The organism is Geobacter argillaceus (assembly GCF_007830735.1).
Classification (GTDB): domain Bacteria; phylum Desulfobacterota; class Desulfuromonadia; order Geobacterales; family DSM-12255; genus Geomobilibacter; species Geomobilibacter argillaceus.
This window is the reverse complement of sequence record NZ_VLLN01000031.1, coordinates 1-47,345: the sequence shown is the minus strand read 5'-3', so window position 1 is coordinate 47,345 and position 47,345 is coordinate 1. Positions and strand designations below refer to the sequence as shown.

Annotated in this window: 38 protein-coding genes; 31 read left to right on the top strand and 7 right to left on the bottom strand. The window is 60.9% G+C overall.

Annotated elements, in window-relative coordinates:
• Nucleotides 1–256: helix-turn-helix domain-containing protein (locus JN12_RS17880; RefSeq protein WP_170242045.1), on the bottom strand; the 256-nt coding region annotated here is incomplete at its 3' end.
• A 93-nt stretch (nucleotides 257–349) separates the two neighbouring features.
• Here JN12_RS17880 and JN12_RS17875 point away from each other — a divergent pair.
• The 29 genes from JN12_RS17875 (at nucleotide 350) to JN12_RS17735 (ending at nucleotide 38,561) form a co-directional block, all read left to right on the top strand.
• Nucleotides 350–655 (top strand): hypothetical protein, encoded by a 306-nt coding sequence (locus JN12_RS17875; RefSeq protein ID WP_145025295.1) that lies wholly within the window; start codon nucleotides 350–352, stop codon nucleotides 653–655.
• A 46-nt stretch (nucleotides 656–701) separates the two neighbouring features.
• Nucleotides 702–1,220, top strand: coding sequence for a DNA-binding protein (locus tag JN12_RS17870; RefSeq protein WP_145025293.1), 519 nt, complete (start codon nucleotides 702–704; stop codon nucleotides 1,218–1,220).
• A gap of 53 nt (nucleotides 1,221–1,273) precedes the next feature.
• Nucleotides 1,274–2,140 (top strand): transporter, encoded by an 867-nt coding sequence (locus JN12_RS17865; RefSeq protein WP_170242042.1) that lies wholly within the window; start codon nucleotides 1,274–1,276, stop codon nucleotides 2,138–2,140.
• 29 nt (nucleotides 2,141–2,169) lie between these two features.
• Nucleotides 2,170–3,042, top strand: a complete 873-nt coding sequence (locus tag JN12_RS17860) for a hypothetical protein (protein WP_145025289.1) — start codon at nucleotides 2,170–2,172, stop codon at nucleotides 3,040–3,042.
• Nucleotides 3,043–3,281: 239 nt separating this feature from the next.
• On the top strand, nucleotides 3,282–3,860 hold the full coding sequence (locus JN12_RS17855; RefSeq protein ID WP_145025287.1) for a class I SAM-dependent methyltransferase: 579 nt from the start codon (nucleotides 3,282–3,284) through the stop codon (nucleotides 3,858–3,860).
• 87 nt (nucleotides 3,861–3,947) lie between these two features.
• Nucleotides 3,948–4,277 (top strand): CGGC domain-containing protein, encoded by a 330-nt coding sequence (locus JN12_RS17850; RefSeq protein WP_145025286.1) that lies wholly within the window; start codon nucleotides 3,948–3,950, stop codon nucleotides 4,275–4,277.
• A 9-nt stretch (nucleotides 4,278–4,286) separates the two neighbouring features.
• Nucleotides 4,287–4,577, top strand: coding sequence for a J domain-containing protein (locus tag JN12_RS17845; protein WP_145025284.1), 291 nt, complete (start codon nucleotides 4,287–4,289; stop codon nucleotides 4,575–4,577).
• Nucleotides 4,574–5,374, top strand: a complete 801-nt coding sequence (locus JN12_RS17840; protein ID WP_145025281.1) for a sterol desaturase family protein — start codon at nucleotides 4,574–4,576, stop codon at nucleotides 5,372–5,374. The genes JN12_RS17845 and JN12_RS17840 overlap by 4 nt, the downstream gene beginning before the upstream one ends.
• Before the next feature lie 68 nt (nucleotides 5,375–5,442).
• Nucleotides 5,443–6,033 carry a TetR/AcrR family transcriptional regulator gene (locus tag JN12_RS17835; RefSeq protein WP_145025279.1) on the top strand — a complete coding sequence of 197 codons (591 nt, stop codon included), beginning with the start codon at nucleotides 5,443–5,445 and terminating at the stop codon, nucleotides 6,031–6,033.
• Between the two features lie 156 nt (nucleotides 6,034–6,189).
• Nucleotides 6,190–7,362: an efflux RND transporter periplasmic adaptor subunit gene (locus JN12_RS17830; RefSeq protein WP_145025277.1), complete on the top strand. Its 1,173-nt coding sequence runs from the start codon at nucleotides 6,190–6,192 to the stop codon at nucleotides 7,360–7,362.
• Complete coding sequence (locus JN12_RS17825; protein ID WP_145025275.1) at nucleotides 7,359–8,561, top strand: ABC transporter permease; 1,203 nt, start codon at nucleotides 7,359–7,361, stop codon at nucleotides 8,559–8,561. Before JN12_RS17830 ends, JN12_RS17825 begins: the two co-directional genes overlap by 4 nt.
• A gap of 4 nt (nucleotides 8,562–8,565) precedes the next feature.
• A complete protein-coding gene (locus JN12_RS17820; RefSeq protein WP_145025273.1) occupies nucleotides 8,566–9,252 on the top strand; it encodes an ABC transporter ATP-binding protein in 687 nt (228 codons plus the stop codon).
• A gap of 22 nt (nucleotides 9,253–9,274) precedes the next feature.
• A complete protein-coding gene (locus JN12_RS17815; RefSeq protein WP_145025271.1) occupies nucleotides 9,275–9,886 on the top strand; it encodes a class I SAM-dependent methyltransferase in 612 nt (203 codons plus the stop codon).
• 44 nt (nucleotides 9,887–9,930) lie between these two features.
• Entirely contained in the window at nucleotides 9,931–10,239 is a 309-nt protein-coding gene (locus tag JN12_RS17810; RefSeq protein WP_145025269.1) for a rhodanese-like domain-containing protein, read from the top strand.
• Nucleotides 10,240–10,323: 84 nt separating this feature from the next.
• Entirely contained in the window at nucleotides 10,324–10,683 is a 360-nt protein-coding gene (locus JN12_RS17805; protein ID WP_145025267.1) for a cytochrome C, read from the top strand.
• A gap of 96 nt (nucleotides 10,684–10,779) precedes the next feature.
• Entirely contained in the window at nucleotides 10,780–12,462 is a 1,683-nt protein-coding gene (locus JN12_RS17800) for an FAD-dependent oxidoreductase (protein WP_145025265.1), read from the top strand.
• 356 nt (nucleotides 12,463–12,818) lie between these two features.
• Nucleotides 12,819–13,340: a nitrous oxide reductase accessory protein NosL gene (locus JN12_RS17795; protein ID WP_145025263.1), complete on the top strand. Its 522-nt coding sequence runs from the start codon at nucleotides 12,819–12,821 to the stop codon at nucleotides 13,338–13,340.
• 58 nt (nucleotides 13,341–13,398) lie between these two features.
• Complete coding sequence (locus JN12_RS17790; protein WP_145025261.1) at nucleotides 13,399–13,839, top strand: hypothetical protein; 441 nt, start codon at nucleotides 13,399–13,401, stop codon at nucleotides 13,837–13,839.
• Between the two features lie 48 nt (nucleotides 13,840–13,887).
• Nucleotides 13,888–15,633: an amino acid ABC transporter substrate-binding protein gene (locus JN12_RS17785; protein WP_145025259.1), complete on the top strand. Its 1,746-nt coding sequence runs from the start codon at nucleotides 13,888–13,890 to the stop codon at nucleotides 15,631–15,633.
• Between the two features lie 67 nt (nucleotides 15,634–15,700).
• Nucleotides 15,701–16,339, top strand: a complete 639-nt coding sequence (locus JN12_RS17780; RefSeq protein ID WP_145025257.1) for a hypothetical protein — start codon at nucleotides 15,701–15,703, stop codon at nucleotides 16,337–16,339.
• Nucleotides 16,336–17,520 carry an ABC transporter permease gene (locus tag JN12_RS17775; protein ID WP_145025254.1) on the top strand — a complete coding sequence of 395 codons (1,185 nt, stop codon included), beginning with the start codon at nucleotides 16,336–16,338 and terminating at the stop codon, nucleotides 17,518–17,520. Before JN12_RS17780 ends, JN12_RS17775 begins: the two co-directional genes overlap by 4 nt.
• Nucleotides 17,517–18,212 carry an ABC transporter ATP-binding protein gene (locus JN12_RS17770; RefSeq protein WP_246125915.1) on the top strand — a complete coding sequence of 232 codons (696 nt, stop codon included), beginning with the start codon at nucleotides 17,517–17,519 and terminating at the stop codon, nucleotides 18,210–18,212. The genes JN12_RS17775 and JN12_RS17770 overlap by 4 nt, the downstream gene beginning before the upstream one ends.
• A 232-nt stretch (nucleotides 18,213–18,444) precedes the next feature.
• Nucleotides 18,445–20,112: a PfaD family polyunsaturated fatty acid/polyketide biosynthesis protein gene (locus JN12_RS17765; protein WP_145025252.1), complete on the top strand. Its 1,668-nt coding sequence runs from the start codon at nucleotides 18,445–18,447 to the stop codon at nucleotides 20,110–20,112.
• A complete protein-coding gene (locus JN12_RS17760) occupies nucleotides 20,105–26,869 on the top strand; it encodes a type I polyketide synthase (RefSeq protein ID WP_246125914.1) in 6,765 nt (2,254 codons plus the stop codon). The genes JN12_RS17765 and JN12_RS17760 overlap by 8 nt, the downstream gene beginning before the upstream one ends.
• A gap of 2 nt (nucleotides 26,870–26,871) precedes the next feature.
• Nucleotides 26,872–33,804, top strand: a complete 6,933-nt coding sequence (locus JN12_RS17755) for a beta-ketoacyl synthase N-terminal-like domain-containing protein (RefSeq protein WP_145025248.1) — start codon at nucleotides 26,872–26,874, stop codon at nucleotides 33,802–33,804.
• A gap of 3 nt (nucleotides 33,805–33,807) precedes the next feature.
• Entirely contained in the window at nucleotides 33,808–34,851 is a 1,044-nt protein-coding gene (locus JN12_RS17750) for a 3-oxoacyl-ACP synthase III (protein WP_145025246.1), read from the top strand.
• Complete coding sequence (locus JN12_RS17745) at nucleotides 34,845–35,741, top strand: alpha/beta fold hydrolase (protein ID WP_407925394.1); 897 nt, start codon at nucleotides 34,845–34,847, stop codon at nucleotides 35,739–35,741. Before JN12_RS17750 ends, JN12_RS17745 begins: the two co-directional genes overlap by 7 nt.
• A gap of 202 nt (nucleotides 35,742–35,943) precedes the next feature.
• The gene (locus tag JN12_RS17740) at nucleotides 35,944–37,575 is read left to right on the top strand and encodes a fatty acid CoA ligase family protein (protein ID WP_281287748.1); all 1,632 of its coding nucleotides are present in this window, start codon (nucleotides 35,944–35,946) and stop codon (nucleotides 37,573–37,575) included.
• Complete coding sequence (locus tag JN12_RS17735) at nucleotides 37,572–38,561, top strand: NAD-dependent epimerase/dehydratase family protein (RefSeq protein WP_145025244.1); 990 nt, start codon at nucleotides 37,572–37,574, stop codon at nucleotides 38,559–38,561. The genes JN12_RS17740 and JN12_RS17735 overlap by 4 nt, the downstream gene beginning before the upstream one ends.
• Nucleotides 38,562–38,649: 88 nt before the next feature.
• On the opposite strand, the gene cysK (JN12_RS17730) is transcribed toward JN12_RS17735, so the two are convergent.
• The 3 genes from cysK (JN12_RS17730) to gap form a co-directional block, all read right to left on the bottom strand.
• Nucleotides 38,650–39,603, bottom strand: a complete 954-nt coding sequence (cysK, locus tag JN12_RS17730; RefSeq protein WP_145025242.1) for a cysteine synthase A — start codon at nucleotides 39,601–39,603, stop codon at nucleotides 38,650–38,652.
• Between the two features lie 225 nt (nucleotides 39,604–39,828).
• Nucleotides 39,829–40,758 (bottom strand): cysteine synthase A, encoded by a 930-nt coding sequence (gene cysK, locus JN12_RS17725; RefSeq protein ID WP_145025239.1) that lies wholly within the window; start codon nucleotides 40,756–40,758, stop codon nucleotides 39,829–39,831.
• 245 nt (nucleotides 40,759–41,003) lie between these two features.
• Complete coding sequence (gene gap / locus JN12_RS17720) at nucleotides 41,004–42,029, bottom strand: type I glyceraldehyde-3-phosphate dehydrogenase (protein ID WP_145025237.1); 1,026 nt, start codon at nucleotides 42,027–42,029, stop codon at nucleotides 41,004–41,006.
• 188 nt (nucleotides 42,030–42,217) lie between these two features.
• Between gap and JN12_RS17715 the strand changes: the two genes are divergently transcribed.
• Both JN12_RS17715 and JN12_RS17710 read left to right on the top strand, forming a co-directional pair.
• Entirely contained in the window at nucleotides 42,218–42,793 is a 576-nt protein-coding gene (locus tag JN12_RS17715; RefSeq protein ID WP_145025235.1) for a flavin reductase family protein, read from the top strand.
• Nucleotides 42,794–42,829: 36 nt separating this feature from the next.
• Entirely contained in the window at nucleotides 42,830–43,972 is a 1,143-nt protein-coding gene (locus JN12_RS17710) for a MalY/PatB family protein (protein WP_281287747.1), read from the top strand.
• Between the two features lie 61 nt (nucleotides 43,973–44,033).
• On the opposite strand, the gene JN12_RS17705 is transcribed toward JN12_RS17710, so the two are convergent.
• The 3 genes from JN12_RS17705 to JN12_RS17695 form a co-directional block, all read right to left on the bottom strand.
• Nucleotides 44,034–44,564 (bottom strand): shikimate kinase, encoded by a 531-nt coding sequence (locus JN12_RS17705; protein WP_145025231.1) that lies wholly within the window; start codon nucleotides 44,562–44,564, stop codon nucleotides 44,034–44,036.
• Nucleotides 44,565–44,705: 141 nt separating this feature from the next.
• The gene (locus JN12_RS17700) at nucleotides 44,706–46,982 is read right to left on the bottom strand and encodes a SpoIIE family protein phosphatase (protein WP_246125913.1); all 2,277 of its coding nucleotides are present in this window, start codon (nucleotides 46,980–46,982) and stop codon (nucleotides 44,706–44,708) included.
• A gap of 62 nt (nucleotides 46,983–47,044) precedes the next feature.
• A partial coding sequence (locus tag JN12_RS17695) for a transposase (RefSeq protein ID WP_211360566.1) occupies nucleotides 47,045–47,345 on the bottom strand: 301 nt, incomplete at its 5' end.

The window sequence follows — 47,345 nt, the reverse complement described above, 5'->3', positions numbered from 1 at the left end:
GCTGTTTCCGCTCAAGTGCAGCTTCGAGGCCATCTTCTACAAAACGCTTCTTCAGGTGTTCAATTGTCCGACTACTCACACCAAGTGCCTCTGCAGTATCAGCAACACTCCAGCCTGGACCATTATCACCGGCATCAGAAAGCAACAAGGCACGGGCGTGGACAAACCGCCTTGCGTGGGTCTTTCCACGCTTGGTTAAGGCTTCAAGATCTTTACGCTCCTGCTCGGTAAGTGTTACTCGGTATCTTGGCGACATGGTGGCCTCCTTGAATGAGTTACGCCAGTATGCCATATACCGCAATTAAACGAAATATTAAATGTTAAGTGGTACTAGAGGAGGAATATCCAGATGAAAAGAGGCACAATCATTCCCACACTGGCAGCTATCGCAACCCTCACCTTGACCGCCCAGGCATTTGCCCTGGGGGGCGGCGGACGGATGGGAGGGAGCATGACAGGAAGCCATCAAATGTCATCCACGCACCAACAGGGTGGGGGACAAGGAAACGTGATGCAGCATGGCTCCACCAGCGGCACAGCCATGCAGAAAGGCCCGATAAACGGTACCGGTCAGCAGAGCGTTATGCAAGGCAGAGCGGGAAATGCTGCCGGAGCCCAGCACACGCCTGGCAGCGGCATGACTGTTACGCAATGACCCGTTTTCATGGCCACAGAGTAAAGCCCCTCCGGAGTTGTTGAGCATGAGCATTATACGCTTTTCTCCCACAGTAACGCTGGCAGTCTTTCTGAATTGCCTGCTGATAGGCAGTGCGTCCGCGGGCTTTGGCTTCGGCAACGATGACCTGGGGAAGAGCGGTCTTGACTTCAGCAAGGGGTACGATGTCAACACGGTGACCACCGTTTCGGGCCGAATCATCTCTTCCCCCCGGACCGATGAACATGAGCAGGTTTTCGTTGAGGTCAAGGCCGATGGTGACATCATCAGTTTCAGTCTCGGTCCGAAATCTTTCTGGGATAAAAAGGAAATCCCGCTCCATCCCAACGACGACATCGCCGCCAAGGGATCCAAGGCCCAGGGGAAAGACGGGAAGACATATCTGCTGGTGCAAAAACTGACTAATCGAACAACCGGCGCCCAGATGGCAGTACGCAGCGAACGGGGTGTAGCTGCCTGGTCCGGGCGAAATGCGGGCGGCATGATGTTCAATGGGCCGGGGGGCGGCATGCGGGGCAATGGCGGCAGCATGATGAGACGCTGAAGACAGCCGAGCCGCTCTGTGCACAGTCGGCTTTCTTCAAAAAGGAGCTAATGGTGAAACAATCTCTTGGGTCGGGACGGCTTTTCATCCTTCTCGCGGTAACAGCCACTCTTTTCCTCCCGGCAGCCGTTCATGCCGCCGGACCTGCCTATTCCGTCGGCCTCGGCTTCGAATTCGCCACCGGCAAGTATGGTACCGGCACCAAGACGGACTCCATCTACCTGCCGTTTACCGCGGCCATCTTCCCAACGGAGCGGCTCGATATTTCTCTGGAGCTCCCCTTTGTCTACCAGAGCTCAAGCGCCGTCGTGGCGGGCCAGTTCATGGGGATGCAGGGGCAGTCCGCGGGGACGCGGTCGGTTGGAGCCGCGATGAGCGGCCCACGAGCGGGCTCCGGCTCCATGACATCCGCATCGTCGGGAACTGTTGACAATTCCCAGGACGGGCTTGGCGACATGAAGCTGAAGGCGGGATATGTGCTGTATACCGAAGAAAAGCTTGTGCCGACCATCCGCCCGAACTTCTTCGTAAAAATTCCCACTGCTGACAAGAATAAGTTTCTCGGCACCGGCGCGTTCGACGAGGGGATGGCCGTGGAGCTCACGAAATGGTTCGGCAACTGGTTTGCCGACGGTGAGGCCGGGTATGCCTTCCAGGGGAAATCGTCGGTCCTGGCGGTCAGGGATTATCTGTATTACTACGCCGGGGGCGGGTACCAGCTCACCGACCGGTTGCGCCCGATGTTCCTTGTCAAAGGGAGCACCCCAACAGTCGAAGGAGCCTCGGCCCTCATGGAGGCCCGACTGAGGGTGAAGTACCAGCTGACCGAGCATGCCGGCTTCGACGGGTACCTGGCCAAGGGAGTTGCCGATGCCAGCCCCGACTTTGGCACCGGGGTAGCGGTGTTCTACGATTTCTGATCACGACCACAAAATAAGGAGTCATAACGATGAAAAAAATCATTGCAGCAATAGGGTTGATGAGTGCGGCGGCTATCGCCGGCTGCGGCGGCAGCGGCAGCAGCAGCACTGCCCAGACGGCACCGGTAAGTGGCGTCGTTGCCGACGGCTACCTCCAGAATGCCCTGGTGTTTCTCGACAAGAACGGCAACTATCAGCTGGATGCCGGGGAGCCGAATACGACTACCGACCAGAACGGCGGATATACCCTGAATATTGATCCTGCCGATGTCGGCAAGTATCCGATCGTGGCGGTGGCGATCAAGGGCCAGACCATTGACAGGGATACGGGCAGTGCGGTTTCGAGCAGCTATCTCCTCAGCACGCCGGCAGCCGGTGTTTCCGGCACGGTCAGCAATTTCATCAGCCCGATGTCGACACTTATCATGGAGAAACTCCAGGCGAATCCCGGCATGACCCTGGCAGACGCCATGGCCCAACTGCGCAACCAACTGAACATGCCTGCCGGGATGGACATGCTCGGCAACTACGTGGCAGGTGCCGGGCCAGGGCAGTCGTTTGTGGCACAATACCAGACCATGCACCAGGTCGCCCAGCAGATGGCAGGCCTGATGGGTTCACAGTCCGGGCTCGTCATGAGCGGCAACAACGCCAACATGGCCAGGTTCCGGAGCATGATGGGGCAGATCAACCAGAACCTGCCGCAGATCGCCAGCAACGCCGGTCAGGTAAACAGTACGTTCATGAACTCCATGATGAACCAGATGCAGACGACACTCACCGGCATCCCGGTATCGTCGGGCCTCCGGAATTTCTCCTCCTTGTTCCGCAACATGACCAGCCATCAGTATTTCTGGAATTACTCGTCCGGACAGATGCGTCCCCGCAGCGGGATGATGTAGTTCTTCACCCGCGTCCTAGATCCATAACGGCCGCCTCCGTTCAGGAGACGGCCTTTTCGTTCTGGACGGATTTACCGGTTGTAATCACAGTTACGAAGTGATATCAGCATATTTATGAGGGTACGATGGGTATCGACACAGCTAATGAATGTGCGAAGAGCTGCCCCCCTCGGCCATTCAATCAGCCTATTTTTTTCGGTCGGTTTACCCGTGGATAATCACGTTATGGGGAGAAATGCATGAAGGTCCGCGACAGCGGCATGCCCGACGAGGAGATGTGGACCGGTTTTTTCGATCCGGCCAAGGTCCTGAGCATTTTCGGTCTCGACAGGGGGGTACGGGACCTGGTTGAATTCGGTTGCGGCTATGGAACCTTTACCCTGGCGGCCGCCGGAATTGCCGAAGGAACCGTCCATGCCCTGGACATTGAACCGGCGATGGTGAGCATTGTCCAACAAAAATGCCGCGAAGCCGACATCGCCAATGTCCGGGCAACGGTCCGCGATTTTGTGACAGCAGGAACCGGCCTGGCCGACAACTCCATGGATGCGGCCCTGCTGTTCAACATTTTGCACCATGAACAGCCGGTGGAGTTGATGAAAGAGGCCCTGCGCGTACTCAAACCGAACGGCATGCTGGCCGTCATTCACTGGAACTATGACCCTACGACACCACGCGGTCCGGCCATGGAAATCCGCCCCCGGCCGGAACAGTGCATCGAATGGGGAAGAGAAGCCGGCTTTCGTTTCAACGAGCGGCACCGCTACGACCTGCCGCCGTACCACTACGGGTTGCTCTTCAGGAAGCCCTTTGCCTGATGAGACCTTTGCTGCCCGTGGGGCAGCCATCAAGGAACGACATCCCAACACGAGCCCATGGTTATGGGAAGACACAAGGAGGCAGTCATGAAGGTAGGCATCATCCGCTGTCAGTTGACCGAGGATATGTGCCCCGGCAGTACCGATTTCAAGGTTGCCGGGGAAGGGACCCTGGCCTTCGCTGAGACCGGTCCGGTGGAGATCATCGGATTTCTTTCGTGTGGCGGCTGCTCCGGCAAGAAAGCCGTCACCAGGGCAGGGATGATGGTCGACCGGGGGGCAGAGGCAATCGTGTTCGCTTCCTGCATGAAGAATGGCAACCCCATCGGGTACCCTTGTCCGCACTTCGCGACGATCAAAGCGGCTGTCGAGAAGAAGCTCGGTCCCAAGACGAAAATCATCGACTGGACCCACTGAGATTATGCCATGACCTATGCCGAGCTGCAGGAGGCGCTCCTGATTCTGGGATTGGGAAAACGCGCCACACTGAAGGAAATTAAGACCCGGCAGAGGGAGTTGGTGAAACGGTACCATCCTGATGCCGGCAATGCCGGCGACCCCGAGTTGATCAGGAAGGTCAATGCAGCTTACGGGATGCTGCTCGACTATGTCTCCGAATACCGCTTCTCCTTTGCCGAGGATGAGTTTTACGAGCAGAATCCGGAAGAACGGCTCTGGATGCAATTTGCCGACGATCCGCTGTGGGGGAAGAGATGAGCCTGACTGGAGAACAGGGCATCCGGCTTGCCTTTTTCTTCGGAGTCCTCACGGTTATTGCCGTCTGGGAGGTCGTTGCTCCCCGGCGGCCGTTGACCGACAGCAAAGGGCGGCGCTGGTTCACCAACCTTTCCCTGGTGGTCATCGACACCGCGGCAACGCGTCTCATCCTGCCGATACTTCCCGTTGGCATGGCAATCATGGCCCAGGAACGGGGATGGGGGATACTCAACACGCCGCTGCTGCCGTTCTGGAGCAGGGTCGTCCTGGCAGTCGTGGTGCTCGACTTCGTCATTTACCTTCAGCACGTGCTGTTTCATTTTCTGCCGATCTTCTGGCGTCTCCACCGGATGCACCACACCGACCTCGACTTCGACGTCACCACGGGGAACCGCTTTCACCCCGTTGAGATCCTCGTCTCAATGGCGATCAAACTTGCGGCTGTATCCTTGTTGGGAGCGCCGGCCATGTCGGTGTTGATCTTCGAGGTGGCGCTGAATGCCACCTCCCTGTTTAATCACGGCAACATCCGAATGCCTGTTTCACTTGACCGGTGGTTGCGACATGCCGTCGTAACCCCGGACATGCACAGGGTTCATCATTCCGTCAATCCCCGGGAGACGAATAGCAACTTCGGCTTCAACCTCCCCTGGTGGGACCGCTTGTGCGGCACCTATTGCCCCCAACCGGAACGTGGCCACGCCGGCATGACGATCGGCCTCAAAGAGTTCCGCGATCCGACTCTGCTGACCCTTCCCCGCTTACTCATTCAGCCGTTTGTCCGAAAGCCATTTTAGCCAGTATTCGCTTGACCTAAATATGTACGTTCGCATATTATGTGAATAACAAATCACATGAGGTGTTGATGTTACCCAAAAAAAGCACTCGCATCCGCAAGGAAGAAATCGTCCGGGCCGCCCTCGATGTTGTCGGCAAACGCGGAGTACGGGCACTGACCATTGCCGCCATCGCCGATGCGGCCGGCATGAGCGAGGCGAACATCTACCGGCATTTCGGCGGCAAGGACGAGATCTTTGCCGCCCTGGCGGAGTTCATCGGCAGTGCGGTGATGGGCAAGGCTGCCACCATCGCCGGAGGAAGCCGCAAGCCGCTGGAGAAATTGAAAACCATCTATTTCTCCCACATTTACCTGATCTCGGAACATCCGGGAATCCCCCGTTTCGTCTTCTCCGACGATGTCCATCTCGGTCACCGGAACATTGCTGACAAGCTGGCGCTACGGATCGGCAACTATGTAGAGACCATAACGGGCGTCATTGCCGCAAGTATTGCCGAAGGCGAATTGAAGCCGGGCCTGTCTCCCCGTGAAACGGCATTGACCCTCCTCGGCATGATCCAGTTCAATGCACTGCGTTGGACCATGGGCAACGCTTCCTTTGACATCCGGCAGGAGGCGGAAAAACTCTGGAATAATTTTATAAACTTGGCTCGCTGATTTTTTTTTGCGTTGCATGTAAATAAATAATCGCATAACATTCAACTCACACGATATACAAAAGAGTCTAGAACACCTTCCCATGTGCATCCCGTCAAACCTGTACAAGACCGTGATACACAGACAACCGTAGCCACGTAGCTTAAGGAGCAATCGATGGATCTGCCGAAGTTTCTGGCCAGGAAAAAAAGATACCTGCTCTGGCCCGTAGCTGTTCTGGCCATAGGCATCGTGCTCAAGCTTACGCTCCTTGCCCCGCCGAAGGTCAAAGTCGTGACCATGGAAAAACGCGATCTGACCGCCCAGGTCTACGGGAACGGCACAGTCGAGGCCAAGGTGGTCGTGGGCATCTCCAGCAGGATAACCGGCAGGATCGTGGCGTTGTATGCCGATCAGGGTAATCGGGTCACACGGGGCCAACTCCTGGCCAGGTTGGAAAACGATGACCTCCTCCAGCAGGAGCGACAGTCCGAAGCCGGAGTGAATAGATCGGCCGCCAGCCTGAGTGTTGAACAGGCCAATCTCAGGAAGGCCCGGGTGAGCCTGGCCCTGGCCGAAAAGAATGCTGAGCGGTACAAACTCCTGGCGGGAAATGATCTGGTCTCCAGGATGGAGGCAGAACAGTACGACACCACCTTCCAGGTGGCCAGGGAAGAGGTCGCCAGGTGTCAGGCAGCCATCGATGCAGCGCGGATGGAACAACATGCCAGCCGTGCAGGTCTCGGCTTTGCCCGGAGCAAGGTGGCAGACACCCTCATCTATGCCCCACAGGACGGGGTCATCATCACCCGCGACCTGGAGTTGGGGGCCACGGTTTCGCCGGGGATGTCGATCTTCACCCTGGCCGACCCGCGTACCGTCTGGGTCAAGGCCAATGTGGACGAATCACAGATGAAGATGGTGGCTTTCGGCAACAAGGCCATTATCACCCTGCGCTCCTCAACCGGCGAGCAACTGCCCGGTCGGGTTGCCCGCATCGGGCATCAGAGCGACCGGGTGACCGAGGAGTTGGAGGTGGACGTAGCCTTCGACAATCCACTGCACAGCCTACGCCTGGGGGAGCAGTCCGATGTCTACATCGTCACGGGGATGAAAAAGGATGCCCCCACCCTCCCCTCTGCCGCCATTGTCACGAAAGACAAGAAACGCGGGGTCTGGATCGTGGAGAACGGCAAGCTCATGTTCCGACCGGTGACCATCGGTATTGAGGATCGCCGCAACGTAACGGAAATCGTCGCCGGTCTCGACGCTGGCGCTCGTGTTGCCCTGGCACCGCCGCCGGAAATGGCCCGATTCAGGAACGGCATGAAGGTGCGGGCCAGCCGATGAATCTTGCCCTCCGGGACATACGCTATCACCGGGGGAGGTTCATCCTGACCGCCATCGGCCTGGGGCTCCTCATCGGGGTGGTGATAAGCATGGGAGGAATCTACCGGGGGCTCTTTGCAGACGCCCTGGCTGTGTTCGACAGCACCAAAGCGGATATCTGGGTGGTGCAGCAGGAGACCAACGGCCCGTTTGCCGAGAATTCGCGCATTCCCGAGGACATCAAGTACCGCATACAAGCTGTGCCCGGCGTGGCCAAAGCATCCCCCCTCTCCTTCCAGACCATACAGATCGAGCGGTTGGGGAAGCCGTTCCGTTTCTTCCTCATCGGCTACGATCCGAACGGCTTCGGCGGCCCACCTGAGATCATCGCCGGCCGGAACATCCGCCAGAAGCACTTTGAGATGGTGGTCGCCAAGGCGATGGGAATGGAGATAGGCGAGAAGATTCACCTGGGGCTCAACGACTATACGGTGGTGGGAATTACCGGCAAGGTCGTCTCTTCCGGCGGTGACCCGGCGGCCTATGTGAGCCTGGCGGACGCCCAGGAGATCCAGTTCAAGAAGGACAATAACGCCATCAGGAACGACCGGGAGCGGATAGCCGCCAACCTGGCCGACTTTCAGACCCTCTCCCCGGCCCAGTCGAAATTCCTGCAACAGAACATCACCGGCATAACGGAGTCGACACATACGGTAAACACCATTGTGGCCAGGCTGGCACCGGGGGCAGACTTGTGGGAGGTACAGGAACGGATCAGCCGCTGGAACCATTTTCGTCCCATTTCGGCCGAGGAACAGACCAGGATACTCACCAAAGGAATGATAGAGAAAGCACGGATGCAGTTGGGCCTTTTCCGGCTCATCCTCCTCGTCATCTCGGCGGTCATCATCTCGCTGATCATCTACACCTCCACCATAGACAAGATTAAGGTTATAGCCACACTCAAGCTGATCGGGGCACAAAACCGGGTGATCATCGGCATGATCCTCCAGCAGTCACTGCTGATGGGGGTCATCGCCTACGCCATCGGCTACGTGCTGATCCTTCTCACCTATGAAAAATTCCCCCGCCGGATCGTGCTGGAAGCCTTCGACCTGCAAGCGCTCTTTGTCATCGTTATCGCCATCTGTACGATTTCAAGCTTCGTGGGGATACGGAAGGCCCTCAAGGTCGAGCCGGCAGAGGCATTGGGGGGGTAAATCCATGTATGCCGTCGAAGTGGAACGACTGACAAAGATTTACGGCAAGGGGGAGACTACGGTCACCGCCATTGCCGATGCCACCCTCCGGGTCAAGCCGGGAGAACTGGTCGCCATCCTGGGTCCGTCGGGATCGGGAAAGACCACGCTGCTCACCTCCATCGGCCTGATCAACGAACCGACCCACGGCAGGGTGGTCATCGACGGCACCACAGTTGCGGATGAAGGGTGGCTGCCTGGTCTCGATCTGAAGCGAATCCGCCGGGAAAAGCTCGGCTTCATCTTTCAGGCCCACAACCTGATCCCCTTCCTGACAGCAATGGAGAACGTCATGGTCGCACTGGAGATTAACAACCTGACCAGGAATAACGCCAAAGTCAGGGCAACCGAACTCCTGAATTCGCTCAATCTCGGCCACCGACTGGGTAGCTACCCCTCGGTCCTTTCCGGCGGAGAGGCCCAGCGCGTGGCCATTGCCAGGGCCTTGGCAAACCGACCGAAGGTGATCCTGGCCGACGAACCGACTGCGGCCCTGGACACCGAAAACGGGAAGAACGTGATGACTCTATTGAAGAAACTGGCGGTGGAAAACCGTTCGGCCATCCTGGTAGTCACCCACGACCACCGGATGGTGGAGGGATTCGACAGAATATTCCATGTCAGCGACGGTCGGATCACTAACGAAAAGTAACCGGTGGAAGCGGGAGGAACCCATGAACTGGGATGAACGGTACAGCGAACCGGGCTTTGCCTATGGCACGGCACCGAATGATTTTCTCGCATCTGTGGTCGACAGGATTCCACGCGGAAGGATTCTGTCCCTTGCGGAAGGAGAAGGCCGCAACGCAGTCTACCTCGCCTCGCTCGGATACGCGGTGACCGGGGTAGACGGCTCTGCAGTAGGCCTGCGCAAGGCACAAGAACTTGCCGCGGAACGGGGCGTTGCCATAACCACGGTCGTGACGAATCTGGGCGATTTCCAGATCGAGACTGAGCAATGGGACGGGATCATTTCCTGTTATTGCCATTTGCCGTCTGCCATCCGCATACCGCTCCACCGGGCCGTTGTCAAAGGGCTGAAGCGTGGCGGGGTCTTTGTTCTGGAGGCGTTCAGCAAGGAGCAACTTGCCTACGGCACCGGAGGGCCACAATCTCCTGACATGCTCATGTCTCTGGAAGAATTGAAGAGGGAACTGAGCGGATTGGAATTTATCCATGCCGTTGAAATGGAACGTGACGTGCATGAAGGAAACAAGCATACTGGTCTGGCAGCGGTGGTTCAACTGTTGGGGGTCAAGACCGGCGACAGCGAAAGGAATCGCTGATCCGTAAAAAAGAAACTTTCCCCATCGTGTAAAAAGGAGAACGGATGCAATCCAAGGAACTTGCCAAACGGATGAAATCAAAAAAGCCGCCAACTGTCATCGATGTCAGGAGCGGTTTCGAGTTCCGAAATGGGCACATACCCGGCGCGATTCATGCATCAATCTGGAAAATCTTGTTACACCCGGCGCACATCGCTTCCGACAAAAGCACTGAACTGGTAGTGACCTGCGAACATGGCCCCCGGGCTCAACTGGCTAAAGGATTACTCAACGCCTTCGGGTACCGGAATGTTGTTCTGCTCGAAGGGCATATGGCCGGCTGGCGTCAGGCCGGGGGTCCACAAGAATTGTAACGTCAAAAGGCATCACATTAAGAAAATGGCCGGTACGCATTTGACGGTGCCGGCAAATATTACACAGTTCAAGGGAGTACTTTTATGAGAACGATTATTGCGCTTACCATGCTGCTCGTTATGTTGACAGTTCCTGCCCATGCCAAACTCAAAACCATTGGCCAGGTTGACCATCAGGAATTCGATCAGAGTAGCTTCCCCCAAAAAATGAAGGAGGCATATTCTTTAATGAAGTCAAAATGTCTCGTCTGCCACACGATGGAGAGAACGGTGATGGCCGTAACTACGGGGATTGCCCCCATTTCAAGTACCGTTTTCGACAAGAGCGCAGCCCGTACCTATTGCAACAAGATGCTCAAGAAACCCAACGCTAACATGTCAAAGCAGGACGTGAAAATCATAGTTGATCTTCTCAATTATCTGCTGGATCAAGCAGCGAAATAATAAAGTCATTGCTCCGGTGAATCAAAAAACTGAAGGGGTCTGCATAGGTGGGCTTTGGATGGTCGCGGACTAATATATTGAAAAGGAACCGGTCTCATGAAAATTAACATTGTAGTCATCGGTGCAAATGCCGCCGGAGCCAAGGCGGCTTCCAAGGCAAAACGGATCAACCCCAAGGCCGAAGTGACCCTGATCGACCGGGGCAACTTCATCTCGTACGGTGCCTGTGGCATACCGTACTATGTCTCGGATGACGTAACCCATGTCCAGGAACTGATGAGCACACCGGTCGGAGTGGTACGGGATGCCACGTTCTTCAAAAAAGTCAAAGGGGTTACGGTCAGGACAAACAGTGAGGTGACGAGAATCGACCGTGAGGCGAGAATCGTTCACCTCATGGAACCAGCTACCGCTCAGGAAGCGTCGCTTGAATACGACCGACTGATCCTTGCCACGGGCAGTTCTCCCTTTGTTCCTTCGCTGGACAATGTGGATCTCCCAAACATCCTGACCGTCAAATCGATCGAGGATGCCGAAGCACTGAAATCACGTGCCATAGCCGGCAGGTCCGCCTGTATCGTCGGCGGCGGTCTGATCGGCCTGGAAACGGCCGAAGCACTGAAACAGAAAGGGATGCAGGTCACGATCGTCGAGATGCGCGACCAGCTTCTGCCGGGGATACTGGACCCGGAACTGGCGTTCCTGGTCGAAAAACAGGTCAGGCAACAGGGGGTCGCGGTCATGACCGGTGCCCGGGTGACCGGTTTCCGCGGCAAGGAAGGGGTGGAAACAATCCTCATCGGCGACCGGGAACTGAAGGCTGACCTGGTCGTCCTCGCCCCCGGCGTCACCCCCAATGTCGACCTGGCGCGGGCCGCAGGGCTGGAGATCGGCGTGACCGGCGCCATTGCCGTCGACGCAAGGCTGTGCACCAGCGACCCGCATATTTATGCCTGCGGCGACTGCTGCGAAACCACCCACCTGATTACCGGCAACAAGGTCCATATCCCCCTGGGGAGCACGGCCAACAAGCAGGGACGGGTGGCCGGGATCAACGCAGCCGGCGGCGGGGCCACCTTTGCCGGCGTCATCGGCACCAGCATCATCAGGGTGTTCAACATCAATGCCGGCAAAACCGGCCTGACCGAGGCCGAAGCCAGGGCCAACGGCTTCGATGTGGAGACCGTCATCTCGCCGGCTCCCGACAGGGCACACTTCTTCCCGGGAGCAAAACCGATCGTCCTGAAGATGATCGCCGAACGGAAAACCGGCCGGCTCCTCGGCCTGCAGGCCGCAGGCGAAGGGGCCGTTGACAAGCGGCTCGATGCCGCGGCGACCGCCATAACCTTTCATGCCACGGCGGAACAGTTGTCCCAGGTGGACCTGGCCTATGCCCCCCCCTATTCCTCTGCCATGGACAACCTGATCGTGGCGGCGGACATCCTGAAAAACAAGCTCGCCGGCCATGCCAGGGGGATTACGCCCCAAGAGGTCAAACGCAAATTCGATGAAGAGGACGACTTCATCCTGCTCGATGTCCGCTCGCCGGCGGAACATGGAGAGATCGGTATCGCAGGGGCAAAACTGATGCCGCTCGGCATGCTGCGGGAGAAGCTGGACGAGCTACCCAGGAACAAGGAGATCATCGCCTTCTGCAAGGTCAGCCTCAGGGGGTACGAAGCCCAGAAGATCCTCGACGCGGCAGGTTTCGAGAACACGAAGTTCATGGATGGCGGCATACTGGCCTGGCCCTACCCGCTCAGGGGCGCGCTTCGCTAAGACCAGTTTCATTCGATTGTAACAATGACCCATTGGCGGCGCCAGTGGGTCTTTTCGTGAAGAAACTCAACAGTTACCTTCTCTAATTCAGAGCTTGTCCGTAAATAAGCTTGCGATCCCGCAACCCGTCTTCAGAGCATCTTTGCCCCGGCCTCAGTCACAAAATCCTCGACATAGCCCTGCTATGCCTGCGGTTTTACTCAATCGGCCAAGTCAAATCTGCCCCAAAGCCGGGCGCGCTCTTCGCGGCAGTTATTTACGGACAAGCTCTTGAAGGTATTTGCGCAATCCGGTCTTGTAATTTGATTTAATTTATTATAATTGTCCTACAATATCTGCAATTGAAAGGAGACAACATGCGCATCTTTCTACTGCTCGCTATCGGCCTTTACCTGTCGTCGTCGACGCCAGCATTGGCAGTGCCGCCGACTGACATCACGCAAGCCCCGGTATGCCGTCACTGCGGCATGGATCGTGGGAAGTTCAGCCATAGTCGGATGCGGATCGAGTATGAGGACGGATCGACGGTTGCCACCTGCAGCCTGCACTGTACAACCGTTGAACTGGCCAACACTATCGACAAGCTCCCGGCCGGTCTGAGCGTCGCCGACTATGACACCAAAAAACTTATCGATGCCGAAACGGCTGCCTGGGTGATAGGGGGCAGCAAAAAGGGGGTGATGACCGGCCGGGCAAAGTGGGCTTTTGCCTCCCGTGGAGCGGCGGAACAATTCATCAAGACAAACGGCGGACAAATGATCAGTTTTGATGATGCCATCAAGGCAGCATATGACGACATGTACCAGGACACCAAGATGATCCGAGAATTCCGTAAGATGAAGCACCCCAAGCATAAGGAAGGCATGCCTTCTCAATGAATGTCGAAGAGGCGGCGCTCAAGGGAAAAACCTGAAAATTTTCGAAGGAGAACGATCCATGAAACGGCTACTGCCCTGGGGACTGCTCACATTCTGCCTCCTGGCGTATCACCCCGCGTCTCTGTCGGCCACCCCCACTCGCACCGTGCAGGATACGTATCAACCCCTCCCCAAACCCGGAGCAAAGATACCACTGGATGCCGACCACTATTTCACCTATGGTTTCGACAAGCCACCCAAAATCGGCATGTCTATCATGAGGGTGGAAATATTCAGCCGAGACGGAAAACATGACACGTCATTCGTCGTCAAAGGCGACGCGGACATGCCCTCCATGAGGGGAGCCCACAGTACCGGGGACAAGGATTTCGCACTTTCCGCAAAGGGGGTGTATCTCCTCCCCGTCCGGATCGTTATGCCGGGAGATTGGGAAGTACGATTCACCTTCCAGAAGAAAGGAAATACGGCATTTCGTGGTGCATACCTTTTCGACATCTAACGTCCGTCCGATAATGGTTCCTTTTCGACTCAGACAGATGGTGACCATATGAAGGGACTGACGTTCACCCGGCATCACACGCTGGCCGTGATCTGCTGCGTGGCCGTTTCGCTGTTACTGGAAGCAACAGGTTCGCCGGCAGCATCGCTGCCACCTTCTGACGCTTTGCAGCACACGCTTTGTGCGGGTGAACGGATTTACCGTGAGGGGGTCCTGCCGTCGGGAGAACCGCTGAAGGTCTCTGTAACAGGAAGTTCTTCAGTCCCCGGGGTAACGTTTGCCTGCGTCAGCTGTCACCTGCGCAGCGGCCTTGGGTCGTACGACGAGAGTATCTATACACCGCCCATCAACGGCGAAAAGCTATTCCGTCCTCTGCCGAGACTCTACAAAGGGATCGAACAACGAGCTGATCGTCCTTTGCCTCCGCTTCGCCAGGCGTATACCGAAGGGTCCCTGATCGAGCTGCTCCGAAGCGGCAGAGATGCCAACGGTCGGATACTGAGCAACATTATGCCCCGTTATCTTATTGACGATCAGGACGCAAGGCTTCTTGTCTCTTACCTGAAATCGCTCTCCTCGCAATTTTCGCCAGGGGTCAGCGCTACGACCATTCGCTTTGCAACCGTAACCTCCGAGGATGTAGCGCCGGAAATACGTGGAGCAATGCTCACCTCATTCGACTATTACTTTAACTTGAAGAACAATCAGATCAAGGCCTTCACCAATCCGCGGGGCACTGGCAGAAAATCCCGACTCATTGTGGAATCCATGCTCGTTTCAAGGGAACTGGCCGTCAAGAACTTATCGCTTTCACATTGGACCCTGAAAGGTCCACCGGAGACATGGCGCAGCCAGTTGGATGGGTACAACGCCAAGGAACCGGTATTTGCACTGCTGGGAGGGATTGTCACCGGCCCATGGACACCTATCCACCGCTTCTGCGAGGATAATGCGATTCCCTGCCTGTTCCCCAATACCGACCTGCCGGTAGTTTCCGACAGCAACTGGTACACACTCTACCTGTCCAAGGGGTATTACCAGGAGGGAGAAAGCACTGCCCGCTTTCTGCACAGCAAGGAAGAGACGTTCAGGGGGAGACCGGTTGTCCAGATTGTGCGTGATTCCCCTGAAGGGGAAGCCCTGTCTTCGGGGTTTCATCACACCTGGCAAGATCTTGGGGAGCAGGCTCCGGTAACGTTACGGTTGCCAGCCGGCAAGGTTCTTGGCGGCGCGTTCCTGCAACGGGTCCTCGCCAAGGGGAAACCGGCCGCGCTCATCATCTGGGATGATGCCACGGCCTTGTCGGCACTCGAATTGCTTGGGCAACGCAATGGCCTGCCGGACATGGTGTTCCTTTCGGCACGCTGTGTCGGAGACAGGATCTGGACCTTGAAGGAGTCGCTGCGTGACGTTATCTACCTGGCCTATCCTTTCGACTTTTCAGTCGATCGTGCCAAGGCGGCAACGCTGGACAATACGAATGTGCACATCAACCGGAAAGTGACCATGAGGCGGGCAGACGTACCTCTCAAAGACGAGATACAGAAGATAGCGAGCCTGACCAGCTCACTGAACCAACTGCTGACCGTCATATTGATGGACCTGAAGGGCAATTACTATCGCGATGCCCTGCTGGACATCACCGGGATGATACCGGATCAACCGTATCCGCTCTACGGCCGGATCAGCTTTGGTACCGGCCAGCGCTTCGCTTCCAGAGGGTGCTATATCGTTCAGGTGTCCCACGGCGACCCCCCGGAACTCGTGCCGAAAAGCAGTTGGGAAACGTATTGACCAGAATCCTGAATGCGCCAAACAGCCCGGGCGACCAGGGACCCAAACTAAGGATCATAGTTACTCCATGCGTATTTTTTTGCTGAAGATCATCTTCCCGGCACTGCTGTTGATCAACGTTTCGGCAGACACGGTACTGGCGGCGGTGGGTTGTGATCTGAACAACCCCGACCGCGACGTACCGCGGCTTTTTCAGGAAGCGACCAGTTACAAGACGCTCTATGTCTCCATCGCGCAACGGGGTGGCCCCCTCCTGATGAGGAGAATAGAAAACCGCCTCGGCAGCTCGTACCTCGCCCTCTACGCCCCGATCGACGTTCCCTACACGCTCTACGAGATATACCGCGACAGGAAAAAGGTGGGCTACATTCATGGCGTGAACCAAAAGGGGCAGTTTGGCGGCATCCAGGTCTTTATCGCTCAGGACCTCACCGGCCGGGTCAAGACATTCTACATCCAGAAAATCACCGGCACGTCTGCCAACAAGTTCCGCGATCCCAAATTCGCCAGGAAGTTCGTGGGGGTGATGCTCAAGGATTTCGACTCCTATGATCCGGTAAGCGGGAAAGGTTCAGGGAGGATTGGGGAGATAGCCAACCCCGCGCCCGACATGGAGACCGATTTCTATGGCGTGTTGCGCGGCCTCAAGAAAAACCTTGTCCTCATGGATGAATTCGTTTTTTCACCGGAGCACGTGACACGATGATCACTCCCTTTCAGATTGCCTACAAGAATCTGCTGCGCAAGAAAATCCGCACCCTCCTCACCCTGGTGGGGATCATGCTTTCCTCCTGGGTGCTGGTGAGCCTCTTCGGTTTCAACCGTGGCTACGAGCAGGCTTTGAATCGTGACATCGAAAACATGGGGTATCAACTCATGGTCATGGCCAAGGGATGCCCATACGAGGCAGCCACGATGATGCTCCAGGGCGGCAAGGGACTGCGCTATATGGATCAGTCGATGGTCGACGAGATCACGAAGGAATCGGCCGTGGACAAGATCACCCCGATCCTGATGCAGGCCTTCTTCGATCCCAACAAGGGAGAAAGCGGCGGGATTGCCGGTTATTTCGGCGTTGACCCAGACAGCTACCCTGCCATGAAGCCGTTCTTCCGCTTCCGCCAGGGGGGCTGGTTCCGCGACAATGCAGCCCCCGAGGTAGTCATGGGATACGAAGCTGCCGAACTTGAGCAGCGCGAGGTCGGGGACATGACCCTCGTGCCGGAGAAGAACGTCCAGCTCAAGGTAGTGGGCATTCTGGAGCGGACAGGCACCCAGGACGATGGCACGATCTTCGTCCCGCTGAAGACGCTGCAACGGATCTCGGAGACCAACAAGATCACCACCATCGGCATCAAGATAAAAAAGGATGCCGACATGTCAAAGCTGGAAAACAGGCTTTACCAGCTCAAGGACGTGCAGGTGGTCAGCTTCAGCCAGGTCAAGCAGACGATCATGAAGCTCATCTCCACCGCAAGGGTAATGGTGCTCTCCATAGCGGTCATCGCCATCCTGATCGCCATGGTCGGCGTAGTCAATAGCATACTCATGTCCGTTCTTGAGCGGATGCAGGAGATCGGCATCATGAAGACCATGGGGGCGATGCCGTGGGACATATTCCGTCTTGTCTGGACAGAGACTCTCATTCTCTGCAGTTGTGGCGCAGTGGCAGGGATCGGGCTCGCCTTAATGTTTGCCCGGGTGACGGACCTGCTGGCCCGAAAGATCCTTCCCTACGCCCCCAACGGGGGACTGGTGGCCATTGACGGCAGGCTTGCCCTGCTGACACTGGCGGTCATCGTTGCCACAGGGCTCCTGAGCGGTCTCTACCCGGCGTGGAAGGCCGGGCGCGTGCGGCCGCTGGAATCGATCCGGAGGGAGGGATGATGTCCGAACAGGGATTGTCTCTGGAGGCACGTGGGCTGACAAGGGTCTTCCGCAGGGGCAGCGAAGATATCCGTGCGGTGGATGGGGTAACGCTGCAGATCCGTCAGGGAGAGTTCGTCTCCTTCGTGGGACCTTCCGGTTCCGGCAAGACTACCCTGGTCAACCTGCTCGGCTGCCTCGACAACCCCACCACCGGGGAACTGGACCTTGCCGGCAGGAGCATTTTCGGCAAGGGGAAAACGCTCGGAGAACGGGATCTGACCCGTATCAGGAGGGAGATCTTCGGCTACATCTTTCAAAATTTCTACCTCATCCCGACCCTCACCGTCCGGGAGAACGTGGCGCTGCCACTCGCGTTCTATCGCAAGCCAGGTGTTGACGCAGAGGTCGAGGGTCTCTTGAGGATGCTCGGCATGGAGCACAGGATGGATCACCTGCCAGGACAGATCTCAGGGGGAGAGATGCAACGGGTAGCCATAGCGCGAGCGCTGGTGAACCGCCCGAAAATTCTCCTCGCTGACGAGCCAACGGGAAACCTCGATACAAAGCGCTCGGACGAGATCGGCGACATACTGCAGGACCTCAACCGAAACGCAGGTCTCACCATCATCATGGTGTCGCATAATCCGCATCTTGCCCGGCTTGGGAAAAGGGTTATCGAGATGCGGGACGGCACGGCGTGCGAAACTTGAAAGAGTCGTAATTCCAGCCCGTTATTACCCCGCCGCACAAGCACACCCGTTAACCGTTTTAATGACTGTTCTAAGCCGGGTTACCGGGCAAGCACACAGTCTTAACTTGTCTTATGAGCGGTTTTCAGATAATAATTGCACGTTTTGGCTGTAGGGCTGTACCCCTCGCACGACACGGCAGTTCGGCCAACGTCATTGCGTGACTGATCATGAGAGCGACAGGAGCCCCCCTTTGAAACAACTATTGCCAGAGGAACAGGCCGCCACCCGCCCTGACGGTGAAAACCGTCTCGGCTGGTGGCGCGCAGACGCCTCTTGTTCGCCGGACCCGGTTGCCACCGGCCTTGAGCCGCTTCGCCTGCTCCGCCACCCGCTGTACCTGGTGCGGGAAAACGGTGGGATCGTCCCGTTCAGCAACGGCTCGGCACTCATCGGCAAGGACCGCCCCAATGGGGATGGTTTCCCCCTGCTGGGATATGCCCCCCCCTCCCTGCCGGAAGGGCTGGGCGACCCGGAGTTCTGCGCCGACCTGGGGATTCGCTACCCCTACCTGGGGGGCTCCATGGCCAAGGGGATCAGTTCGGTGGCCATGGCCGAGGAGCTGGGCAAGGCCGGCATGCTCGGCTTCTTCGGCGCGGCCGGTCTGCCCATCGCCGCAGTCGAGGCAGCCCTCGACAGACTCAAAGCCAGCCAACTCCCGTACGGGATCAACCTGATCCACTCCCCCCAGGAACCTGACCTGGAAAAGGCCCTGGCCGAACTCTACATCCGGCGTGGGGTGCGCCTGGTGGAGGCCTCCGCCTTTCTCGCCCTCACCCTGCCACTGGTCCGGTACCGGGTCCACGGCATTCACCGCGCTCCGGACGGCACCATCGTCGCCCCCAACCGGATCATCGCCAAGGTCTCCCGCGAGGAGTTGGCGGAGCGGTTCTTTTCGCCGCCGCCGGAAAAGCTCCTGCGGGAACTGGTCGCCAGCGGCGAGATAACGGCCGGGCAGGCCGAACTGGCCGGTCGCATACCCATGGCCCAGGACGTGACCGCCGAGGCCGATTCCGGCGGACATACCGACAACCGGCCGGCCATGGCGCTCTTCCCCACCATACTTTCCCTGGCCGCTCGTATGGCGGCAAAACACGGCTACGGCCTCAAGCTCAGAGTGGGCCTTGCCGGCGGCATCGGCACCCCGGCTGCTGCCGCTGCGGCCTTTACCATGGGCGCTGCCTACATCATGACCGGTTCGGTCAACCAGGCGTGCGTGGAGTCCGGCACCTCGGACCAGGTGCGGGCTATGCTGGCGGAAACGCGCCAGGCCGACGTGACCATGGCCCCGGCCGCCGACATGTTCGAGATGGGGGTAACGGTCCAGGTCCTGAAACGGAAGACCATGTTCCCGATGCGGGCTGCCAGGCTCTACGAAATCTACCGCAGCTGCGCCGGCATCGACGACATCCCTGTTGCGGAACGGGAAAAACTGGAAAACACACTCTTCTGCAAACCGCTGGCGACCGTCTGGAACGAGACCCGCGCCTACTTCCTCCAGCGCGATCCGCGCCAGGTGGAACGGGGCGACCGGGACGCCAAGCACCGGATGGCCCTGGTCTTTCGCTGGTATCTGGGACAGGCGGCCCACTGGGCCAAGGATGGCGAAGCTTCCCGCACCATCGATTACCAGGTCTGGTGCGGACCGGCCATGGGCGCCTTCAACGAATGGACTGCCGGCTCGTTCCTCGCCGACCCTTCCCGGCGTAAGGTAGCCAACGTTGCCCGCAACCTCCTCTTTGGCGCCGCCCTGTTCAACCGCGCCACTTTCCTGCGCAGCCAGGGAGTCAGCCTACCGGCAGATGCAATTCAGGCAGTTCCGCTCGAAGACGCCCAGATCAAGGAGTTTCTCGGTGAATAAAGAAGTGACCACGGAAAACAGACGCAGCGGGACACCGCTCGCCATTATCGGCATCGGCTGCAACTTCCCCAAGGCCGATAACCCGACTACCTTCTGGGCGAACATCCGCGAAGGGCTCGATGCCATCACCGAGATCCCGCCGACCCATTGGCGCGTTGAAGAATACTTTTCTTCCGAGCAAAAGACCCCTGATCACACCTACGGCCGTCGCGGCGGCTTCCTCTCGCCACTGGCGTTCAACCCGATGGAATTCAACATCCCGCCGAACACCCTGGAGGCGATCGACACCTCCCAACTGCTCGGCCTCGTCACGGCCGGCCAGGCACTTAAGGACGCCGGCTACGGCGCGGACCGGACGTACGACCGGAACAAGGTCAGCGTCATCCTCGGCGTCACCGGCGCCCTGGAACTGGTGATCCCACTGGGCGCCCGTCTCGGCCACCCGATCTGGCGCTCGGCCCTCAAGGAGGCCGGCGTTGCCGACTCCGTTGCCGAAGACGTGGTGCAGCGGATCGCCGATGCCTATGTCCCCTGGCAGGAAAACTCCTTCCCCGGCCTGCTCGGCAACGTGGTGGCAGGCCGGATCAGCAAGCAGTACGACCTGGGGGGTACCAACTGCGTCGTTGACGCGGCCTGCGGCAGCTCCCTCTCCGCCCTGCACCTGGCCAGCCTGGAACTGGCCACCGGCAAGGCCGACATGGTGGTCACCGGCGGGATCGACACCTTCAACGACATCTTCATGTACATGTGCTTCAGCAAGACGCCGGCCCTCTCCCCCACCGGCGACGCCAAACCGTTCGACACCTCGGGCGACGGCACCATCCTCGGCGAAGGGCTTGGCATTGTGGTCATCAAGCGGCTGGCCGATGCCGAGCGGGATGGGGACAGGATCTATGCGGTGATCCGCGGGGTCGGCTCGTCCAGCGACGGCAAAGGGGAGGCGATCTACACACCGAGCGCCATTGGGCAGAAAAACGCGCTCCTGGACGCCTATCGTCAGTCAGGGGTGAACCCGGAGAGTATCGGCTTGTTGGAGGCCCACGGCACCGGCACCAAGGTCGGCGACGCCGTGGAGGTCTCGGCGCTGCGCGAGGTGTACGGCGAGGCAAAAGCCCCCTGGTGCGCCCTCGGTTCGGTCAAGTCCCAGATCGGCCACGCCAAGGCGGCCGCCGGTTCGGCCGGCCTGATCAAGGCAGCCCTGGCGCTGCACCACAAGGTGATTCCCCCGACCATCAAGGTGACCACCCCTCTGGAGGAAGTAACCGCTGGCCCCACCCCGTTCTACCTGGCAACGGAAAAGCGCCCCTGGTTGACCAGCGACGACTCGCCACGCCGGGCAGCGGTAAGCGCCTTCGGTTTCGGCGGCTCCAATTTCCACGCCGTCCTGGAGGAGTACCGGCCTGCCAAGGAAACGGCCGACTGGGACGGCACCGTCCAGATCCTCCCGTTTTCCGGCAGCGATCCCGCTGCCCTGGAGACGGCGCTCGCAGGCCTGGCGACCGACCTCTCCGGGCAGGAACTGCGCGCCCGCGCCGCAGAGTTCCGGGCCGTATTCGATGCTGACGCCCCCTGCCGCCTGGCACTGGTGGTGGAACAGCAGCGAACCAACCTGTCCAGCCTGGTCACCAACAGCCTGGCCATGCTCCGCAAGAGCCCGCACGCCCCCTGGCAGACCCCGGACGGCGCCTGTTACGCCACCGGCCCCACGCCCGGCAAACTCGCCCTCCTCTTCCCGGGGCAGGGTGCCCAGTACACCGGCATGCTCCGCGACCTCGCCTGCGCCTTCCCCGAACTGTTCACCACGCTTGCCACGGCTGACCAAGGCTTCAGCGCTGCGAACGGGGGCCGTCTTTCCGACCGGATCTACCCGTTCACGGCCTTCGACCCGGCGGAAAAGGAGCGGCAGGAAGAGTGGCTGCGCGCCACCGACACGGCCCAGCCGGCCATCGGCGCGGTCAGCCTCGGCAGCCTCCGTCTGCTGGAAACGTTCGGCCTGGCACCGGACGCGGTGGCCGGCCACAGCTATGGTGAACTCACGGCCCTCTGCGCGGCCGGGCGGATCGACGAGAGCGCCTTCCATGAACTGTCCCGCCTGCGCGGCCGGCTCATGGCCGCTGGCGACGGCGACAAGGGGAGCATGCTGGCAGTGCCGGCCCCCCTGGCAACCGTGGAACAGATTCTCGCCGAGGAACAGCTCGACCTGGTGATCGCCAACCGCAACGCCCCGAACCAGGCGGTCCTCTCGGGGAGCAGCTCAGAGATCGACCGCGCCATCAACGCCTTCAGTGTCAGACACCTTGCCTGCAAACGCCTGCCGGTTGCCGCAGCCTTCCACAGCCCGCTGGTTGCCGACGCCAGCGTGCCGTTCCTGGCGGCCCTTGAGAGTGTCGACCTGCGCGAAGGTTCGATTCCGGTTTACGCCAACAGTACGGCAGCGGCGTACCCGGCCGAAACAGCAGCGGCCAAGGCCCTCCTGGCCAACCAACTGGCCAGACCGGTGGAGTTCGTGGCCGAGATCGAGGCACTCTACGCCGCAGGTGTCCGCACCTTTGTGGAGGTCGGTCCCGGCGCCCGCCTGATCGGACTGGTCAAGGCGATTCTCGGCGACCGCGACCATCAGGCCGTGGCCCTCGATGCCTCCAGCGGCAAGCGGCGCGGGATCGTCGACCTGGCACGGACCCTGTCCCAGCTGGCCGTGTCCGGCTATGGCCTGCGGCTCGGCCGGTGGGACGATAGCTTCGTACCGCCTGCCGCGGCAAAGGGGAAAAAGCCGGTCATGACCGTCACCCTGAGCGGTGCCAACTACGTGAAGCCACGGGAGAAGAGACCGGCGGTTAAAACCGTGACTTGTGACTCGGACCCTGAAGGGCCTAAAGGACTCAGGACTGGAATAAACCAAACCCGGCCGTCTGTAGCTACGACGCCGGCCCCTTCCCGTGAGGCGCTCGCCGAGTCGCTCCGGGTTACGCGGGAAAGCATGGCACTCCTGCAGAAGATGCAGGAGGAGACTGCCCAGCTCCACCGCCGCTTCCTGGAAGGCCAGGAAACGGTGAGCCGGACTATCCAGACACTTTTGGAACAACAGCGTCTCCATCCGGCTGCCGCAACGGCACCTATGTATGCGAGGGTACCAGTTACTGTGCCGGCAGTTCATCCCGTAGGAGCGCCGCTTGCTGCGTCCGCATCCCCCGTTACCAATCAGGGCGCGGCAAGCAGCGCCCCTACACAAGATACTGACGGCATCACCCGCACCCTCATGGCAGTGATCAGCGAGAAGACCGGCTATCCGGTGGAGATGCTGGAACCGGAGATGGAGCTGGACGCCGATCTCGGCATCGACTCCATCAAGCGGGTGGAGATCCTCTCCGCACTCCAGGAACGGCTCCCGAACGCCCCGGTCATCGGCCCGGAGCAGCTCGGCTCGCTCCACACCCTGGGCGAAATCGCCCGCTACCTCGGCGCCGGGTCACCTGTTACCAACCAGGGCGCGGCAAGCAGCGCCCCTACACAAGATACCGACAACATAACCGCGAGCCTGCTGGCCGTGGTCAGCGAGAAGACCGGCTATCCGGTGGAGATGCTGGAGCCGGGGATGGAGCTGGATGCCGATCTCGGCATCGACTCCATCAAACGGGTGGAGATCCTCTCCGCCCTCCAGGAGCGGCTTCCGGGCGCCCCTGCCATCGGACCGGAACAACTCGGCTCGCTCCACACCCTGGGCGAAATCGCCCGCTACCTCGGCGCCGGGTCACCCGTCACCAATCAGGGCGCGGCAAGCAGCGCCCCTACACAAGATACCGATAACATAACCGCGAGCCTGCTGGCCGTGGTCAGCGAGAAGACCGGTTATCCAGTGGAGATGCTGGAGCCGGGGATGGAGCTGGATGCCGACCTCGGCATCGACTCCATCAAGCGGGTGGAGATCCTCTCCGCCCTCCAGGAGCGGCTTCCGGGCGCCCCGGTCATCGGCCCCGAGCAACTCGGCTCGCTCCACACCCTGGGCGAAATCGCCCGCTACCTCGGCGCCGGGTCACCTGTTACCAATCAGGGCGCGGCAAGCAGCGCCCCTACACACGATACCGGCAACGTAACCGCGACCCTGCTGGCCGTGGTCAGCGAGAAGACCGGCTATCCGGTGGAGATGCTGGAACCGGACATGGCGCTGGATGCCGATCTCGGCATCGACTCCATCAAGCGGGTGGAGATCCTCTCCGCCCTCCAGGAGCGGCTTCCGGGCGCCCCGGTCATCGGCCCCGAGCAGTTGGGGACGCTCCACACCCTTGCTGACATCAGCGGCTACCTGTCAGCCGGGTCACCCGTAGGGGCGCCGCTTGCTGCGCCCGCCTCAACCGTCACCAATCAGGGCAAGGCAAGCAGTGCCCCTACAATACAGAGAAGCGGCGTGGTGGCTCTCCCCCTTGCCGACGAGGACCCGGCGGACAGGGTCACGGTCGCCGTGGGCGGCGAATTCTGGCTCACCGATGACGGATCGCCCTTCACAGTGGAACTCCACACCGCACTCAGCGAAAAAGGGGTTACGGTCCGGCTGGTCAAACCCCATGAAGCAGCGGCCAGTACGCTCCCGGAACTGATGTCAGGACTGGTCATAACGGCACCACACAGCGGCACTGACGACCGGTTCCTCGAAGACGCTTTCCTGCTGCTGAAGGCTGCTGCTCCGGCACTGCACCGGGCCGCGGCGGCCGGCGGCGCACTTCTGGCCACGGTATCCAGGCTCAACGGTACCTTTGGCTGTGCTAGTGCTAGCCCGAGCCCCCTGGTCGATCCACTCTCGGGAGGCCTTGCCGGACTGGCCAAGACCGCGGCCAGGGAATGGCCGGACGTGACCTGCCGGGCCATCGACCTGGGCGCCTTCCCCACCCCTGATGCCATGGTGCACTCCCTGACCGAGGAACTGTTCAGAGGCGGTCCCGTAGAAGTGGGTCTCGCAGCGACAGGGCGGACGACTCCCGGCATGGCTCCCCTGCCGGCACCGCCAGGACCGGCAACAGCACCGCTCGCCGAAGGGGACCTGGTGATCATCACCGGCGGTGGCCGCGGCGTTACGGCTGCTACTGCCGTGGCCCTGGCAGAGGCATACCGGCCGTTTCTCGTCCTCTTGGGGAGAAGCCCGGAGCCGGCCGAGGAACCGGCATGGCTGGCGAGCATCATTGATGAATCCCGCATCAAGCGGGCGCTGCTGGACAATGCGGGTAAGAAGCTCCACCCGAAGGAGATCGAAGAACGCTATGCAGAGGTCATCGCCGGCAGGGAGCTCCGCTCCACCCTTGCCCGGATTGCCGCTACCGGCGGCACGGCAATCTACCGCTCCGTGGACATCCGCAATACTGCGGCAGTCAAGGCGTTGTTGGCAGAGCTTCGCCCCGGCCACGGTCCGGTACGGGGCATAGTCCACGGCGCCGGCGTGCTCGCCGACCGGCTCATCGTCGACAAGACCCGCGAGCAGTTTGCCCAGGTCTACGCCACCAAGGTCGACGGCCTCCGCTCCCTACTGGCCGCCACTGGCGAAGACGACCTCCGGGTCATTGCCCTGTTCAGCTCCACCACCGGCAGGCTGGGCAGGAGTGGCCAGGTGGACTATGCGGTAGCCAACGAAATCCTCAACAAGATGGCCCAGGCCGAGGCACGCCGTCGTCCCGGCTGCCGGACCGTCAGCATCAACTGGGGACCGTGGGACGGCGGCATGGTGACCCCGTCGCTGAAGAAACTCTTTGCCAGCGAAGGGATTGGCCTGATCGGTCTGCCTGAGGGAGGCGCTTTCCTGGTCCGGGAGATCGGCGCAGCAGGCGACCCGGTGGAGATCGTCGCCCTGGCCGGCACCCTGGAGGGAGTCGTTGCCCCGCCGCAACCGGCACGGAACATCTCACTCACCGAGGCGTTCCAGCGCACCCTGTCGGTTGACGATCATCCCTTCCTCCGCTCCCATGTGCTCGACGGCAAGGCGGTGCTGCCGATGGCGATAATAGCCGAGTGGCTTGCCCATGGCGCACTGCACGGCAACCCCGGTCTTCGCTTTCACGGTTTCAACGACCTGCGCATCTGCAAAGGGGTGATCTTCGATCAGGAGCCCCCCTGTACCCTCCAGGTGATGGCCGGCCGCGCCGAAAAGCACGAATCCTTTTACCTGGTACCGGTGGAGCTCCGGAGCATCGGTAACGACGGACGATCAACCCTCAACGCCAAAGCCGAAATGATTCTCACCACCCGGCTCCCGGAAGGTATCCGTTCCATTGTCGAACTGCCGTCAACACCGTACCTCCCCCACAACGGCGTGATCTACGACCGGGACCGTCTCTTCCACGGTCCGGACCTGCACGGCATCGAGCGGGTGGAAGGGTGCTCCGCAAAAGGGATCGCCGCCGAGGTCAAAGGGGCACCATCCCCCACCGACTGGATCAGGAAGCCGCTCAGGAGCAGTTGGCTGACCGACCCGCTGGTTATCGACAGCGCGTTCCAGCTGATGATCCTCTGGAGTTTCGAACGGTTCGGCTCCGGGTCTCTCCCCTGCTTTGCCGGCCGCTACCGCCAGTTTACCGAGGCCTTCCCCCGCGATGGAGCCCAGGTGGTCATCCGCGTGACCGCTGAACGGGAGCATGGCGCCACGGCCGACATGGAGTTCCTCGACCGGCACACGGGCAAGCTGATAGCCCGGCTCGAAGAGTACGAGTGCGTCATCGACCCCTCGCTGCAGCGCGCCTTCCAGCGTAACCAGCTCCGTTCCGTCGGAGTTGCCTGAGCATGTCGCAGCCTGAAAACGTTGGCGGATCTGTCGCCATTGTGGGGATCGGTGCCCTGTTCCCCGATGCCCCCGATCCGGCCAGCTTCTGGGACAATATCCGCCACGGCCGCTCTGCCAGCCGCGAAGTGCCGGAAGGACGCTGGTCCCTACCGCCCGCTGCCATCTTCGATCCGGTAGTCGGTGCACTGGACCGGGTCTACTCCCGGGCCGGCTGTTTCATCGATCGGCTCCCGCCGCTGGAGGAACTGGCCGGCCTTGCCATCGAACCGGACCTTCTGGCCGGCCTGGACCCGCTCTTCCACCTGCTCCTCCATGCCGGCAACCGCGCCTTCAACGACGGCGTCACCGGTCCGCTGGACCGCTCCCGGGTCGGGGTAATCATCGGCAACCTTGCCCTGCCGACCGAGACATCGGCGGCGCTTGCCCGGCAATGGCTGGGCAGGACATTTAGCGAAAAGCTCCTCGGCCGCGCCGTTGATACCGGCAAGACCCTCCCCCTGAACCGCTACGTCGCCGGCCTGCCTGCCGGGATACTCGCCCAGGCCTTGGGGCTCGGCGCCAGCCGGTGTACCCTTGATGCGGCCTGCGCCTCGTCCCTCTACGCCATCAAGCTGGCTGCCGACGAACTGCTGTCCGGCCGAGCCGACGCCATGCTCACCGGCGGCGTCTCCCGCCCCGATCCGCTCTACACCCAGATGGGATTTTCCCAGCTGCGCGCCCTCTCCCGACGCGGCATCTGCTCCCCCTTCGACGCCAGCGGCGACGGGCTGGTGGTAGGGGAAGGTGCCGGGATATTCCTCCTCAAGCGGACAGAAGACGCCGTGGCCCATGGCGACAGGATCTACGGGGTTATCCGCGGCGTCGGACTCTCCAACGACGTGGGGGGAAGCCTGCTGGCCCCGCTCGCCGAGGGACAGCTCCGCGCCATGCGGGCCGCCTATGACCGTGCCGGCTGGCACCCCGGCGATGTCGACCTGATCGAATGCCACGCCACCGGCACCCCGGTGGGGGACGCGACCGAGGTGGCGAGCCTCCGCGAACTGTGGGGTGACCTCTCTCCCCAAACTCACTGTGTCATCGGCTCGGTCAAGTCCAACGTCGGCCATTTGCTGACCGCTGCCGGCAGCGCTGCCCTGACCAAGGTTCTGCTGGCGATGCAGCACGAAACCCTCCCCCCCACTGCCGGCTTCACCAGTCCGCAACCGGGGATGCAGCTGGAGCAGAGTCCTTTCCGGGTCCTGACCGACCCGCAGCCCTGGCCGCGGCGGCGCGATAACATTCCCCGCCGGGCCGCGGTCAGCGCCTTCGGATTTGGGGGGATCAACGCCCACCTGCTGGTGGAGGAGTGGCTCGAACCGGAACGTAGGGGCGAACGGCGTTCGCCCACAACCGTACACAAAACAACCGAGCCGATTGCCGTGGTCGGTCTGGACGCCAGCTTCGGTCCCTGGCAATCGCTCCGCTCCTTCCAGGAACGGGTCCTTGGTGGCGAGCCTGCCACACTCCCGGCCGGACCAACGAAATGGTGGGGCGCGGCGCAGGCAAACTGGTTCCGGCAGGAAGGGTACGACCGGTTCCCCTTTGCCGGGTTCTACCTGGACCAGGTGGAGGTCGCAACGGACCAGTTCCGGATACCACCGCTGGAGCTGAAGGAGATGCTCCCCCAGCAGTTGCTCATGCTCCGGACAGCCGCCGGCGCCATGGCCGATGCCGGCCTCGACCGGGAGGGGAACGACCGGACCGGGGTATTCATCGGCATCGCCCTTGACCTGAACAGCACCAACTTCAGCTTCCGCTGGTCCCTGGCCGACGCGGCCCCTGACTGGGCCGATGCCCTCGGTCACACCCTTGACCCCGATACACTGTCGGCATGGACCTCACAGCTTCGCGACGCCGCCGGGCCGCCGCTGACCGCCAACCGGACCATGGGGGCGCTGGGCAGCATCGTGGCCAGCAGGATCGCCCGCGAATTCAGGATCGGCGGGCCGAGCTTTACCCTTTCCAGCGAAGAGAGTTCCGGCATCAGATCCCTGGAGACCGCAGTGCGTCTCCTCCGGCAGGGGGAGATCGACCGGGCACTGGTGGGTGCCGTCGATCTGGCCGGCGACCTGCGGGCGGTCCTCGGCCACCATGCTGACCGACCGTTCTCTGCCAAAGGCGCGGCCAGGCCGTTTGACGCCACGGCAGACGGTGCCATCGTCGGCGAAGGGGCCGCGGCAGTGGTGCTCAAATGCTTGGACGATGCCATGCGCGACGGCGACCGGATCTATGCCGTGGTCCGCGGCATCGGTTCCGCCGGCGGCGACACGGTGGTCCCCGGCAGCGAACCATACCAACAGGCCCTGGAGCGGGCTTACGCCGATGCGGATGTGTCGCCGGCCACGGTCACCTGTCTGGAGACGAGTGCCAGCGGTCATCCCGTAGGAGACCGGCAGGAGGCCATTGCCCTGGCCGCGTTTTTCGGTCAAAAAGACCGCCAGCGCCGCTCCTGTGCCGTATCGAGCGTGGCGGGCGACATTGGCCACTGCGGAGCCGCCAGCGGCCTTGCCTCGTTTGTCAGGGGCTGTCTCGCCCTGTACCAGGAGATCATCCCGCCCTGTCATACCGGTGAAGCCCCCGTGTCCGAACTGTCTGGCAGCGGACCGCTCTTCATCCCCCAAACCCCGCGCTACTGGCTCCGCAACCGTGATGACGGCCCGCGACGGGCCGGGGTGAGCGTCATCGGCGTGGACGGCAGCTGCGGCCACGTGGTTTTGGAAGGATGGGAAGCACTTCCGCTACGGGCCGAGGCGGAACGGCTGGCACCGGCCGGTACTGGCAGCGAACAGCTGTTCAGTGTCACCGGACGCAACCCGGACGAACTGCGACTGAAACTTGAAGAGCTGCGGCGCAACAGTTCGGAAAATAACGCACCCACTCTCTTCAAGCTGGCACGGGAGTGGCACTCCCGGCAGACTCCAGAGCACAGCGACCCGCAGGCCCTGGCTATGGTCGCCCGGAGCCCTGAAGAGCTGGACGCTCTCATCAGCCTCGGTCTCCAGGCAGTAGCCAACGGAGAGGTCCCGACAATCCACCCCGCCCTGCGCGACCGGCTCTTCTATTCCGTTACCCCGCTGGGGGACCAGGGAGCCATAGCCTTTGTCTTTCCCGGCTCCGGTAACCACCATCCCGCTATGGGGGTGGAGTTGTCGGCCCGCTGGCCGGAGATCCTCCGGCGCCAGGATGGCGAGAACCAACGGCTGCATGACCAGTTCCAGCCGGAACTCTTCTGGAACGGCGCTGCCGGCAGTGAGCTGGACAGCGACCACCGGGCCGTCATCTTCGGCCAGGTGGCCACCGGCTGTGCGGTGAGCGATCTGGTGCGCAGCTTCGGCATCGAACCGCAGACCGTCATCGGTTACAGCCTGGGAGAATCGGCCGGCCTCTTTTCCCAGCGCGCCTGGCGCGACCGGGACCTGATGCTGGCCCGGATGCAGGAATCCACCCTGTTCACCCACGACCTGGCCGGCGAATGCCGCGCCGCCCGTCGGGCCTGGCAGCTGCCGGAAGGGACCGAGGTATCCTGGAGCATCGGGGTGGCGGACGTACCGGCGGAAACAGTAGCCGGCGCCCTTCCGGGACTTGAGCGGGTTTACCTCCTCATCGTCAACAGCCCGGACGAATGCGTCATCGGTGGGGACAGCACGGCAGTACAGGGACTGGTGGCTCGTCTCGGCTGCCGGTTCTTCCCGCTGCAAGGGGTGACCACGGTTCACTGCAGCGTGGCAAAAGAGGTGACAGGACCCTACCACGATCTCCACCTCTTCCCGACTTCTCCGCCACAAGGTGTCACCTTTTACAGCGGCGCCCGGGGCGCAGCCTACACAGTGACCAGCGAGAGCGCCGCCGATGCCATCCTGGCCCAGGCGCTGGAGGGGATCGACTTCCCCAAGGTGATCGAAGCGGCCTACGCAGCAGGGGTGCGGATCTTCCTGGAGATGGGACCCGGGAACTCGTGCAGCCGGATGATCGGCCGGATACTCGCCGACCGGCCGCACCTGGCCAAGTCCGCCTGCTACCAGGGGCAGGACCAGACATCGACACTGCTGCGCCTCCTGGCCAGCCTTGTTGCCGAGCGGGTGCCGGTCGACCTGGCGCCGCTCTACGCCGTACCGCAGCTGGCGGCCGGGGCGGCTTGTCCGGGCACTGTGGTGCGGGTGACAGCCGGCGGCAGAGGGTTTACCCCGCCCCTGCCGGAAAGGCGGGCAGTTGTGGCGCAGACTCCCCTTGATACCGTGATCCCGAGATCAGCCCCCGACCAACCAGTAGAGCGTGTGACTGCGGCGGCTACTGTAGAGGTAGGCATCCCGCTCGACACCGTGGTCCGGGAGTTTGCCGCGGCCCAGGAAGCCCAGCTAAAGGCCCACGAGACCTTTCTAAGGTTCAGCGAGGGTCTCGCCCGTACCGTGGTGGAGACCGCGGCCCTGCAGCAGTCGCTCCTGGCGGCCCTGGGCGGCTCCCCTCACCCCGACCCTCTCCCGAAGGGAGAGGGGGGCAGTCCAACGGTGAGGCAACAGATACCGTGCGTCTTCGACCGTGACCTCTGCCTGGAGTTCGCCCGCGGTTCGGTGGCCAGGATGCTCGGACCGGCCTTTGCAGAGGCCGACAGTTTCCCGACCAGGGTCCGCCTGCCGGACGAGCCGCTCATGCTGGTCGACCGGATCGTCGCCCTGGAGGGGGAGGCCAGGGCCATGACCCACGGCCGGGTGGTGACCGAGCACGACGTCCTTGCCGGCGCCTGGTACCTGGACGCAGGCCGGATCCCGACCTGCATCGCAGTCGAGGCGGGGCAGGCCGACCTGTTCCTCTCCGGCTACCTGGGGATCGACTTCATCACCCGCGGTCAGGCGGTCTACCGGCTCCTGGACGCCAAGGTCACCTTCCACCGCGGGCTTCCCCAACCGGGGGAGACGATCCATTACGACATCAGGATCGAACGGTTCTTCCGTCAGGGTGAAACCTACCTGTTCAGGTTTTTCTATGACGCCACGGTGAACGGCGAACCGCTTCTCACCATGCGGGACGGCTGCGCCGGCTTCTTCACCGAGGAGGAGCTGGCCGCCGGCAAGGGGATCGTCCATCCCACCCTCGACCTGCGCCCCACAAGCGGAAAGCGGCCGGCCGATTGGCAGGAGCTGGTGCCGATGGGACGGGAACGCTACGACGCCGGCCAATTGGACCGGCTCCGGGCCGGCGACCTGGCCGGCTGCTTCGGCCCCGCCTTTGCCGGACTGCCATTGAACCGCCCGTTGACCATCCCCGGCAACAGGATGCGCCTGGTCCACCGGGTTGTCGACCTGGAGCCGGCCGGCGGCCGCTACGGCCTCGGCCTCATCCGCGCCGAGGCTGACATTCGGCCGGACGACTGGTTCCTCACCTGCCACTTCGTGGACGACCGGGTCATGCCCGGTACCCTCATGTATGAATGCTGCCTCCACACCCTGCGGATATTCCTGCTCCGGATGGGGTGGGTGGCCGAGGACGGAAATGCGGCCTGGGAGCCGGTGCCGGGCGTGGCCAGCCAGCTTCGCTGCCGTGGCCAGGTGCTGGAAACGACCCGGATCGCCGGCTACGAAGTCACCATCCGTGAGCTCGGATACCGGCCGGAACCGTACGTCATCGTGGATGCCCTCATGTATGCCGACGGTAAGCCGATCGTGGAGATCAGTTCCATGTCGGTGCGGCTGACCGGGACAACAAGAGAACGGCTCCTCGCCCTGTGGAATTCCGTAGGGGCGCCGCTTGCTGCGCCCTGTTCCGGCATGGTTGATCAAAACCAAGGGCGCGACAAGCAGCGCCCCTACCATAACGAAGAACCGGCCGTCTACACCAAGGAGCAGATCCTCGCTTACAGCAACGGCAACCCTTCGGAAGGGTTCGGCGAACCGTACCGGATCTTCGACCAGGAGCGGCGGATCGCCCGCCTGCCAGGACCGCCGTTCCAGTTCATGGACCGGGTCACGGCCGTACGGGGCGAGCCGTGGCGGATGGTGCCGGGCGCCATGGCCGAGGCCCAGTACGATCTCCCTGGCGACGCCTGGTTCTTCGCCGCCGACCGCCAGCCCAGGATGCCGTTCTGCATCCTTCTGGAAGCGGCCCTGCAGCCGTGCGGCTGGCTGGCCGCCTATGTCGGTTCCGCCCTCATGAGCCAGAGTGACCTTTCCTTCCGCAACCTGGGGGGAAACGCCATCCAGCACCGGCCGGTAACGCCGGCAAGCGGCACCCTGACCGCGGTCGCAACCCTGAAGAAAGCAGCCACCAGCGGCGGCATGATCATCCAGGAGTTCGACTTCGCTGTGAACGACAGACACGGCGTCCTTTACGAGGGGGAGACCATGTTCGGCTTCTTCTCTAGGGAGGCCCTGGCCAACCAGGTGGGGATCAGGGACGCGGCGCCGCATACCCCCACGCCGGAAGAGGCTGATCGGGGAAGATCCCTCCCCTATCCGGAAGAAGCGCCATTCCCGGAAAAGATGCTCCGAATGATCGACCGGGTCGAACTGTACGTCCCTGACGGCGGGCCGGCCGGACTCGGGTATCTGCGGGGGATAAAGCTCGTGGACCCGGCTGAATGGTTCTTCAAGGCTCACTTCTACCAGGACCCGGTCACTCCGGGCTCCCTCGGCCTGGAGTCGTTCCAGCAGCTCCTCAAGTATGCCGCAGTTGAACGGTGGGGCTGGCAGAGCAGCGCCACCCTGGCCTCCGTGGCCTGCGAGCGGCGCCACAGGTGGCTCTACCGCGGCCAGATCGTCCCGACCAACCGGCAAGTGACGGTAGAGGCCTGGATCACCGTTGTCGACGACCGGCTGCGCATCCTGACTGCCGACGGCCTGCTCTCCGTGGACGGACGACCAATCTATCAGATGAACGATTTCACCCTGCAGATGGAGTAGCAGATGAAGTATTCCAAGGTAATAATCGAATCCCTCGGCTATGAACTGGCACCGGTGGTGGTCACCTCCGCCGAACTTGAAGAGCGACTGGCCCCCCTTTACCACGCCCTGCACGTTGTGCCCGGCCAGTTGCAGGCCCTGACCGGCATCAGGGAGCGGCGCTGGTGGGAGCCGGGCTATCCCCTTTCCCGCGGTGCCATCGCGGCCGGGAAGAAGGCCCTCGATAGCGCCGGCATTGCCGCTTCCGGGATCGGTGCCCTCGTCTACACCGGGGTCTGCCGGGAACAGTTCGAACCGGCCACCGCCTGCCGGGTGGCTGCCGGGCTCGGCATCGGCGGCAATGCCGCCGTCTTCGACATCTCCAACGCCTGCCTCGGCGTGCTGAACGGCATCCTCGACCTGGCGAACCGGATCGAACTGGGTCAGATCAGGGCCGGCCTGGTGGTCTCCTGCGAGAGCGCCCGCGAGATCAACGACATCATGATCAGCCGGATGCTGGCGGAGAGGAACATGGAGCAGTTCGCCGTCTCGCTGGCCACCCTTACCGGCGGTTCCGGCGCCGTGGCGGTCCTCGTTACCGACGGCTCCTTCAATCGCGGCGCCGGCCACCGCCTCTTGGGGGGCGTCACACAGGCGGCCCCGGAGCACCACCGCCTCTGCCTCTGGGGGGTGACACCGGACGGCGCCGGCGGCTACACCCAGACCATGATCACCGATGCAGTGAACGTGATGAACTATGGCGTTGAGCTGGGGCGCCGCACCTGGGCCGCCCTGCTGGCGGAAATGGGGTGGCGGACCGCCGATGTGGACCGGGTGATCTGCCATCAGGTCGGCTCTGCCCACCAGAGCGCCATCCTGAAGACCCTCGGTATCCCACTGGACAAGGATTTCACGACCTACGAGTTCCTGGGCAACATGGGAACGGTCTCCCTGCCGCTGACCGCCGCCGTTGCCGCCGAGCGGGAGATGCTCCAGGCCGGGGACCGGGTCGGGTTCCTGGGGATCGGGAGCGGGCTGAACTGCCTGATGCTGGGAGTGGAATGGTGACGAGCCGCCTGGAACGAGAATACCCCTTCACCGGCCGCACCATCGACCTGGATGGCCTTGCCTATCACTACCTGGACGAAGGGTCCGGCCTACCACTGGTCATGCTGCACGGCAACCCCTCCTGGTCGTTCTACTACCGCAACCTGGTGACCGCCCTTGCCGGCCGCTACCGCTGCATTGTGCCGGACCATATCGGCTGCGGCCTCTCGGACAAGCCGTCTGACGACCGCTACGACTACACACTCCCCCGCCGGGTCGACGACCTGGAGCAGTTGCTGGACAGGCTCGGTATCACGGAGCGGATCACCCTGGTGCTCCACGACTGGGGCGGGATGATCGGGATGACCTTTGCCTCGCGCCATCCGGAGCGGATCGAGCGGCTGGTGATCCTGAACACCGCCGCCTTTCCGCTCCCGAAGACCAAGCCGTTCCCCCTGGGCTTGAGGATCTGCCGGGACACGAAGCTCGGCGCGCTCCTGGTGCGGGGCTTCAACGCCTTCAGCGTGGCAGCCTCGTACGTCGGCTGCAAGCGGCACCCGATGACTCCGGAACTGCGCGCCCTGTATCAACTCCCGTACGATTCCTGGCAGAACCGGATTGCCACCCTGCGCTTCGTCCAGGACATTCCCCTCGCCCCCGGCGACCGGAACTTCGACCTGATCAGCAGCGTGGCCGCCGGGCTCGACCGCTTCTGTTCCCTTCCCATGCTCATCTGCTGGGGTGAACTGGACTTTGTTTTTGACCGCCATTTCCTGGCTGAATGGGAACGACGCTTCCCGGAAGCCGAGATCCACCGCTTTGCCGACTGCGGTCACTACATTCTGGAGGACGCCAAGGAAGAGGTGGTGCCGCTGATCGACCGGTTCCTGGAGCGGACGGAACCAAGCTGAAAACGGCGGTTGGAGTTATCCGTAGAGAGCCACCGAGCGCTGTTTCGTGATGGCTGTAGGCGAAATGGAGCAAAAGCAGTCTATCCTGTCTGAGCCCGCAGGGCGAGTTGATAGACTGCGCGGAATAAGCCGTAGAGCCATAGAAACAGTGCGACTGAGCGAACGAAGGATGGCTCCAACTGCCTCATCCAGGATGAACTGCATGGATATCGTCAACATCTCCCGCCCCCTGACCGAACTGGCGAGGCTCCAGCCCGACAGTCCGGCCATTGTCTTCCCCAGCCGGAACCACGCCCTCACCTACCGGGAGCTGGACGAGGAGAGCGACCGGCTCGCCGCCGGCCTGACCGGGCTCGGCATCGGTCGCGGGGTAAGGACCGCCCTCCTGGTCCCGCCGGGACCGGAACTGTTCAGCCTCACCTTTGCCCTGTTCAAGGCCGGTGCCGTGCCGGTCTTCATCGATCCCGGCATCGGCGGCCGCAACATGAAGGGGTGCCTGGCAGAGGCCGCGCCGACCGCGTTCATCGGCATCCCCAAGGCCCACCTGGCACGGAGGCTCCTCGGCTGGGGGAAGGATACCCTGCGGATACTGGTCACCGTAGGCGGCGGACGGCTCTGGGGCGGCGTCCCGCTGACCGAGGTAAGCAAAAGCGGCGAGGCCGGCGTCCCCTTTACGGCAGCACCCACGGAGCGCGACGAGGTGGCGGCCATCCTCTTCACCAGCGGCAGCACCGGCCCACCCAAGGGGGCGGTCTACACCCACGGCAACTTCGCGGCCCAGGTGGCAGCCCTGAAGGAGATCTACGGCATCACCCCGGGCGAGGTCGACCTTCCCACCTTTCCGCTGTTCGCCCTCTTCGCGCCGGCCCTCGGCATGACCGCCATCATCCCCCGTATGGACTTCACCCGGCCCGGCAGGGTCGACCCGGAACAGATCATCGGCCCGGCAAAAGCCTTCAACGCCACCACCATGTTCGGCTCGCCGGCGCTCCTCAACCGGGTGGGACGGTACGGTGCCGAGCGCGGGGTCAGGCTCCCCGCCCTCAGGCGGGTCATCTCGGCCGGGGCACCGGTCCCCCCCCATGTGCTGGAGCGGTTCTCCGCGCTGCTCCCCGACGATGGCGAGATCTTCACCCCCTACGGCGCCACCGAGGCGCTGCCGGTCAGTTCCATAGGCAGCCGCGAGATCCTTGGCGAAACAGGCCGCCTCACCTTTGAGGGTCGCGGCGTCTGCGTGGGACAACCGGTGAATGGACTTTCCCTGGCCATTATCCCGATCAGTGACGAGCCGATTGCGGAGTGGCACGACGACCTCATGCTGCGGCCCGGCGAGGTGGGCGAGATCACCGTCTCCGGCCCCCAGGTGACCGGAAGTTATTTCAACCGGCCAGAGGCGACCCGGCTGGCCAAGATCACGGAATCCTCGGGACGGATCTGGCACCGGATGGGGGACGTGGGATACCTGGACAACGAGGGACGGATCTGGTTCTGCGGCCGCAAGGCGCACCGGGTGGTCACAAAGGAGGGAACCCTCTTCACCATCCCGGTGGAAGGGGTCTTCAACGTCCATCCCGCAGTATTTCGCACCGCCCTGGTCGGTATCGGCGAGAACGGCGCCCAGCGACCGGTGCTCTGCGTGGAACTGGAAAAGGGGACACCGAAGCTCGGCCGGGAGCGGATACGGCAGGAACTCCTGGAGCGCGGGGCAGCCTTCCCCCACACCGCGGGCATCCGGGACATCCTCTTCCATCCATCCTTTCCGGTGGATATCCGGCACAACGCCAAGATCTTCCGGGAGAAGCTGGCTCTCTGGGCAGCGGGGAGGCTCACTTGAAGGCGCTGGTGACCGGAGGCGGCGGGTTCCTGGGGGGGGTGATCGTAAGAATGCTGCGGGAGCGGGGCTTTGCTGTACTGAGCTTTTCCAGGGGCTCTTATCCCGCACTGGAGCGCCTCGGCGTGGAGCAACTGCAGGGCGACCTGGCCGACCGGGCAGCGGTGGAGCGGGCAGCGGTTGGCTGCGACATCGTCTTCCACGTGGCAGCCAAGGCCGGCATCTGGGGGAGCTTTGCCGACTATCACCTGGCCAACGTGACCGGCACGGAGAACGTCATTGCCGCCTGCCGGGCCAACAACATCGACCGGCTCGTATTCACCAGCTCCCCCAGCGTGGTCTTCGACGGCCGGGATGTGGAGGGGGGAGATGAATCGCTCCCCTATCCAACGCAGTACGAGGCCAACTACCCCAAGACCAAGGCGATGGCCGAGCAGCTGGTCCTTGCGGCCAACTCACCGACCCTGGCCACAGTAGCGCTCCGCCCCCACCTGATCTGGGGGCCGGAGGACAACCACCTGGTCCCCCGCATCATTGCCAGGGCACGGGCCGGTCGGCTGCGGCGGATCGGCACCCGTCCCTGCCTGGTGGATACGGTCTACGTGGACAATGCTGCCAGTGCCCACCTGCAGGCCGCCGACCGGCTGACGCCCGGTTCTCCCGTTGCCGGCAGAGCCTACTTCATCACCAATGGCGAACCGCTCCCCCTGTTCGAGATGGTCAACCGGATCCTCGCTGCCGGCGGCCTGCCGCCGGTGACGCGCAGCATCCCGCCCCGTTTTGCCACCCTGGCCGGCATCATCTGCGAAGCGCTCTGGAGCGCCCTGCCGCTCCGAGGGGAGCCACCCATGACCCGCTTCGTGGCCCACGAACTGGCCACTGCCCACTGGTTTTCCATCGACGCAGCCCGCCGCGATTTCGGCTATGCGCCGGAGGTCTCAATCAACGAGGGGCTGGAGCGACTACAGGTATGGCTGGAGCAAAAATAAAGGGATTACGATCGGCTCGTAACCCCTTTAACCATTTCGTCTCTGCACCTTCGAACGAATTGATGTTATCGCCCTACTCCCCTACCGATCAAATCCCCTCAAACAGCGCCGTCGACAGGTACCGCTCCGCCAGGTCGGGCAGGATCACCACAATGGTCTTGCCGCTGAACTCGGGCAGGTTGGCCAGCCGCACGGCCGCCAAAGCTGCCGCGCCGGAGGAGATCCCCACCAGGAGCCCCTCCTCCCGGGCCAGCCGCTTGGCGAACTCGATCGACTCGTTGCTCTCCACCTGCTCCACCCGGTCGACAATCGAAAGGTCAAGGGTATCGGGGATGAAGCCGGCGCCGATCCCCTGAATCTTATGCGGTCCGGGCCGCAGCTCCTGGCCGGCCAGTTTCTGGGTGATGACCGGGCTTTCCTTCGGCTCCACCGCCACGGCAATAATATTCTTCCCCTGCTGATGCTTGATGTAGCGGGCAATGCCGCTGATGGTCCCGCCGGTACCCACACCGGATACCAGGACATCGATCCCGCCGGCAGTATCGTTCCAGATCTCGGGGCCGGTGGTCTTTTCGTGGATCGCCGGGTTTGACGGGTTCTTGAACTGTTGCGGCAGGAACCAGCGCTTCGGATCAGAGGCCGCAATCTCCTCGGCCTTTGACACGGCCCCTTTCATCCCCTCGGCACCGGGGGTGAGGATCAGGTTGGCCCCCAGAGCGGCCAGGACTCTACGGCGCTCGACGCTCATGGTCTCGGGCATGGTCAGGGTCAGCTTGTATCCCCTGGCTGCAGCCACATAGGCCAGGGCAATACCGGTGTTGCCGCTGGTCGGCTCGATGATCTCCACCCCGGGCTTCAGGATGCCGCGTTCTTCCGCGTCCCAGATCATGTTGGCGCCTATGCGGCACTTCACCGAGTAGGCCGGGTTACGTCCCTCGATCTTTACCAGCACCGTAGCCCCAGCCCCCTTGGTCAAATGATTCAGGCGAATCAGCGGGGTGTTGCCAATGGAACGTGAGTTATCTTCGTAGATTCCTGGCATGTCGATGCTACTCCTTTCCGGACGTGTGCTCGTGTGTCATGTATGAAAGCTGACTGTACCTGGAAGCAAAGAGTCCCCTCTTGTAAGCGGTAGCTGACAATATAGCAGCACAAGCGCCGTCGTCAAGAACGTACCCCTGACATTCCACTACAGCATCAGCCATGATTCGACAGTTGAATCAATTCCGCGTTCCACCAATGGACAACTATCCGGCTATCATCCCCCTCAGGCGTCCTGGAACAGGGCTGTAGAGAGGTAGCGCTCCCCAGTGTCCGGCAGGATCACCACGATCAGCTTGCCTTTGTTCTCCGGCCGCTTGGCAATCTGTACGGCGGCATATGCTGCCGCGCCAGAGGATATGCCGACCAGAAGCCCTTCCTTGGCAGCAAGACGACGGGCGGTCTCGAACGCCTCCTCGTTTTTCACCTTGTATATTTCGTCAATGATCCCCGTGTTGAGCACCCCTGGTACGAAACCGGCACCAATTCCCTGGATCTTGTGCGGTCCGGGCTGTCCGCCGGACAGTACCGGAGAATCGAACGGCTCAACAGCCACCACCTTGAATTCCGGCTTGCGCCCCTTGATCACCTCGCCGATGCCGGTTATGGTGCCGCCAGTGCCGACGCCACCAACCAGGATATCAACCTTGCCGTCCGTATCGGACCAGATCTCTTCGGCTGTGGTGACCCGGTGGATCGCCGGGTTGGCGGGATTGTTGAACTGGTGGGGGATAAACGATTTCGCAGTGGCGGCAGCCAGTTCCTCGGCCTTTTCAATGGCACCCTTCATCCCCTTGGCACCGGGAGTCAGAACCAGTTCGGCGCCATACGCCTTGAGCAGGTTACGTCGTTCAATACTCATGGTGTCGGGCATGGTCAGGATCAGCCGGTACCCCTTGGCCGCGGCCACAAATGCGAGGGCAATGCCGGTGTTGCCGCTGGTCGGCTCGATGATCACCGTACCCTTTTTGATCAGCCCCTTTTCTTCCGCATCCTTGATCATGGCAAAGCCAATCCGGTCCTTGACGCTGCCGCCGGGATTGAAAGACTCCAGCTTGCCCACCACCTCGGCCACTGCTCCTTCAGCGATCCGGGAAAGCTTGAGCAAGGGAGTCCTGCCGATCAGTTCGGTCAGGTTGTTTGCGATCTTTGCCATTGTAAACCTCCATTCTCCAATGCTTAAAATGTATACCTCTATTGAGTTTGTGTCTGTTTTAAAAACATACGTTCTTACACTAATCGAGTCAAGATATTTTTAACAACCCCAGTTATTTGTACTGCATATTACTATGGTTTATATTGATTGGCCAATACCCATGGTGAAATATGAACAGAGGTGCATCTGAAATCTATCAGGAAGGGCATTATTGGCCCGCTCCACTTTGGCTGCACAAAGACGTTTCATGTATCAGCGGAGACGGCTCCAATCAGAGAGATCAGATCGATCAGCCGGCTGGAGTAGCCGGTTTCATTGTCATACCAGGCAATGAGCTTGACCAGGTTGCCACCCACCACCCGGGTGCAGGAGGCATCAAGCACGGCAGAATGCCGAATCCCCCTGAAATCGGCGGAAACGAGCGGTTCGTCGGTGACAGTGATGATCCCTTTCATCGAGCCCCTTGCTGCCCGGCGGAAGGCATCGTTCACCGTCACGCAATCTACCGGCTGCTCCAGTTCCATTGCCAGATCGATGTCGGCCACTGCTGCCGTCGGCACCCGGATCGCCAAACCATCGATCCTGCCGGCCAGTTCGGGCATGACCTGAATCACGGCGCGGATGGCACTGGTCGTGGTCGGAATCATGGAAAGGGCGCTTGCCCTTGCCCGCCGCAGGTCCGGATGGGGGGAGTCGAGGAGCGACTGGTTGTTGGTATAGGGATGGACCGTGGTCATGAACCCTTTTCTGATGCCGAAGGAATCGTCGAGCACCTTGAGAAGCGGCGCCAGCCCGTTGGTCGTGCATGAGGCGTTGGAGATGACCGTATGGCGCAAGGGGTCGTACTGATGATGGTTGACCCCCAGTACCAGGGAGATGTCGGCGTCTGCCGAGGGAGCGGAGATGACGACCCGTCGGGCGCCGGCCCGGAGATGGGCCGCTGCGGCGGACCGCGAGGTAAACAGGCCGGTGGCCTCGATGACGATATCGACCCCTTCCTCGAACCAGGGGAGCTCCTCCGGTTCTGCCTGCCTGAGCAGCCTGATGGAGCGGCCGTTGACGACCAGGCGCTCCCCGTGCAGGGCTATCTGGCCGGGAAACACGCCATGGGTGGAATCGTACTTGAGTTGATGCAGGATCATGGAGGAGTCGGCCAGATCGTTGATCGCCACCACCTCTATCCTCTTATCGTCCAACGCCAGGCGGAGCGCCGTCCTTCCAATCCGGCCGAAGCCGTTGATGGCTACACGCACCGGTGCTTCATCTCCCATCACTATCCCCTTTGCCAGGCAATTGAAAACTGCTTACGATAACCGAATATACTTCCTCGGTCAACCTCGGTGCGCCCACAGCGGCTTGGACAATACAGCTCATCTATTTACCTGCCAGTTGTTAGATGGTACAGTCAACGATCATCAATGAGATCTGCTCCCGACAAAATAGAACCGGAGGATTGACCATGAAGCGCTCCCTTGGACCAAAAACCCTGCCCCTTCCCGCCCCTGCCTGGCTGGTGGGGACGTATGATGCCGATGGCCGCCCCAACCTCGTTACCGTTGCCTGGGGCGGGGTATGCAGCTCCGAACCGCCAAGTATTGCCATCTCCCTCAGAAAGTCCCGCCACTCCTACGACGCCATTGTCCAGCGAAAGGCGTTCACGATAAATGTGCCGGCCGAGTCCCATGTCCGGGAGACGGATTTTGCCGGCATTGTCTCGGGCAGGGACGTGGACAAGTTTGCTGCCGCCGGCTTGACGCCGGTCAAGAGCGAGCTGGTGGACGCCCCCTATGTTGACGAATTCCCGCTGGTGCTCGAATGCCGCCTGCTCCAGATCATCGAACTCGGCATCCACACCCAGTTCGTGGGCGAAATAGTGGATGTCAAGGCCGACCAGGCGGTTCTCGATCCCCACGGACTGCCGGATGCGGAAAAGGTCCGCCCCATCATTTACGATACCGGGACCAGGAACTATTTCGGCATCGGGCAGCTGCTCGGCAAAGGATTCGCGGTCGGCAAGGATCTGCACAAGAAGTAAGGACGAAGTTGGCTCGAAATGGCGGAGGAGTGGCAGGTGACAGAGTTCGATCAGATCATCGACCGGCGCGGCACCGGAAGCGTCAAGTGGGACAAGTACCGCGACCGGGACATACTCCCGCTCTGGGTGGCGGACATGGATTTCCGTTCGCCGCCGGCCGTGATCGAGGCGTTGCACGAGCGGGTCAGCCACGGTATCTTCGGCTATACCGCCCCGCCCGATGAACTGCCCGGCGTGATAGCAGAGCATCTGCGTAACGAATTCGACTGGGAGATCGACGTCGACTGGCTCGTCTGGCTACCGGGGTTGGTAACCGGGCTCAATGTCGCCTGCTGCGCCGTTGGCCAAGAGGGGGATGCTGTTGCCACCCTGGTGCCGGTCTACCCGCCGTTCCTCTCGGCCCCTTCCCTTACCGGCCGGCAGCTGGTCACGATCCGCCTGGAACAGACCAACGGACGATGGGGGATCGATTTCGACCGGCTGGAGCAAAGCATTACTCCACGTACCCGACTGTTCATGCTCTGCAATCCCCACAACCCGGTCGGTCGGGCCTTTGACCGGCAGGAACTGGAACGGGTTGCCGATCTGGCCCTGCGCTTTGATCTGATCATCTGCAGCGACGAGATACATGCCGGGCTGATATTGGATCAGGACAAACGGCACATCCCCATCGCGGCTCTGGCTCAGGAAGTGGCTGACCGCACCATTACCCTGCAGGCACCGAGCAAGACCTTCAACATTCCGGGGCTCGGCTGTTCCTTTGCCGTGATTTCAGAGCCCTCGCTCAGAAGGGCCTTCAAGCGGGCCATGGGAATGCTGGTGCCCCACGTCAATACGCTGGGATATACCGCCACCCTCGCCGCCTATCGCTACGGGGAAGAATGGCACCGGGAACTGCTCGCCTACCTGCGGGGCAACCGCGACCTGGTGGAAACAACAATCAGGGAACTGCCCGGCCTGTCAACAACCCATCTGGAGGCAACCTATCTTGCCTGGATCGACACCCGGGAAACCGGCCTGACCGACCCGGGACGGTTCTTCGAGGCCGCCGGGGTTGGGTTGTCCGATGGGAGGGAATTTGACGGCAACGGTTTTGTACGGCTCAATTTCGGCTGTCCCCGCCCGTTGCTGCAACAGGCCCTACAGCGGATGAGAGACGCCCTTGCAGCTCGCGCATGACGTTACGAAAAGAGGCCCGGGATTGCTCGCCGGGCCTCACAGTTACTGCCGGGTGATCTATTCAACCGGTGTTGCGGGCAGGCTGATGCCGCTGCCACAGTTCGATAATGCTCTCCACAACCTGATCGGGAGTTACGTCGTCGGTTTCAATTTCGTACTGAGAAGCGATCTTGTAGATAGACGTTCTCCGCTCCAGCACTTCGGAAACTTCCTCAGTGAACGTTTTTCCTGCTGTCAGGGCCGGGCGCTGCGTCCCGGCCTGAATGCGTGCCACGATCGTGGGTACCGAGGCCTTCAGCCAGACCACGCAGGCATTCGTCCGCAGCGCCTCGATATTTTCCGGCCGTTCGATCACCCCGCCACCGGTATCGATGATAATGTTGTCACGTGCTGTCAGCTCCCTGGCCACAGCGGATTCCATATCGCGGAATTTCTGCCAGCCGTATTTCTCAACTATTTCCGGTGTCGACATCCCGGCCCTTCTGACGATTTCATCGTCCATGCTGATGCACGGCATCTGAAGCCGTTGGGCGAGGATCTCTCCCACTGCTGTTTTCCCGGTACCGCGATACCCGATAAGAACTAAAATCATACGCTCAATCTCTCCATTGCGTCAGCCACCGCTCTTGCCAGAGCGTGGTCAACAGTCTCAATTCAATCGGAGCAAACTATCACTTGTTACATCAACCGTCAATCTTTGTAGCAAGCGGCCGTTACGGTCGGCAGCCCCAAGCTAGTCAACTTTCATAACAACAATCGTCAAATCATCATCAAAGTTCTGCAGCCCGGTAAATGCCCTGACCTCCCGGAACAGCTTGTCAATGATCTCCTGCGGTGAGAGCTGACAACTCTCACCGAGCAGGGTACGGAGGCGATGCTCGCCGAAGAATGCCCCGGTCTGGTCGGCAGCCTCGGTAATACCGTCGGTATACATCATCAGAATGTCGCCGGATTGCAGACTCATCTGCTTTTCCTCGAAGTTGACCTCCTTTTTCACCCCGAGCAGAAGACCTTCCGCATCCAACCAAAAGCATGACCGTGATGATTTTTTCCAGACCAATGGTGGGTTATGACCGGCACTGGCAAAGAAAAGCTCGTGACAATCGCAATCGAATTTCAGATAAAACATGGAAATGAAAAACTCGGCACGCGTTAGATCCTCATAGAGAAATTCATTGAGAGCAGACAAAACCTCTTTGGGACGTAACCTGTTCTTGGCAATGGATTGAATGAACGTGCGGGCTTCTGCCATGATCAGTGCAGCACCAATGTTATGACCCGACACATCGGCGATTACCAGATCCAGGGCTTTGCCGTCTCGAAGAAGAAAGTCGTAATAGTCACCTCCCACCTCGCTGGCGGGAACACATCTGCCCGCAATGGCTATGCCGGCGACATCGGGGGCGCAGTGCGGCAGGAGGCCCAGTTGGATGGTTCTGGCGATTTGCAGCTCCCGTTCCCGCTTCTTCGCCTCAATGAGTTTTTCCGTCTGGCTGGCGTTACGCCATGCAACCCCGATCTGACCCGCAAGCATCGTGAAGAGTTCCTTGAATTCATCGGTAAACATCCCCCTCGCCGACTCCGAATAGGCGGAAAGAACGCCGATCGGCTTCCCTTCGATGGTGATGGGAGCGTGGGCAAACGACTTGATCCCTTTCAGGTGTGCAAAACGTATGGAACTGGGCTTATCCATCAGATCGACATCATTGACCACCACCTCCGAATTTGTGAGAAAAGCCGCACCTGCGTATGACTCCATGGTCAGCCCGCGTTCCGATTCCTTTGGGTCCCACCAAAACGTCCCCTTCTGGCTTCGGACCGTAAGCACCGTTCGCTCTTCATCCAGCATGCGGATCATGCACAGGTCTAGTTTGAACTGCTGCCTGAGGAGTTCCAGAATATTGTCCTGGATTGTTTTCAGGTCGGCCCCGCTCGCGACAACCCTGGCCGCTTCATAGAGAACCCCCAGCTGTTCGCGACTTGTTGTACGGCCGAGCGTGACCGACCCGAAGATGTCGAACACCTCTTCCAGCTCGCTTCCTCTGGCTGCCATATAGCTTTCGATAATGATGCCGGCCGAGGCGGCGCCGACCGAACCTGCCAGGACCTTTTCGGTATAGCGCTTCAGAATGGGAAGCTCGTATTCCGAAAGGCTCCCCCGTTCATCAATCTGCTTGTCCCCGAGGTATTCGGCAATTGCCGCCTGAGCCTCCTTTTCACCGATGAACTTTGTCATGAGATCAACGAATTCCACAATGGCGGGTGCCTTGCTCATCCTTTCACGCGGGAATGGTTCTTCGCGCACCTTGAAAACATCTACGAACTTGATGGCCTGCTCAGCCTCATTTTTATCCGGGTCGGTGAGCAGGGAAATACCAATAAATGCTCCGAGATTAAAGAACAGGGTCCAAAACAGGGAGTGGGGCAGCATCTCAAAACCACTCAGACCAAAGAGCTCGAGGGGGCGCAGGATTGCAAGACCGAACAATCCTTTATCAAGGATATTGCTCTCCATCCATCCCGAACGCACGAACAGGGGGATCAGAATAGTGTAGAACCAGAAGACAAATCCCAACAGCAGTCCCGTTATGGCACCGATTCGAGTGGCCCGTTTCCAGTAGAGTCCGCCGACAACGGCCGGCGCGAATTGCGAGGTGGCGACGAAGGCGGCGAACCCGATATTTGTCAGGGTATATGACTCACCGATAAACCGGTAGTAGAGATACCCGAGAAAGACGACCGTGATGATTCCCATCCGTTTGATGGTAACGAGGACCCCCGACATGTCTGAGTAGTCGATTCGTAATTTCAGGATGACCGGCATGACCAGATGGTTCAGTATCATGGTGGAAATGACAACCGATTCGACAATGACCATGCCGGCCGAGGCAGAGAACCCGCCGATGAAGACCAGCATCGCCAGCCAGGAATGGCCAGTTCGCAAAGGAAGATTGATGATGAAAAAATCCGCAGCAGCAGTATCCCCGCCGCTGATGATGACCCCTCCCAATGCTATGGGAACGACGAACAGAGTTATCAGAAACGCATAGACAGGGTAGTACCTATTAACATTTAAAAGTTCGGATAAAGCCTCTTCAGCTTGATCCGGGCATCAGTTGTTGTAAATTGCCAGTCAATCTTATTGGTACAGTTATTTCGGTCTTTTTCCCATGCAGTCACTTCGGCCTGCATTGTTGCCATATCAGGGATCCGGCGATCAAGGCACTGCCCCTTAAGCACGCTGAGTTCAATCTCGGCCATATTCAGCCAACTGCCGTGCTTGGGCGTGTAATGTATATCAAGTCGTTCAGCCAGTCTTCTGGCTTCTTGAGGTTCAAACGTTTCGTAGAGAGAGGCAATGCTGTGGGTATTC

Bases quoted from the DNA above. Each gene is read 5' to 3' on its own strand.
- JN12_RS17815 (WP_145025271.1), top strand. From the start codon at position 9,275: ATGAACTGGGATGAACGGTACAGCGAACCGGGCTTTGCCTATGGCACG.
- JN12_RS17825 (WP_145025275.1), top strand. From the start codon at position 7,359: ATGAATCTTGCCCTCCGGGACATACGCTATCACCGGGGGAGGTTCATC.
- JN12_RS17715 (WP_145025235.1), top strand. From the start codon at position 42,218: ATGAAGCGCTCCCTTGGACCAAAAACCCTGCCCCTTCCCGCCCCTGCC.
- JN12_RS17750 (WP_145025246.1), top strand. From the start codon at position 33,808: ATGAAGTATTCCAAGGTAATAATCGAATCCCTCGGCTATGAACTGGCA.
- JN12_RS17850 (WP_145025286.1), top strand. From the start codon at position 3,948: ATGAAGGTAGGCATCATCCGCTGTCAGTTGACCGAGGATATGTGCCCC.
- JN12_RS17845 (WP_145025284.1), top strand. From the start codon at position 4,287: ATGACCTATGCCGAGCTGCAGGAGGCGCTCCTGATTCTGGGATTGGGA.
- JN12_RS17855 (WP_145025287.1), top strand. From the start codon at position 3,282: ATGAAGGTCCGCGACAGCGGCATGCCCGACGAGGAGATGTGGACCGGT.
- gap (WP_145025237.1), bottom strand. From the start codon at position 42,029: ATGGGAGATGAAGCACCGGTGCGTGTAGCCATCAACGGCTTCGGCCGG.
- JN12_RS17810 (WP_145025269.1), top strand. From the start codon at position 9,931: ATGCAATCCAAGGAACTTGCCAAACGGATGAAATCAAAAAAGCCGCCA.
- JN12_RS17790 (WP_145025261.1), top strand. From the start codon at position 13,399: ATGAAACGGCTACTGCCCTGGGGACTGCTCACATTCTGCCTCCTGGCG.
- JN12_RS17795 (WP_145025263.1), top strand. From the start codon at position 12,819: ATGCGCATCTTTCTACTGCTCGCTATCGGCCTTTACCTGTCGTCGTCG.
- JN12_RS17755 (WP_145025248.1), top strand. From the start codon at position 26,872: ATGTCGCAGCCTGAAAACGTTGGCGGATCTGTCGCCATTGTGGGGATC.
- JN12_RS17775 (WP_145025254.1), top strand. From the start codon at position 16,336: ATGATCACTCCCTTTCAGATTGCCTACAAGAATCTGCTGCGCAAGAAA.
- JN12_RS17830 (WP_145025277.1), top strand. From the start codon at position 6,190: ATGGATCTGCCGAAGTTTCTGGCCAGGAAAAAAAGATACCTGCTCTGG.
- JN12_RS17800 (WP_145025265.1), top strand. From the start codon at position 10,780: ATGAAAATTAACATTGTAGTCATCGGTGCAAATGCCGCCGGAGCCAAG.
- JN12_RS17835 (WP_145025279.1), top strand. From the start codon at position 5,443: ATGTTACCCAAAAAAAGCACTCGCATCCGCAAGGAAGAAATCGTCCGG.
- JN12_RS17870 (WP_145025293.1), top strand. From the start codon at position 702: ATGAGCATTATACGCTTTTCTCCCACAGTAACGCTGGCAGTCTTTCTG.
- JN12_RS17875 (WP_145025295.1), top strand. From the start codon at position 350: ATGAAAAGAGGCACAATCATTCCCACACTGGCAGCTATCGCAACCCTC.
- JN12_RS17705 (WP_145025231.1), bottom strand. From the start codon at position 44,564: ATGATTTTAGTTCTTATCGGGTATCGCGGTACCGGGAAAACAGCAGTG.
- JN12_RS17805 (WP_145025267.1), top strand. From the start codon at position 10,324: ATGAGAACGATTATTGCGCTTACCATGCTGCTCGTTATGTTGACAGTT.
- JN12_RS17780 (WP_145025257.1), top strand. From the start codon at position 15,701: ATGCGTATTTTTTTGCTGAAGATCATCTTCCCGGCACTGCTGTTGATC.
- JN12_RS17820 (WP_145025273.1), top strand. From the start codon at position 8,566: ATGTATGCCGTCGAAGTGGAACGACTGACAAAGATTTACGGCAAGGGG.
- JN12_RS17745 (WP_407925394.1), top strand. From the start codon at position 34,845: ATGGTGACGAGCCGCCTGGAACGAGAATACCCCTTCACCGGCCGCACC.
- cysK (WP_145025239.1), bottom strand. From the start codon at position 40,758: ATGGCAAAGATCGCAAACAACCTGACCGAACTGATCGGCAGGACTCCC.
- JN12_RS17785 (WP_145025259.1), top strand. From the start codon at position 13,888: ATGAAGGGACTGACGTTCACCCGGCATCACACGCTGGCCGTGATCTGC.
- JN12_RS17740 (WP_281287748.1), top strand. From the start codon at position 35,944: ATGGATATCGTCAACATCTCCCGCCCCCTGACCGAACTGGCGAGGCTC.
- JN12_RS17840 (WP_145025281.1), top strand. From the start codon at position 4,574: ATGAGCCTGACTGGAGAACAGGGCATCCGGCTTGCCTTTTTCTTCGGA.
- JN12_RS17860 (WP_145025289.1), top strand. From the start codon at position 2,170: ATGAAAAAAATCATTGCAGCAATAGGGTTGATGAGTGCGGCGGCTATC.
- JN12_RS17770 (WP_246125915.1), top strand. From the start codon at position 17,517: ATGATGTCCGAACAGGGATTGTCTCTGGAGGCACGTGGGCTGACAAGG.
- cysK (WP_145025242.1), bottom strand. From the start codon at position 39,603: ATGCCAGGAATCTACGAAGATAACTCACGTTCCATTGGCAACACCCCG.